The 54,259-nt window shown below is 71.0% G+C and carries 55 protein-coding genes and 1 other RNA gene (2 of these 56 cut by a window edge); 31 read left to right on the top strand and 25 right to left on the bottom strand.

The features are described from left to right. Window positions 1-6 carry the 3' portion of an ATP-binding protein gene (locus tag PSEJ31_RS0112455; protein WP_028915636.1) on the top strand. Its footprint begins 2,190 nt before the window's first position, so 6 of the gene's 2,196 nt are visible here — the last part of the coding sequence; its start codon lies off the left edge, out of view; the stop codon is at window positions 4-6. Between the two features lie 62 nt (window positions 7-68). Here PSEJ31_RS0112455 and PSEJ31_RS0112450 read toward each other — a convergent pair whose 3' ends face one another. Together PSEJ31_RS0112450 and PSEJ31_RS0112445 are read right to left on the bottom strand one after the other, a co-directional pair. Continuing rightward, window positions 69-935, bottom strand: a complete 867-nt coding sequence (locus tag PSEJ31_RS0112450) for a crotonase/enoyl-CoA hydratase family protein (protein ID WP_028915635.1) — start codon at window positions 933-935, stop codon at window positions 69-71. A gap of 170 nt (window positions 936-1,105) precedes the next feature. Beyond that, window positions 1,106-2,812, bottom strand: coding sequence for a long-chain fatty acid--CoA ligase (locus tag PSEJ31_RS0112445; RefSeq protein WP_028915634.1), 1,707 nt, complete (start codon window positions 2,810-2,812; stop codon window positions 1,106-1,108). A gap of 92 nt (window positions 2,813-2,904) precedes the next feature. On the opposite strand from PSEJ31_RS0112445, the gene PSEJ31_RS0112440 reads away from it, so the two are divergent. Then, entirely contained in the window at window positions 2,905-3,375 is a 471-nt protein-coding gene (locus tag PSEJ31_RS0112440) for a nuclear transport factor 2 family protein (RefSeq protein WP_232207917.1), read from the top strand. 63 nt (window positions 3,376-3,438) lie between these two features. Here PSEJ31_RS0112440 and acnA read toward each other — a convergent pair whose 3' ends face one another. Then, complete coding sequence (acnA, locus tag PSEJ31_RS0112435; protein WP_028915633.1) at window positions 3,439-6,192, bottom strand: aconitate hydratase AcnA; 2,754 nt, start codon at window positions 6,190-6,192, stop codon at window positions 3,439-3,441. Window positions 6,193-6,377: 185 nt separating this feature from the next. On the opposite strand from acnA, the gene PSEJ31_RS0112430 reads away from it, so the two are divergent. From PSEJ31_RS0112430 to acnB, 3 genes are read left to right on the top strand one after another with little or no spacing between them, the layout of a single operon-like run. Beyond that, complete coding sequence (locus PSEJ31_RS0112430) at window positions 6,378-6,608, top strand: AbrB/MazE/SpoVT family DNA-binding domain-containing protein (RefSeq protein WP_019398793.1); 231 nt, start codon at window positions 6,378-6,380, stop codon at window positions 6,606-6,608. Further along, the gene (locus PSEJ31_RS0112425) at window positions 6,605-7,003 is read left to right on the top strand and encodes a type II toxin-antitoxin system VapC family toxin (RefSeq protein WP_019398794.1); all 399 of its coding nucleotides are present in this window, start codon (window positions 6,605-6,607) and stop codon (window positions 7,001-7,003) included. The genes PSEJ31_RS0112430 and PSEJ31_RS0112425 overlap by 4 nt, the downstream gene beginning before the upstream one ends. A 37-nt stretch (window positions 7,004-7,040) precedes the next feature. Next, window positions 7,041-9,632, top strand: coding sequence for a bifunctional aconitate hydratase 2/2-methylisocitrate dehydratase (gene acnB, locus PSEJ31_RS0112420; RefSeq protein WP_028915632.1), 2,592 nt, complete (start codon window positions 7,041-7,043; stop codon window positions 9,630-9,632). A gap of 127 nt (window positions 9,633-9,759) precedes the next feature. On the opposite strand, the gene PSEJ31_RS0112415 is transcribed toward acnB, so the two are convergent. From PSEJ31_RS0112415 to asnS, 11 genes are all read right to left on the bottom strand, one after another. Then, window positions 9,760-10,347: a DUF2939 domain-containing protein gene (locus tag PSEJ31_RS0112415; RefSeq protein WP_037035131.1), complete on the bottom strand. Its 588-nt coding sequence runs from the start codon at window positions 10,345-10,347 to the stop codon at window positions 9,760-9,762. 3 nt (window positions 10,348-10,350) lie between these two features. Beyond that, complete coding sequence (locus PSEJ31_RS0112410) at window positions 10,351-11,037, bottom strand: DUF2461 domain-containing protein (protein ID WP_028915630.1); 687 nt, start codon at window positions 11,035-11,037, stop codon at window positions 10,351-10,353. Beyond that, the gene (gene sbcB / locus PSEJ31_RS0112405; RefSeq protein WP_028915629.1) at window positions 11,034-12,473 is read right to left on the bottom strand and encodes an exodeoxyribonuclease I; all 1,440 of its coding nucleotides are present in this window, start codon (window positions 12,471-12,473) and stop codon (window positions 11,034-11,036) included. Before sbcB ends, PSEJ31_RS0112410 begins: the two co-directional genes overlap by 4 nt. 73 nt (window positions 12,474-12,546) lie before the next feature. Continuing rightward, window positions 12,547-13,929: an NAD(P)/FAD-dependent oxidoreductase gene (locus PSEJ31_RS0112400; protein WP_037035128.1), complete on the bottom strand. Its 1,383-nt coding sequence runs from the start codon at window positions 13,927-13,929 to the stop codon at window positions 12,547-12,549. A gap of 80 nt (window positions 13,930-14,009) precedes the next feature. Continuing rightward, entirely contained in the window at window positions 14,010-15,278 is a 1,269-nt protein-coding gene (gene kynU / locus PSEJ31_RS0112395) for a kynureninase (protein WP_028915627.1), read from the bottom strand. Further along, the gene (locus PSEJ31_RS0112390) at window positions 15,275-15,832 is read right to left on the bottom strand and encodes a 3-hydroxyanthranilate 3,4-dioxygenase (RefSeq protein WP_019398963.1); all 558 of its coding nucleotides are present in this window, start codon (window positions 15,830-15,832) and stop codon (window positions 15,275-15,277) included. The genes kynU and PSEJ31_RS0112390 overlap by 4 nt, the downstream gene beginning before the upstream one ends. A gap of 23 nt (window positions 15,833-15,855) precedes the next feature. Continuing rightward, on the bottom strand, window positions 15,856-16,521 hold the full coding sequence (gene can / locus PSEJ31_RS0112385) for a carbonate dehydratase (protein ID WP_028915626.1): 666 nt from the start codon (window positions 16,519-16,521) through the stop codon (window positions 15,856-15,858). Window positions 16,522-16,558: 37 nt separating this feature from the next. Then, on the bottom strand, window positions 16,559-17,191 hold the full coding sequence (locus PSEJ31_RS0112380; protein WP_028915625.1) for an FMN-binding negative transcriptional regulator: 633 nt from the start codon (window positions 17,189-17,191) through the stop codon (window positions 16,559-16,561). A gap of 3 nt (window positions 17,192-17,194) precedes the next feature. After that, window positions 17,195-17,494 carry a hypothetical protein gene (locus tag PSEJ31_RS0112375; RefSeq protein WP_019398966.1) on the bottom strand — a complete coding sequence of 100 codons (300 nt, stop codon included), beginning with the start codon at window positions 17,492-17,494 and terminating at the stop codon, window positions 17,195-17,197. Further along, window positions 17,491-17,796 (bottom strand): hypothetical protein, encoded by a 306-nt coding sequence (locus PSEJ31_RS0112370; RefSeq protein ID WP_019398967.1) that lies wholly within the window; start codon window positions 17,794-17,796, stop codon window positions 17,491-17,493. Before PSEJ31_RS0112370 ends, PSEJ31_RS0112375 begins: the two co-directional genes overlap by 4 nt. Window positions 17,797-17,869: 73 nt before the next feature. Beyond that, window positions 17,870-19,270: an asparagine--tRNA ligase gene (gene asnS / locus PSEJ31_RS0112365; RefSeq protein ID WP_028915624.1), complete on the bottom strand. Its 1,401-nt coding sequence runs from the start codon at window positions 19,268-19,270 to the stop codon at window positions 17,870-17,872. A 168-nt stretch (window positions 19,271-19,438) separates the two neighbouring features. On the opposite strand from asnS, the gene PSEJ31_RS0112360 reads away from it, so the two are divergent. The 6 genes from PSEJ31_RS0112360 to PSEJ31_RS0112335 all read left to right on the top strand — a co-directional run bounded on the left by PSEJ31_RS0112360 (window position 19,439) and on the right by PSEJ31_RS0112335 (window position 23,615). Beyond that, entirely contained in the window at window positions 19,439-19,771 is a 333-nt protein-coding gene (locus PSEJ31_RS0112360) for an iron-sulfur cluster assembly accessory protein (RefSeq protein WP_019398969.1), read from the top strand. 173 nt (window positions 19,772-19,944) lie between these two features. Beyond that, window positions 19,945-20,376 carry a 30S ribosomal protein S6 gene (gene rpsF, locus PSEJ31_RS0112355; RefSeq protein WP_028915623.1) on the top strand — a complete coding sequence of 144 codons (432 nt, stop codon included), beginning with the start codon at window positions 19,945-19,947 and terminating at the stop codon, window positions 20,374-20,376. A 12-nt stretch (window positions 20,377-20,388) separates the two neighbouring features. Further along, the gene (gene rpsR / locus PSEJ31_RS0112350; RefSeq protein ID WP_019398971.1) at window positions 20,389-20,619 is read left to right on the top strand and encodes a 30S ribosomal protein S18; all 231 of its coding nucleotides are present in this window, start codon (window positions 20,389-20,391) and stop codon (window positions 20,617-20,619) included. A 142-nt stretch (window positions 20,620-20,761) separates the two neighbouring features. Then, window positions 20,762-21,211 (top strand): 50S ribosomal protein L9, encoded by a 450-nt coding sequence (gene rplI, locus PSEJ31_RS0112345; RefSeq protein WP_019398972.1) that lies wholly within the window; start codon window positions 20,762-20,764, stop codon window positions 21,209-21,211. Between the two features lie 202 nt (window positions 21,212-21,413). Then, window positions 21,414-22,829 (top strand): replicative DNA helicase, encoded by a 1,416-nt coding sequence (locus PSEJ31_RS0112340; RefSeq protein ID WP_019398973.1) that lies wholly within the window; start codon window positions 21,414-21,416, stop codon window positions 22,827-22,829. Between the two features lie 105 nt (window positions 22,830-22,934). Further along, window positions 22,935-23,615: an OmpA family protein gene (locus tag PSEJ31_RS0112335; RefSeq protein ID WP_019398974.1), complete on the top strand. Its 681-nt coding sequence runs from the start codon at window positions 22,935-22,937 to the stop codon at window positions 23,613-23,615. Window positions 23,616-23,723: 108 nt separating this feature from the next. On the opposite strand, the gene PSEJ31_RS0112330 is transcribed toward PSEJ31_RS0112335, so the two are convergent. Continuing rightward, complete coding sequence (locus PSEJ31_RS0112330) at window positions 23,724-24,743, bottom strand: LysR family transcriptional regulator (RefSeq protein WP_028915622.1); 1,020 nt, start codon at window positions 24,741-24,743, stop codon at window positions 23,724-23,726. Window positions 24,744-24,879: 136 nt separating this feature from the next. Between PSEJ31_RS0112330 and PSEJ31_RS0112325 the strand changes: the two genes are divergently transcribed. The 7 genes from PSEJ31_RS0112325 (at window position 24,880) to PSEJ31_RS0112295 (ending at window position 33,260) form a co-directional block, all read left to right on the top strand. Continuing rightward, window positions 24,880-25,107 (top strand): hypothetical protein, encoded by a 228-nt coding sequence (locus PSEJ31_RS0112325; protein WP_019399482.1) that lies wholly within the window; start codon window positions 24,880-24,882, stop codon window positions 25,105-25,107. After that, on the top strand, window positions 25,104-25,901 hold the full coding sequence (locus PSEJ31_RS0112320) for an SDR family oxidoreductase (protein ID WP_028915621.1): 798 nt from the start codon (window positions 25,104-25,106) through the stop codon (window positions 25,899-25,901). The genes PSEJ31_RS0112325 and PSEJ31_RS0112320 overlap by 4 nt, the downstream gene beginning before the upstream one ends. A 59-nt stretch (window positions 25,902-25,960) precedes the next feature. Continuing rightward, a complete protein-coding gene (locus tag PSEJ31_RS0112315) occupies window positions 25,961-27,163 on the top strand; it encodes an efflux RND transporter periplasmic adaptor subunit (protein WP_028915620.1) in 1,203 nt (400 codons plus the stop codon). Between the two features lie 114 nt (window positions 27,164-27,277). Next, complete coding sequence (locus tag PSEJ31_RS0112310) at window positions 27,278-30,457, top strand: multidrug efflux RND transporter permease subunit (protein ID WP_028915619.1); 3,180 nt, start codon at window positions 27,278-27,280, stop codon at window positions 30,455-30,457. A 112-nt stretch (window positions 30,458-30,569) separates the two neighbouring features. Then, window positions 30,570-31,304, top strand: a complete 735-nt coding sequence (locus PSEJ31_RS0112305; protein ID WP_019399486.1) for an SDR family oxidoreductase — start codon at window positions 30,570-30,572, stop codon at window positions 31,302-31,304. Beyond that, window positions 31,298-32,740 carry a TolC family protein gene (locus PSEJ31_RS0112300; protein ID WP_019399487.1) on the top strand — a complete coding sequence of 481 codons (1,443 nt, stop codon included), beginning with the start codon at window positions 31,298-31,300 and terminating at the stop codon, window positions 32,738-32,740. Before PSEJ31_RS0112305 ends, PSEJ31_RS0112300 begins: the two co-directional genes overlap by 7 nt. Before the next feature lie 46 nt (window positions 32,741-32,786). Further along, window positions 32,787-33,260, top strand: coding sequence for an MgtC/SapB family protein (locus tag PSEJ31_RS0112295; RefSeq protein WP_019399488.1), 474 nt, complete (start codon window positions 32,787-32,789; stop codon window positions 33,258-33,260). 7 nt (window positions 33,261-33,267) lie between these two features. Here the strand turns inward: PSEJ31_RS0112295 and PSEJ31_RS0112290 are convergent, their stop codons facing one another. Then, the gene (locus PSEJ31_RS0112290) at window positions 33,268-33,504 is read right to left on the bottom strand and encodes a hypothetical protein (RefSeq protein WP_028915618.1); all 237 of its coding nucleotides are present in this window, start codon (window positions 33,502-33,504) and stop codon (window positions 33,268-33,270) included. Between the two features lie 95 nt (window positions 33,505-33,599). Next, entirely contained in the window at window positions 33,600-34,253 is a 654-nt protein-coding gene (locus PSEJ31_RS0112285; protein ID WP_051403736.1) for a UdgX family uracil-DNA binding protein, read from the bottom strand. A gap of 148 nt (window positions 34,254-34,401) precedes the next feature. Here PSEJ31_RS0112285 and ssrA point away from each other — a divergent pair. Next, window positions 34,402-34,756, top strand: a transfer-messenger RNA (tmRNA) gene (gene ssrA, locus PSEJ31_RS16595). 62 nt (window positions 34,757-34,818) lie between these two features. Here the strand turns inward: ssrA and PSEJ31_RS0112280 are convergent. Next, a complete protein-coding gene (locus PSEJ31_RS0112280) occupies window positions 34,819-35,856 on the bottom strand; it encodes a DUF2955 domain-containing protein (protein WP_083852453.1) in 1,038 nt (345 codons plus the stop codon). Further along, the gene (locus PSEJ31_RS0112275; RefSeq protein WP_019399492.1) at window positions 35,846-36,928 is read right to left on the bottom strand and encodes an efflux RND transporter periplasmic adaptor subunit; all 1,083 of its coding nucleotides are present in this window, start codon (window positions 36,926-36,928) and stop codon (window positions 35,846-35,848) included. The genes PSEJ31_RS0112280 and PSEJ31_RS0112275 overlap by 11 nt, the downstream gene beginning before the upstream one ends. A gap of 97 nt (window positions 36,929-37,025) precedes the next feature. Here PSEJ31_RS0112275 and PSEJ31_RS0112270 point away from each other — a divergent pair, with 97 nt between their 5' ends. Beyond that, a complete protein-coding gene (locus PSEJ31_RS0112270; protein WP_028915616.1) occupies window positions 37,026-37,937 on the top strand; it encodes a LysR family transcriptional regulator in 912 nt (303 codons plus the stop codon). A gap of 39 nt (window positions 37,938-37,976) precedes the next feature. Here the strand turns inward: PSEJ31_RS0112270 and smpB are convergent, their stop codons facing one another. Then, window positions 37,977-38,492, bottom strand: coding sequence for an SsrA-binding protein SmpB (smpB, locus tag PSEJ31_RS0112265; protein WP_019399494.1), 516 nt, complete (start codon window positions 38,490-38,492; stop codon window positions 37,977-37,979). A gap of 47 nt (window positions 38,493-38,539) precedes the next feature. Between smpB and PSEJ31_RS0112260 the strand changes: the two genes are divergently transcribed. Next, window positions 38,540-38,968, top strand: a complete 429-nt coding sequence (locus PSEJ31_RS0112260) for a type II toxin-antitoxin system RatA family toxin (protein ID WP_028915615.1) — start codon at window positions 38,540-38,542, stop codon at window positions 38,966-38,968. Further along, window positions 38,965-39,237, top strand: a complete 273-nt coding sequence (locus PSEJ31_RS0112255; protein ID WP_026010713.1) for an RnfH family protein — start codon at window positions 38,965-38,967, stop codon at window positions 39,235-39,237. The genes PSEJ31_RS0112260 and PSEJ31_RS0112255 overlap by 4 nt, the downstream gene beginning before the upstream one ends. A 2-nt stretch (window positions 39,238-39,239) precedes the next feature. Here the strand turns inward: PSEJ31_RS0112255 and bamE are convergent, their stop codons facing one another. Beyond that, on the bottom strand, window positions 39,240-39,638 hold the full coding sequence (gene bamE / locus PSEJ31_RS0112250) for an outer membrane protein assembly factor BamE (RefSeq protein ID WP_186828159.1): 399 nt from the start codon (window positions 39,636-39,638) through the stop codon (window positions 39,240-39,242). Window positions 39,639-39,755: 117 nt separating this feature from the next. Between bamE and fur the strand changes: the two genes are divergently transcribed. Beyond that, window positions 39,756-40,163: a ferric iron uptake transcriptional regulator gene (fur, locus tag PSEJ31_RS0112245; protein ID WP_019399498.1), complete on the top strand. Its 408-nt coding sequence runs from the start codon at window positions 39,756-39,758 to the stop codon at window positions 40,161-40,163. A 57-nt stretch (window positions 40,164-40,220) separates the two neighbouring features. Here fur and recN read toward each other — a convergent pair whose 3' ends face one another. Next, window positions 40,221-41,957 carry a DNA repair protein RecN gene (gene recN / locus PSEJ31_RS0112240; RefSeq protein WP_028915613.1) on the bottom strand — a complete coding sequence of 579 codons (1,737 nt, stop codon included), beginning with the start codon at window positions 41,955-41,957 and terminating at the stop codon, window positions 40,221-40,223. A 118-nt stretch (window positions 41,958-42,075) separates the two neighbouring features. Between recN and hrcA the strand changes: the two genes are divergently transcribed. From hrcA to PSEJ31_RS0112210, 6 genes are all read left to right on the top strand, one after another. Continuing rightward, on the top strand, window positions 42,076-43,140 hold the full coding sequence (gene hrcA, locus PSEJ31_RS0112235) for a heat-inducible transcriptional repressor HrcA (RefSeq protein WP_019399500.1): 1,065 nt from the start codon (window positions 42,076-42,078) through the stop codon (window positions 43,138-43,140). Window positions 43,141-43,210: 70 nt separating this feature from the next. Next, a complete protein-coding gene (gene grpE / locus PSEJ31_RS0112230) occupies window positions 43,211-43,726 on the top strand; it encodes a nucleotide exchange factor GrpE (RefSeq protein ID WP_019399501.1) in 516 nt (171 codons plus the stop codon). A gap of 105 nt (window positions 43,727-43,831) precedes the next feature. Next, window positions 43,832-45,757 carry a molecular chaperone DnaK gene (dnaK, locus tag PSEJ31_RS0112225; RefSeq protein WP_019399502.1) on the top strand — a complete coding sequence of 642 codons (1,926 nt, stop codon included), beginning with the start codon at window positions 43,832-43,834 and terminating at the stop codon, window positions 45,755-45,757. Window positions 45,758-45,877: 120 nt separating this feature from the next. Further along, window positions 45,878-46,996 (top strand): molecular chaperone DnaJ, encoded by a 1,119-nt coding sequence (dnaJ, locus tag PSEJ31_RS0112220; protein ID WP_019399503.1) that lies wholly within the window; start codon window positions 45,878-45,880, stop codon window positions 46,994-46,996. A gap of 189 nt (window positions 46,997-47,185) precedes the next feature. Further along, window positions 47,186-48,103, top strand: a complete 918-nt coding sequence (gene pdxY, locus PSEJ31_RS0112215) for a pyridoxal kinase (protein WP_028915612.1) — start codon at window positions 47,186-47,188, stop codon at window positions 48,101-48,103. A gap of 14 nt (window positions 48,104-48,117) precedes the next feature. After that, the gene (locus PSEJ31_RS0112210) at window positions 48,118-49,233 is read left to right on the top strand and encodes a prephenate dehydrogenase (protein ID WP_028915611.1); all 1,116 of its coding nucleotides are present in this window, start codon (window positions 48,118-48,120) and stop codon (window positions 49,231-49,233) included. A gap of 4 nt (window positions 49,234-49,237) precedes the next feature. Here PSEJ31_RS0112210 and PSEJ31_RS0112205 read toward each other — a convergent pair whose 3' ends face one another. Beyond that, window positions 49,238-49,426, bottom strand: a complete 189-nt coding sequence (locus PSEJ31_RS0112205; RefSeq protein WP_019399506.1) for a hypothetical protein — start codon at window positions 49,424-49,426, stop codon at window positions 49,238-49,240. A gap of 144 nt (window positions 49,427-49,570) precedes the next feature. On the opposite strand from PSEJ31_RS0112205, the gene PSEJ31_RS0112200 reads away from it, so the two are divergent. Both PSEJ31_RS0112200 and PSEJ31_RS0112195 read left to right on the top strand, forming a co-directional pair. Next, the gene (locus PSEJ31_RS0112200) at window positions 49,571-50,770 is read left to right on the top strand and encodes a PLP-dependent aminotransferase family protein (RefSeq protein WP_019399507.1); all 1,200 of its coding nucleotides are present in this window, start codon (window positions 49,571-49,573) and stop codon (window positions 50,768-50,770) included. 49 nt (window positions 50,771-50,819) lie between these two features. Continuing rightward, window positions 50,820-51,518 (top strand): MOSC domain-containing protein, encoded by a 699-nt coding sequence (locus PSEJ31_RS0112195; protein WP_019399508.1) that lies wholly within the window; start codon window positions 50,820-50,822, stop codon window positions 51,516-51,518. Between the two features lie 206 nt (window positions 51,519-51,724). On the opposite strand, the gene PSEJ31_RS0112190 is transcribed toward PSEJ31_RS0112195, so the two are convergent. Together PSEJ31_RS0112190 and PSEJ31_RS0112185 are read right to left on the bottom strand one after the other, a co-directional pair. Continuing rightward, window positions 51,725-52,618 (bottom strand): hydroxymethylglutaryl-CoA lyase, encoded by an 894-nt coding sequence (locus PSEJ31_RS0112190; RefSeq protein ID WP_028915610.1) that lies wholly within the window; start codon window positions 52,616-52,618, stop codon window positions 51,725-51,727. Next, a protein-coding gene (locus PSEJ31_RS0112185) for an acetyl-CoA carboxylase biotin carboxylase subunit (RefSeq protein WP_028915609.1) crosses the window boundary here: on the bottom strand, window positions 52,615-54,259 show its 3' portion. It continues 362 nt past the right edge of the window; only the last 1,645 of its 2,007 coding nucleotides appear in the window; its start codon lies off the right edge, out of view — the gene reads right to left on this strand; the stop codon is at window positions 52,615-52,617. The genes PSEJ31_RS0112190 and PSEJ31_RS0112185 overlap by 4 nt, the downstream gene beginning before the upstream one ends.

Here is a 54,259-nt window from a genome sequence, read left to right as displayed (position 1 = left end):
AGCTGAGGGGCAGGGCAGCGGCGGCTGGCGTGGCCCGGCATTGCCGGGCCGGCCGCCACCCGGCTGGCTCAGCCCCCGGCCAGGCCGGCCCGCCGGGTCTGGGCGCGGACGATCCGCTCCATGGTCCGCAGCGACTTGTCGCCCAGCTGCAGCGCGGTGTCCACCCAGACCTCGGTGATCCGCAGCAATTCCTCGTAGCCGACCGGCTGGCCGATGCCGCGCACCGCGTTCATCGCCAGGTGCGCGTGCGGCGCGCGCTGGTGCTGGCGGATCAGGTCGCGCACCGCGGCCTCGCCTTCGCCCTTGGGCACCAGCACGTCGACCACGCCCAGCCGGTACATCTCCTCGCTGCTGTAGACCTCGCCGCTGAGGATCATGCGCTCGGCCTGGCGCGGGCTGACCCGCTTGCACAGGAAGGAGTAGGCGCCCATGCCCGGGAACAGCCCGAACAGCACCTCGGGCAGGCCCATGCCCACGCCTTCCTCGGCGACGATGGTGTGGCAGGCCAGGGCCATCTCCAGGCCGCCGCCCAGGGCATCGCCCTGGACCAGGGCCACGGTGTGCACGTCGCCGCCGAACCCGGTGTGCACGTGGTGCACGCCCTCCACGCAGCGCTTGGCATAGGCCAGCAGTTGCGCGCGGTCGCCGGCGCGGATCAGGCGCATGAACAGGTCCAGGTCGCCGCCGAGGTTGTAGGCGGAGGCGGCCGAGGCCAGCACGAAATGGCGCAGGCGGCCCGGGACCTGCTGCTCCGGCGGCAGGGTCATGGCGCTCATGTAGCGCCACATGTCCTCCAGCATCTCGAAGCGGCAGCAGGGACGCACGCCGGTGTGCGCGTCGGCATGCATGTAAAGCCAGTGGGCACTGCCGTCCGCCGGACCCTCGACGCGAATGGTGGGGTATTCGGCGACGCGCAGCTTCTCGATGGTGGTCATGGCCAGTTCTCCGGGTAGGGGTGGTGGACGACGGGCGACGCCGCCCGTACGCGCCGATCCTACCGGCACCGCCGCCCCGGCGGCCGCGGCCGGGCAAAAGAAAAGGCGCGCCCCCCGGGGGCGCGCCTGGTGCGGTCCGGGACGGGCGGGGCCCGCCGGGCTTGCCAGCCTCAGTGCGTGGCCGCGGCTTCCGGCTTGCCGGCCGGGGCCTGGTCGCGCAGTTCCTTGCGCAGGATCTTGCCGACGTTGCTCTTCGGCAGCTCGTCGCGGAACTCGATGTGGCGCGGCTGCTTGTACCCGGTCAGGGCCTGGCGGCAGTAGGCCTTGATGTCCTCGGCCGTCAGCGCCGGGTCCTTCTTGACCACGAACAGCTTGACCGCTTCGCCGGAACGCTCGTCCGGCACGCCCACGGCGGCCACCTCGAGCACGCCGGGCATGGCCGCGACCACGTCCTCGATCTCGTTCGGGTACACGTTGAAGCCGGAGACCAGGATCATGTCCTTCTTGCGGTCGACGATGTAGACGAAGCCCTTCTCGTCGATCCGGGCCATGTCACCGGTGTGCAGCCAGCCGTCGGCGTCGATCGCCTTGGCGGTCTCCTCCGGGCGCTGCCAGTAGCCCTTCATCACCTGCGGGCCCTTGATGCACAGCTCGCCGATCTCGCCCAGCGCCACTTCCTTGCCGTCCTCGTCCTTGATGCAAACGTCGGTCGAGGGGATGGGCAGGCCGATGGAGCCGTTGAACTCCTTCAGGTCCAGCGGGTTGATGCAGGCCGCCGGCGAGGTCTCGGTCAGGCCGTACGCCTCCACCAGGGTCACGCCGGTGACCTTCTTCCAGCGCTCGGCCACGGCGCGCTGCACCGCCATGCCGCCGCCCAGGGTGATCTTGAGCTTCGAGAAATCCACCTCGTCGAAGCCGGGCGTGTTGAGCAGGCCGTTGAACAGGGTGTTGACGCCGGTGATCGCGGTGAAGCCGGAAGTCTTCAGCTCCTTGACGAAGTTCGGCATGTCGCGCGGGTTGGTGATCAGGTGGTTGAGGCCACCGAGCTCCATGAACACCAGGCAGTTCGCCGTCAGCGCGAAGATGTGGTACAGCGGCAGGGCGGTGATGATCACCTCCTCGCCGGGGCGAAGGTCGTTCGGCCGCAGCCAGGCCGAGGCCTGGCACATGTTCGCCACCAGGTTGCGGTGGGTGAGCATGGCGCCCTTGGCCACGCCGGTGGTGCCGCCGGTGTACTGCAGGAAGGCGATGTCCGACGGATTGATGTCCACCTGCGGCAGCGCGTGGCGCTTGCCGGCGGCCAGCGCGTCGCGGAAGCGCACCGCGCCGGGGATGTCGTACTCGGGCACCATCTTCTTCACGTACTTGAGCACGAAGTTGACGATGGCGCCCTTGGGGAAGCCCAGCATGTCGCCCAGGCCGGTGGTGATCACCTGCTTCAGCGGGGTCTCGGCCAGCACTTCCTGCACGGTGTGGCCGAAGTTGTCGACCACCACGATCGCCGCGGCGCCGGCGTCCACCAGCTGGTGCTTGAGCTCGCGCGCGGTGTACAGCGGGTTGACGTTCACCACGGTCAGGCCGGCACGCAGGATGCCGAAGGTCGCGATCGGGTACTGCAGGCAGTTGGGCATCATCAGGGCGACGCGGTCGCCCTTCTTCAGGCCCAGCTCGCCCAGCAGGTAGGCCGCGAACTGGGTCGCCAGCCGGTCGACCTCGGCGTAGGTCAGGGTCTTGCCGAAGTTGCGGTAGGCGGGGCGGTCGGCGTAGCGGGCGACGGTCGCGTCGAAGACCGCGGCTACAGACCGGTACTGGTCCGGATCGATTTCAGCGGGCACGCCTTGCGGATAGCTCTGCAGCCAGGGGCGATCCGGATTCATTGAGCTCCCTCCCGAGGAGTAGTCTTGCGTCTGCATCAGTTCTGCCACGCCGTGGGTCATGCCGGCGTCCGCTGCGGAGCATACCGTTACGGATGGAAAAGTCGAAGCAGATAGTGCCTATCAATCGATCCGCAAGCCCCGCGTGGCGGGCCCTGGCGCTGCTCCTGCTGCTGTTTCCGGCCGCCGGCTGCAGCCGGGATCCACCGGAAGAACGCTTGCGGGACACGCTTGTGCGGATGCAGCAGGCACTCGAGGAACGGGCCCCGGCGCGGTTCATGGAGCACGTGGCCGCGGACTTCGTCGGCAATGACGGGGTCGATCGTGATGCACTGCAGCAGGCCGTGCGCGCGCAGGTCCTGGCCAACCAGCGTATCGGCCTGGTGCTCGGGCCGGCCGAGGTGGAGATGCGCCAGGGCAGCGCGACCGTACGGTTTTCCGCGCTGGCGACCGGAAGCGGCGGACGCTGGCTGCCCGAGCGCGGCGGCAGTTGGGACGTCACCACCGGCTGGCGCGAGGAGGGCGGCGACTGGCGCCTGCACTACGCCCGCTGGGAGCGGCGCTGAGCCCCGCGGGCCGCCCGGGAAGGGAAAAGCCCCGCATGCGCGGGGCTTTTTCGTGGCGGCGGCTCAGGCCGCCTTGCGGGTGGCCAGCTGGCGCAGCACGTACTGCAGCAGGCCGCCGTGCCGGAAGTACTCCACTTCCTTCGGGGTCAGCAGCAGCACGTGGACCTCGAACTCCACCACGCGGCCGTCGGCCTTGCGCGCGGTGACCTTCGCGCTCTTGCTGGCGCCATCCTGCAGGCCGGAGACGTCGAACACCTCGGTGCCGTCCAGGCCCAGCGACTGCGCGTTCTGGCCGTCCTTGAACTGCAGCGGCAGCACGCCCATGCCCACCAGGTTGGAGCGGTGGATGCGCTCGAAGCTCTCGGCGATCACCGCCTTGACCCCCAGCAGGTTGGTGCCCTTGGCCGCCCAGTCGCGCGAGGAACCGGTGCCGTACTCCTTGCCGGCGATCACCAGCAGCGGCGTGCCCTCGGCCTTGTAGCGCATGGCCGCGTCGTAGATCGACATCTTCTCCGGCGGGTTGGAGCCGAAGTAGAGGGTGTTGCCGCCTTCCTCGCCGCCGAAGAACAGGTTCTTGATGCGGATGTTGGCGAAGGTGCCGCGGACCATGACGTCGTCGTTGCCGCGGCGGCTGCCGTAGCTGTTGAAGTCCGCCGGCTGCACCCCGCGCGACTGCAGGAAGCGGCCCGCCGGCGAGTCCTTCTTGATGTTGCCGGCCGGGGAGATGTGGTCGGTGGTGATCGAATCGCCGAACAGGCCCAGCACCCGCGCGCCGTGGATGTCGCCGATCGAGCCGACCTCCATGGTCATGCCCTCGAAGTACGGCGGGTTCTTGATGTAGGTGGAGGACTCGTCCCAGGCGTACAGCTCGCCGTCGGGCGATTCGATGGCGTTCCAGCGGTTGTCGCCCTTGAACACGTCGGCGTAGTTCTGCTTGAACATCTCCGGGCCGATGGTCGAGGCGATGACGTCGCCGATCTCCTTGCTGCTGGGCCAGATGTCGCGCAGGTACACCGGCTGGCCGTCGCTGCCGGTGCCGATCGGCTCGGAGGTCAGGTCGATGTCGGTGGTGCCGGCCAGGGCGTAGGCCACCACCAGCGGCGGACTGGCCAGGTAGTTCATCTTGACCTCGGGGTGGACGCGGCCCTCGAAGTTGCGGTTGCCCGACAGCACCGAGGTGACGACCAGGTCGCCGGCGGCGATGCCGGCGCTGACTTCCGGCGGCAGCGGGCCGGAGTTGCCGATGCAGGTGGTGCAGCCGTAGCCGACGATGTAGAAGCCGACCTTCTCCAGTTCCTCCAGCAGGCCGGCCTTCTGCAGGTAATCGGTGACCACGCGCGAGCCCGGACCCAGCGAGGTCTTGACCCAGGGCTGGCGCTTGAGTCCGCGCGCGGCGGCGTTGCGCGCCAGCAGGCCGGCGGCGACCATCACCGCCGGGTTGGAGGTGTTGGTGCAGGAGGTGATCGCGGCGATCACCACCGCGCCGTCCTTGAGCTTGACCTGCTGGCCGTCGATCTCGATGTGGGCCACGCCCTTGTGCAATGCCTCGTTGCCGACCGCGGCGGTCCCGCCCTCGGCGATGAAGTCGGCCACCTCCGGGGCGCGGCGGTCGCGGTTGGCGGTCAGCAGGGCCACGTTCTCGCGGTAGTTCTGCTTCATGTCGCCGAGCAGGACGCGGTCCTGCGGGCGCTTGGGGCCGGCCAGCGAGGGGCGCACTTCGCCCATGTCCAGCTCCAGCACCGAGCTGTAGCTGGCGTGCGGGCTGTCCGGGGTGTGCCACAGGCCCTGGGCCTTGGCGTAGGCCTCCACCAGCGCGATCTGCTCCTCGCTGCGGCCGGACAGGCGCAGGTAGGTCAGCGACTCGGCGTCGATCGGGAAGATGCCGCAGGTGGCGCCGTACTCCGGGGCCATGTTGCCGATGGTGGCGCGGTCGGCCAGCGGCAGGTGCTGCAGGCCATCGCCAAAGAACTCGACGAACTTGCCCACCACCCCGTGCTTGCGCAGCATCTGGGTGACGGTCAGCACCAGGTCGGTGGCGGTGGAGCCTTCGGGCAGCTTGCCGGTGAGCTTGAAGCCGACCACCTGCGGGATCAGCATCGAGGAGGGCTGGCCGAGCATGGCCGCCTCGGCCTCGATGCCGCCCACGCCCCAGCCCAGCACGCCGATGCCGTTGATCATGGTGGTGTGCGAGTCGGTGCCGAACACGGTGTCCGGGTAGGCCCAGGCCTCGCCGTCCTTCTCGCCGGTCATCACCACCCGGGCCAGGTTCTCCAGGTTCACCTGGTGGACGATGCCGGTGTTCGGCGGCACCACGCGGAAGCCCTTGAACGCCTTCTGGCCCCAGCGCAGGAAGGCGTAGCGCTCGCGGTTGCGCTCGAACTCGATGCGGCCGTTGATGTCCAGCGCGTCTGGCTTGCCGAACACGTCGACCTGGATCGAGTGGTCGATCACCAGCTCCGACGGGATCAGCGGGTTGATCTGGCTGGCGTCGCCGCCGAGCCTGACCACCGCGTCGCGCATCGCGGCCAGGTCGACCACGCAGGGCACGCCGGTGAAGTCCTGCAGGACCACGCGCGCGGGCATGAACGCGATCTCGGTGTCCGGCTCGGCCTTGGGATCCCAGGTCGCTACGGCCTCGATGTGCTCCGGCAGCACCGTCACCCCGTCCTCGTGGCGGAGCAGGTTCTCCAGCAGGATCTTCATCGAGTAGGGCAGGCGGGCCAGGTCGAAGCGCTCGCCCAGCCGGGGCAGGCTGGCATAGGTGTACGACTTGCCGCCTACGTCCAGGCGGCTGCGGGTGGCGAAGGAATCGCGCATTGCGGGCTCCTCTGGCTGGTGCCGCCGGGGGAGGCGGCTGAAGGTTTCAGCCGGTCATTATTGGCCGGCTGGCATGACAGGACTGTCTTCGCGGGGCCATTGTCGGACAATGCCGGTACGACGGATTGAGTATGCATGAAATGGTATGTATCATGTCCGCATACCGTCAGGCGGAGATTCCACCCATGGAAGCGACCGTGGCCGAACGCGGCCAGATCACGCTGCCCAAGCCCGTCCGGGACGCCCTCGGGCTGACCAAGGGCACCCTGCTGAAGGTGGAGCTGGACGGCAGCCGCATCATCCTGCGCAAGAGCGTGGATGACGCCATTTCCCGCGCCCGCGGCAAGTTCGCGCTGGACGGCTTCGAATCGTCCACCGAGGCGGTGGAGCGCCTGCGCGACGAAGGCGGGGCATGATCGCCGTCGACTCCCCGGTCCTGATCGAGCTGCTCAGCGACGGCCCCCGCGCCGACGCGGTCGAGGCCTGCCTGCGCCAGGCGCTGGTGGGCGGCCGCGTGGTCGTGTGCGGCACCACCCTGGCCGAGCTGTGCGCCGCCCTCCGGGGCGGCGCCGAGGTCCAGGAGGCGCTGGAGGAGATGGGCATCCACTTCAGCGCGCTGGAGGCCAAGTCCGCGCTGCGCGCCGGCGAGATGCACCGCCGCCACCGCCAGCGCGGCGGCCGCCACCGCGGCATCGGCGCCTTCCTGGTCGGCGCCCACGCGCTGCTGCAGTGCGACGGCCTGGTCACCTGGAACGACGCCTTCTACCGCGATTACTTCAAGGGGCTGCGGCTGATCGTGCCGCAGGCCTGATTCACCACCGCTTTCCGTTACCACTCCGGAGTTGTCCATGTTGGAAGCCTATCGCCACCACGTCGCCGAGCGCGCCGCCCTCGGCATCCCGCCGCTGCCGCTGAGCGCGCAGCAGACGGCCGAGGTCATCGAGCTGCTGAAGAACCCGCCGGCGGGCGAGGAGCAGTTCCTGGTCGACCTGCTCACCCACCGCGTGCCGGCCGGCGTCGACGACGCGGCCAAGGTCAAGGCCTCCTACCTGGCGGCGCTGGCCTTCGGCAGCGAGAAGAACCCGCTGATCTCGCGCGAGCGCGCCACCGAGCTGCTGGGCACCATGCTCGGCGGCTACAACGTCTCGCCGCTGATCGAGCTGCTGGACGACACCGTCGTCGGCACCATTGCCGCCGAGGGCCTCAAGAAGACCCTGCTGGTGTTCGACCAGTTCCACGACGTGGAGGAGAAGGCCAAGGCCGGCAATGCCAACGCCAAGGCCGTGCTGCAGAGCTGGGCGGACGCGGAGTGGTTCACCAGCCGCCCGGAAGTGCCGGAGAGCCTGACCATCACCGTGTTCAAGGTGCCGGGCGAGACCAACACCGACGACCTGTCGCCGGCCCCGGACGCCACCACCCGCCCGGACATCCCGATGCACGCCCTGGCGATGCTGAAGAACAAGCGTCCGGACGCGCCGTTCCAGCCGGAAGAGGACGGCAAGCGCGGCCCGATCGGCGAGATCCTCAAGCTCAAGGAGAAGGGCCACCTGGTCGCCTACGTCGGCGACGTGGTCGGCACCGGCTCCTCGCGCAAGTCGGCCACCAACTCGGTGCTGTGGTGGACCGGCGACGACATCCCGTACATCCCGAACAAGCGCGCCGGCGGCGTGTGCCTGGGCGGCAAGATCGCCCCGATCTTCTACAACACCATGGAAGACGCCGGCGCCCTGCCGATCGAGCTGGACGTGTCGAAGATGGACCACGGCGACGTGGTCGAGCTGCGCCCGTACGAGGGCAAGGCGCTGAAGAACGGCGAGGTGATCGCCGAGTTCAAGGTCAAGAGCGAGGTGCTGTTCGACGAGGTGCGTGCCGGCGGCCGCATCCCGCTGATCATCGGCCGCGGCCTGACCGCCAAGGCCCGCGAGTCGCTGGGCCTGGCCCCGTCGACCCTGTTCCGCCTGCCGCAGCAGCCGGCCGACAGCGGCAAGGGCTACACCTTGGCGCAGAAGATGGTCGGCCGCGCCTGTGGCCTGCCGGAAGGCAAGGGCGTGCGCCCGGGCACCTACTGCGAGCCGAAGATGACCTCGGTCGGCTCCCAGGACACCACCGGCCCGATGACCCGCGACGAGCTGAAGGACCTGGCCTGCCTGGGCTTCTCGGCCGACCTGGTGATGCAGTCGTTCTGCCACACCGCGGCCTACCCGAAGCCGGTGGACGTCAAGACCCACCACACCCTGCCGGAGTTCATCTCCACCCGCGGCGGCGTGTCCCTGCGCCCGGGCGACGGCGTGATCCACAGCTGGCTCAACCGCATGCTGCTGCCGGACACCGTCGGCACCGGCGGCGACTCCCACACCCGCTTCCCGGTGGGCATCTCGTTCCCGGCCGGTTCGGGCCTGGTCGCCTTCGCCGCGGCCACCGGCGTGATGCCGCTGGACATGCCGGAGTCGGTGCTGGTCCGCTTCAAGGGCCAGATGCAACCGGGCGTCACCCTGCGTGACCTGGTCAACGCCATCCCGCTGTACGCGATCAAGCAGGGCCTGCTGACCGTGGCCAAGGCCGGCAAGAAGAACATCTTCTCCGGCCGCATCCTCGAGATCGAAGGCCTGCCGCAGCTGAAGGTGGAGCAGGCGTTCGAGCTGTCCGACGCCTCGGCCGAGCGCTCGGCCGCCGCCTGCACCGTGCGCCTGGACAAGGAGCCGATCATCGAATACCTCAACAGCAACATCGTGCTGCTGAAGAACATGATCGCCGAGGGCTACCAGGACGCCCGCACCCTGGCCCGCCGCATCCGCAAGATGGAGGAGTGGCTGGCCGACCCGCAGCTGCTGGAGCCGGATGCCGACGCCGAGTACGCGGCGGTGATCGAGATCGACCTCAACGAGATCGTCGAGCCGATCGTGGCCTGCCCGAACGACCCGGACGACGTGAAGACCCTGTCCGAGGTCGCCGGCACCAAGATCGACGAGGTGTTCATCGGCTCGTGCATGACCAACATCGGCCACTTCCGCGCCGCGGCCAAGCTGCTGGAAGGCAAGCGCGACATCCCGACCCGCCTGTGGGTCGCGCCGCCGACCAAGATGGACGCCTCCGAGCTGACCAAGGAAGGCCACTACGGCACCTTCGGCGTGGCCGGCGCGCGCATGGAAATGCCGGGCTGCTCGCTGTGCATGGGCAACCAGGCGCAGGTGCGCGAGGGCGCCACGGTGTTCTCCACCTCGACCCGCAACTTCCCCAACCGCCTGGGCCGCAACACCAACGTGTTCCTGGGCTCGGCGGAGCTGGCGGCGATCTGCTCGCGCCTGGGCCGCATCCCGACCCGCGAGGAGTACCTGGCCGACATCGGCGTGATCAACGAGAAGGGCGCCGAGATCTACCGCTACATGAACTTCGACCAGATCGAGGAGTACCGGAAGACGGCCGAGACCGTGGCCGCCTGATCCATCCGGCAGCCGCAACCGCGAACGCCCGGCCCCGTGCCGGGCGTTCGCTTTTTGCGGGTCCGCGCGAGCCGGCCCGCGGATCCGCGGCGGCGAGCCCGATCCGCACCGGAAGGGGCGGGACGCGTCAGCCCGGCGGCGTGGCTGGATCCCCCCGCAGGCGGATGTCCACCAGGCGCCAGCGCAGGCCCTGGCGCTGCAGCTCCCAGACGCTGGTGGTGCCAGGCGCGTGGCGCACGGTGACCGTTGCCCGCGAAAGTGACTCGTAGCGCAGGCGTGCGTCGTGCAGCGGCCGCGCCGGCTCCACCGACCAGGCTTCGCCGGGACCGCGGTCGCGGCCGCCCAGCCGCTGCCACAACACATGGCCCTGCAGCAGCGCGGCCGCGCCTTCGGGCGTGGCGGCCAGCTCGATGCCTGCACCAGCCAGGCTGCCGGCGGCGGCCACGGCCAGCGCGCCCAGCGGATGCGAAGCCAGCCCGGCGCCAGCCGCGCGCGCCAGCCGGTCCTGGACCTGGGCGCGCAGGTTGGCCTGCAGTTGCGGGAAGTCGACGTGGCGGGCGAGGGCGACGGTGTCGCGCCGTTCCAGCGCATCGGCGATGCCGCGCACGGCCAGCCAGGGCCCGGCGGCGATCCACGCCGCCAGCAGGAGCAGGGCGGCCACGGCCGTTGCCGGCAGCAGGGCCCGGCGACGCCGGCGGTGGCTGGAGGCGGGCATGCGTCAGAACTCCAGGTCCAGCGCCGCGCAGAGGTAGTCCATGAACGGACCCAGCGCGGCCAGGTCCTTCTCCAGGGTCGCGCGCAGGCGCGGGCCGGTCATGGTGGCGTCCTCCAGCGGGCGCCAGAACACCCAGTTGCGGTGGCGCAGGTCGTCGATGAACTCGAACTCCGCGGGGAAGCCGCGCGGCGTGCGCACCAGCATCTCCGAGTGGTCGAGGTCGAAGCGGCGGCGGAAGGCAGGATCGTGCGCGGCGCGGCGCCAGGCGCCGGGGTTGTCGAAGATGAACTGGCGGACCCTGCGCTGGGTATCCGGCTCGGGGTGCCAAAGGCCGGCGCCGACGAAACTCTCGCCGGGCTGCAGGTGGATGTAGAACGACGGCGCCGCCACTTCGCGCCGGCGCTCGTGGAACAGGCGCGCGCCCTGCCAGGTCTTGTATGGCGACTTGTCGCTGGAAAAGCGCGCGTCGCGGTGGATGCGGAACAGCGAGCCGCCCACCGGGCGCGGGTCGGCGTGGAAGTGCGGGCTGATCGCGGCCAGTGCCGGCTGCAGGTCGGCGACCAGGCGCAGGAACGGCTGGCGCACGTGCTCCTCGTAGTCGGCGCGGTGCGCCTGGAACCAGGCTTTCTCGTTGTGTCGCGCCAGGCCGCGCAGGAAGCGCAGGCTGGCCTCGCTGAAGTAGCTGCTCATAATCCGTCCTGCAGTGCGCGGCCCCAGGCTTCCAGCTGGTCCAGCAGCACCAGGCGCTGGCCGTCGCCGGCATGGGCCGCGCGCAGCGTGGCGATCTCGGCGTAGAACGTGTCGAAGGTGTACTCGGACAGGCCGCTGTCGGCCTGCAGGCGCAGGCGCCGGTAATCGTCCCAGCGGCTGCGCTCGTCCGCGCCGAGGGTTTCCGGCCAGTTGCGGGCGCGGTAGCGGAACAGCAGCTCCGGCAGGCGCGGATCGCGGAAATCGAAGGCGCGGCGGCCCAGCTCGGTCGGGGCGGTGGCGCGCACCTGGGTGCACAGGCGGCGGTCGCCGTCGCCGCAGAAGCCCGAGTACAGCGAGCCGTCCACGTCCTCCTGGCCGGCCTCGCGGGTGCCGGCATAGACCTGGCGGGCCTTCTCGGCTAGCTCCGGGCCGTGCGCGCGCAGGCGCGCGGCGCGGGCCAATACCTGGTCAGGGTCGATGCCCAGGCGCTGGAAGTCCGGCGCGCGCAGGTGCGCCCACGGCACCAGCATCGGCGAGCGGTTGAGGTGGACTTCCTTCAGCGGCACCCGCGCCACGCCCGGCGGCAGGTCGGCCACCGGCGTGTACAGGCGGTCGGCGATCTCCTCCGGGCCTTGCTCCAGCAGCGCGTCCACGTCGCCGTCCAGGTCGAACACGATCACCCGGTTGTTGATGTGCGGGTGCACGGCCAGCGGCAGCACCACCGCCGCGCACAGGCGCGCGGCCGGGTAGCGCTGGGACACGTGCAGCACCGGCTGCATGGCGAAGGTATCCAGCAGGCTGGCGGCATGGCGCTTGTCGCGCAGGCGCAGGGCGTAGTCCCACAGGCGCGGCTGCGCGCGGCGCAGCAGCCGGGCCATGCCGATGGTGGCGAACACGTCCGACAGCGCCTCGTGGGCATCGCCCTCGCGCACGTCGTTGGCCTCCGCCAGGTGTTCGAGCCGGAACGAGGTGGCGCCGTCCTCGCGCTTCGGCCAGGCGATGCCGTCCGGGCGCAGGGCGTGGGCCAGGCGCAGCACGTCCAGCAGGTCCCAGCGCGAATTGCCGCCGCGCCACTCGCGCTCGTACGGGTCGAAGAAGTTGCGGAACAGGGTGTGGCGCACGAACTCGTCGTCGAAGCGCAGCGAGTTGTAGCCCAGGGTGCAGGTGCCCGGGCGCGCCATCTCCTCGACGATGCGCGCGGCCGCCTCGGCCTCGCTGATGCCTTCGCGCGCGGCCTGTTGCGGGGTGATGCCGGTGATCAGGGTGGCCGTCGGCGAGGGCAGCAGGTCGTCGGCCGGCCTGACGAACAGGCTGATCGGCTCTTCCACGACCTGCAGCTCGCGGTCGGTGCGCACGGCGGCGAACTGGGCGATGCGGCTGCGGCGCGGGTCGGCGCCGAAGGTCTCCAGGTCGTAGAACAGGAAGCTGTCGGTCATGGTGCCGGTATTGGACGCGGCGCGGCGCCATGCCGCAAGCCCGCGACGCCGTCGCGGCGCGTGCGGCGCCGGCTCAACGCGCGCCTTCCAGCTCGGGCAGCTCGGCGTGGATGCGCCGCGCCAGCGCGTCCCAGTCGATGCCGGACAGGTCGCTGCGCCCGGCGGTGGCTTCCACCAGGATGCGCCGCTGCAGCTGGCTGCGCGCGTGCGCCAGCGCGTACGGGACGCGCATGAAGGTGACCATGGTGTAGTGCGGGACGAAGCGGGTGGGATGGCGCGCCTGCAGGGCCTGCTCCAGCTCGCGCTGCAGCAGGAAGTCCGGGTCGTCCACCCGGTCGCGCATCTCGATGTAGTTCTCCAGGGCCATGGCCTGGATCGCCGCGGCGTTGGGCTTGCGCTCGGCCTCGAACGCGGCGAACGCGTCCTCCAGGGGGGCGTGCCGGTCCATCGCCTCGGCCAGGGCCACGCAGTCCTCGAACGCGCAATTCATGCCCTGGCCGTGGAACGGCACCATGGCGTGCGCGGCGTCGCCCAGCACCACCGCGCGCCCGCCCATGTGCCAGGTGTCCAGGTACAGGGTGCCGAGCAGGCCCGGCGGGTGGTTCTCCCAGTCGCGCTCCAGGTCCGGGATCAGCGGCAGGGCATCGGGGAAGTCGCGCTGGAACAGGGCGCGTACCTCGGCGCCGCTGCGCACGCTGGCGAAGCACGGGTCGCCGCTGCCGGGCGCGGCGTGGTTGGGCAGGAACAGGGTGACGGTGAAGGTGCGCTCGTCGTTGGGCAGGGCGATGCACATGTAGCGGCCGCGCGGCCAGATGTGCAGGGCGTGCGGCTCGATCATGAAGCCGCCATCCGGCGCCGGCGGGATGGTCAGCTCCTTGTAGGAGTGGTCCAGGAACTCGGTGCGCTCGCCGATCCCGGCGCGGCGGACCATCTCCGCGCGCAGCGCCGAGCCAGCGCCGTCGGCACCGATCAGTACCTGGAAGCGGATGTCGTGCGGCTGGTCGTCGCGGTCGTCGATCAGGCGCGCGTAGCCGGCGTCGAAATCCACCGTGTGCAGGCGGCGGTGGAAGTGGATGCTGGCCCCGGCGCGCTCGGCCGCCTGCAGCAGGGTCATGTTGAGGTCGGCGCGGTGCACCGACCAGATCACCTCCGAGTCGTCGCGGCCGTAGCGCTGCAGCATGGTGCTGCCGTCCAGCGCGTGCACCATGCGCCCGCGCATCATCACCGCCTGGCGCATCACCGCTTCCTCGACCCCGGCCACGCGCAGGGCGTGGCGGCCGCGCTCGGCCAGGGCCAGGTTGATCGAGCGGCCGGATTCGTAGCCCTTGATCCGCGGGTCGCCGCGGCGCTCGTAGATGGTGACCTTCCAGCCGCGCTGCGAGAGCAGGATCGCCAGCAGGCAGCCGGCCAGGCCGGCGCCGATCAGGGTCAGGGAGCGGGGATCGTTGCTGTCCAAGCGGGGGGATTCCTGTGCATCCGCGCGCGGCGTGGGCGGCGCCGACGCGGCGCGCGGGGTGGGGGGGCGGGGCCGCGCGGTCAGGCGGAACGCCAGCGTTCCACTTCCTCGACCAGCGCCAGCACTTCGGCGTAGCGGTTGTACAGCGGTACCGGGGCGATGCGGATCACGTCCGGCTCGCGCCAGTCGCCGAGGAAGCCGCGCTCGCGCAGGTGCTCGAACAATGCCCGGCCGCGCTCGCGGCCGCCGGCCACGCGCAGCGACAGCTGGCAGCCGCGGCGCTGCGGATCGGCGGGAGTGACCACCTGCAGGGTATCGGCCAGGCGTTCGTGGATCAGCCGCTCGAGCAGGCCGGTGAGGCGCTCGGACTTGGTGCGCAGCGCGGCCATGCCGCCGGCGCGCTCGAACTGCTCCAGCGAGGCGCGCAGCGGCGCCATCGCCAGCACCGGCGGGTTGGAAAGTTGCCAGCCCTCCGCGCCCGCGGCCGGCACGAACTCCGGCGCCATGCGGAAGCGGGTGGAGGCCTCGTGGCCCCACCAGCCGGCCATGCGCGGCAGCCCGGCGTTGCCGTGGCGCTGGTGGACGAAGCAGCCAGCCACCGCGCCGGGGCCGGCATTGACGTACTTGTAGTGGCACCACACCGCGAAGTCGGCGCCGGCGTCGTGCAGCGCCAGCGGCAGGTTGCCGACGGCGTGGGCCAGGTCGAAGCCGGCCCGGGCGCCCTGGGCGTGCGCCAGCGCCGCGATCCGCGCCAGGTCGAAGGCCTGGCCGGTGCGGTACTGGATGCCGGGCCACAGCACCAGGGCCAGGCGCGGGCCATGCGCGGCGATGGCCCGGGCGATGGCTTCGTCCGACAGCGTGCCGTCGGGTTGGTCGGCCTCGACCTCGACCAGGCACTGCGCCGGGTCCAGCCCGTGCAGCCGGATCTGCGATTCCACCGCGTGGCGGTCGGAGGGGAAGGCGCCGGCTTCCATCAGCACGACGCTGCGCCGGGCGTCGGGGCAGTAGAAACTGGCCAGCATCAGGTGCAGGTTCACCGTCAGCGTGTTCATCGCCACCACTTCCTCCGGCAGCGCGCCGACCAGGCGCGCCAGCGGATCGCGGACCAGGCGGTGGTAGTCCATCCACGCGGTGTCGCCGTTGAAGTGGCCTTCCACCGCCTCGGCGGCCCACTTGTCCAGCACCTCCAGCACGTGCGCGCGCGCCGCGCGCGGCTGCAGGCCCAGCGAGTTGCCGACGAAGTAGTGCTGCTCGCCGCCGCCGTGGGGCGGGATCAGGAACTCGTCGCGGAAGCCGCGCAGCGGGTCGGCGGCGTCCAGTTCGCGCACCTGCGCGGCGATGTCGCTCATCGGGCCTCCTCCACGGCCGGGCGCGGCGCGGCGGCGCGCGGCGGATGCACGTGGCCGCACTGGCCGCAGGTGCGCCTGTCGAGCGAGCCGTAGAAACGCTCGAACACCGGGGGGAAGTCGCGCTCGATGTCCTGCAGCTGGAAGAACTCCTCGTACAGCTTGTGGTTGCAGCGCTCGCAGTACCACAGCAGGCCGTCGCGCTCGTGCGCCAGGCGCTTGCGCTCCACCACCAGGCCGACACCGCCGGCCATGCGCTGCGGCGAATGCGGCACCCGCGGCGGCAGCATGAACACCTCGCCGGCGCGGATCGGGATCTCGCGCAGCGAGCCGGGGCCACCCTCGCGGTTTTCCTGCACCCGCAGCACCATCTCGCCTTCCAGCTGGAAGAACCACTCCGGGCCCTCGTCCCAGTGGAAGTCGGTGCGCGCGTTCGGGCCGCCGACCACCATCACGATGAAGTCGCCGTCGTGGATGCACTTGTTGCCCACGGGGGGCTTGAGCAGGTGGCGGTGTTCCTCGATCCAGGCCTGCAGGTTGATCGGGGCGGAGAACATGGCGGCTCCTGCTGGGAAAGGGGTCAGCGCAGTTCGTGGTCCTGGCGGATCCGGGCCAGGGCGGCCTCGTACTTCGGCTCCAGGTCCTCGATCCGGTCCACGTCCATGCCCAGGTGGTGGACGCGGCCGTCGCGCAGGCTGTAGACCCAGCCGTGCACGGTCAGTTCCTGGCCACGGTCCCAGGCGTCGCGGATCACGTGGGTCTTGCACACGTTGACCACCTGCTCGAGCACGTTGAGCTCGCACAGGCGCGCGTGCTGCAGCTCGGTGTCGCCGGCCTGGTGCAGGCAGTCGGCGTGGTGCTCGGCCACGTCGGTCACGTGGCGGATCCAGTTGTCGACCAGGCCCAGGCGCTGGCGGGTCAGCGCGGCGTACACGCCGCCGCAACCGTAGTGGCCGACGACGAGGATGTGCTTGACCTTCAGCACGTCCACCGAGAACTGGATCACCGACAGGCAGTTGAGGTCGGTGTGCACGACCACGTTGGCGACGTTGCGGTGGACGAAGACCTCGCCCGGGGCCATGTCGATGATCTGGTTGGCCGGCACGCGCGAGTCCGAGCAGCCGATCCACAGGTATTCGGGGGCCTGCTGCTTGGACAGGCGGGTGAAGAACTCCGGGTCCTCGGCGCGGACGCGCTCGGACCAGGCGTGGTTGCGGAGGATCAGGTCGTGGAGGTCTTCACTCATCGCCGCATTATCTACGAGCCGGGCGCGCGCGACACGTTCACCCCCGGCGCCGCGCCAGGCGTTCAGCCATCAGCGCGGCAACCCGTGCCGCATCCTCGCCGGGCAGGGCGCGCAGGCCGTCGATCGCGCCCTGCACATTCGCTGGCGGATGGTTCTGGTTGAGCTTGAACTTCAGCTCGATCCGCTGCGCGCGGAAGCGGAAGCCGACGATGCCGCGCAGCTGCGATCGCTGGCGCGGATCGGCGTGGTCGTAGGCCCAGTCGCCGCCAACCTCGCGCTCGAAGCGTTCGCCCAGCCGCGCGACCAGGCCGGCGAGCGCGGCTTCGTCGGTGAACGGCTCCAGCGTGCCGTACAGGTGCGCGGCGGCGTAGTTCCAGGTCGGCACCCGCGCCGCTTCCGCCTTGTCCGGATACCAGCCGGGGGAGATGTAGTGGTGCGGGCCGTGCACGATGGCGAGCGCCTGGCCGCCATGTCCCGCCTGGGGATTGGGGCCCGCCCAGTGGCCCTCCAGTTCCACGGCCTCGCCTTCGCGGCGGTAAAGCACCGGCAGGTGCGAGGCGAACGGCAACCCGTCGCCGCCGGTGGTGACCAGGGTGACGAACGGATCGCGCGCCAGCAGGCCGTCGAGCCCCGCCAGGTCGGTTTCGGCGAAGGCGCGCGGCGCGTACATGGCTCAGGCCCGCTTGCCCAGGCTCAGCGTCATCAGGGGGATCAGGGCGGCGTCGTCCGCGGCCCGCGGCGGGGCGACCTCGTCCAGCGAGAAGCCGCGCTCCAGCGCGTCCTCCTCGTCCAGGCCGCCGAACTCGACGAAGCCGGCGTCCAGCAGCATCGAGCGGGCGGTGTCCTCGCTGTCGTAGGCGTGCACGGTGCCGGCGTGGTCCAGGACCTCGGCGGTGCCGGCCTCGCGCTCGCGCAGGCGGGCCCAGTGCAGGGTGCGGCCGAGGGTGGCCAGCCACCAGGTGTCGTGTGTCATGGGCTTGCCTCCGAGACCAGCCAGAGCAGGGCGGCCATGGCCAGCCCCGCGAAAACGGTGATGAGCGCGACCCGGGCCGGGGTGGCCAGGCCGCTGAGGGAACGGTCGCCGACGGCGCGGTAACGCCCGCTGAGCAGCCAGGCCAGCGCCGCCGGCGCCAGGAACGCGCCGGCGCCGAAGTCGGCCGCGGTGCCGGCGTGGCGATCGCGGATGTGGACCAGGGTCAGCGGCCAGAAGATCACGAAGGCCGTTGCCCCGGCGATGGCCACGCCCACGAAGCAGAGGGCAAGGAATAGGAGCATGGGGCGTGATTGGTGGTTCGTGACTGGTGGATGGCGGCCCGCTGGCCCCGGGGGAGCGCGCGGGCCACGCGGATCAGAACTCGGCGTTGCCGGGCGCGCGGGGGTAGGCGATGGCGTCGCGGATGTTGGACAGGCCGCAGGTGTAGACCACCAGGCGCTCGAAGCCCAGGCCGAAGCCGGCGTGCGGCACGCCGCCGTAGCGGCGCAGGTCGCGGTACCACTGGTAGTGCTCGGCCTCCAGGCCGAACTGGGCCATGCGCGCGTCCAGCACGTCCAGGCGCTCCTCGCGCTGGGAGCCGCCGATGATCTCGCCGATGCCCGGGGCCAGCACGTCCATCGCGGCGACGGTCTTGCCGTCGTCGTTCAGGCGCATGTAGAAGGCCTTGATGTGCTCGGGGTAGTTCATCACCACCACCGGGCGGCCGACGTGCTCCTCGGTCAGCCAGCGCTCGTGCTCGGTCTGCAGGTCCAGGCCCCATTCGACCGGGAAGTCGAACTTCCTGCCGGAAGCCTGCAGCAGCTTGATCGTTTCGCTGTAGTCGATGCGCTCGAACGGCGAGTTGACGAACGACTCCAGGCGGGTGATCGCGTCCTTCTGCACCCGCTCGGCGATGAAGGCCATGTCGTCGGCGCGTTCGGACAGCACGGTGCGGAACAGGTACTTGAGGAAGTCCTCGGCCAGGTCGGCGTCGTCGTTGAGGTCGGCGAAGGCCACCTCCGGCTCGATCATCCAGAACTCGGCCAGGTGGCGGGTGGTGTTGGAGTTCTCGGCGCGGAAGGTCGGGCCGAAGGTGTAGACCTTGCTCAGCGCCAGGGCGTAGGCCTCGACGTTGAGCTGGCCGGACACGGTCAGGAAGGTTTCCTTGCCGAAGAAGTCGCGCGAGAAGTCGACCTCGCCGTCCTTGGTGCGCGGCAGGTTGGCCAGGTCCAGGGTCGAGACCCGGAACATCTGGCCGGCGCCCTCGGCGTCGGAGGTGGTGATGATCGGCGTGCTGATCCAGTAGAAGCCGCGCTCGTGGAAGAAGCGGTGCACGGCCTGGGCCAGGCAGTGGCGGATGCGGGTGACCGCCCCGAACAGGTTGGTGCGCGGGCGCAGGTGGGCGTACTCGCGCAGGTATTCCAGCGAGTGCTGCTTGGGCTGCATCGGGTAGGTCAGCGGGTCCTCGACCCAGCCGACGACCTCGATCCTGGAAGCCTGGATCTCGAAGCTCTGGCCCTGGCCCTGCGACGGCACCAGGGTGCCGGTGGCCACCACCGAGCAACCGGTGGTCAGGTGCTTCACCTCGGATTCGTAGTTGGGCAGCGTGGCCGGGGCCACGACCTGGATCGGGGCGAAGCAGGAGCCGTCGCTGACGTTGACGAAGCTCAGTCCCGCCTTGGAATCGCGCCGGGTACGCACCCAGCCGCGTACCGTGACCTCGCCGCCGGCGGCCACCTTGCCCGCGAGTGCATGTTCGACGCTGACCACCGTCATGGCTTGAATCCTTGTGTCGTGGAGCCCAACTGGAAGGGCGGAAGTGTAGCGGTTGCAAGCGGTGGCAGGCGAGGCGCCGTGCCGTCCGGCCCGCTGCGTTCCAGTCCCCGGGCCGCGGCCCGGGCCGCAGGCGCCTATAATGGGCATGCAGTTTTCCGGAGGTTCCGCATGGCCGTCACCCTTACTCCCGCCGCCCTGGAGCGCGTCCGCCGCTTCCTGGAGCGCGACCCGCAGGCGCTGGGGCTGCGCTTCGGCGTGGAGCGCACCGGCTGCTCCGGCTGGGGCCACGTGGCCGACCTGGCCCGCGACCAGCGCGACGGCGATACCGTGTTCGAGCAGGACGGGGTGCGCATCTTCGTGGACGCCACCAGCCTGCCGCTGGTGGACGGCACCGAGATCGACTTCGCCCGCCAGGGCCTGGGCGAGGCCTTCCTGTTCCGCAATCCCAACGCCAAGGCCGAGTGCGGCTGCGGCGAGAGCTTCACCACCGAGCACGCCTGAGCACGGACCGCCGGCCGCCGCGGCCGGCCCATTGCGTCCAAGTCCATGAGCCGGCATAATTTCCGGCTTCCCCGCGCCTGTGCGCAGGCGCCGGGGTCCCTTGCCCCACCGCTTCCGCCAGGTCGACGGGGGGCTGCCAGGCCCGCAAGGGCAGCATCCACAAGGAAAACACAATGCGTCATTACGAAGTCGTGTTCCTGGTCCACCCGGACCAGAGCGAGCAGGTGCCGGCGATGATCGAGCGCTACAAGGGCCTGATCGAGAACGCCGGTGGCACCATCCACCGCCTCGAGGACTGGGGCCGCCGCCAACTGGCCTACCCGATCCAGAACCTGGTCAAGGCCCACTACGTGCTGTTCAACGCCGAGGTCGGCCAGGCCGCCATCGACGAGCTGGTCGAGACCTTCCGCTTCAACGACGCGATCCTGCGCCACCTGGTCATCCGCCGCGACGGCCCGGAGACCGAGCAGTCGCTGATCATGAAGAGCAAGGATGAGAAGGGCGACAAGCCCGAGCGTGGCGAGCGCCGCCGCCGTGACGAGGAAGGCGAGGGCAACGCCGCCTCCGCCGAAACCGACGGCGACAACGCCGAAGCCGCCGCCTAAGGAGCACATCCCATGTCCAAGTTCTTCCGCCGCCGCAAGTTCTGCAAGTTCACCGCCGAGGGCGTCAAGGAGATCGATTACAAGGATCTCAACACCCTGCGCCAGTACCTGACCGAGAACGGCAAGATCGTCCCGAGCCGCGTGACCGGCACCAAGTCGCGCTACCAGCGCCAGCTGGCCACCGCGATCAAGCGCGCCCGTTTCCTGGCCCTGATCCCGTACACCGACAACCACGACATCTGATGCGTGGCCCCGCCGGAGCCGCACCCGCGTGCGGCTCCCGGCGCGTCCGCGCCAGCTGCCTGGCTGCACCCCATACCGTCCGATCCGGACAGCACGCGTTGCCGCGCCCCATGCCGCGGCTAACGGATAGAGGAGCAACACCATGGAACTGATCCTTCTGCAGAAGGTCGTCAACCTCGGCAACCTGGGTGACAAGGTCACCGTGAAGCCGGGCTACGGCCGCAACTACCTGGTCCCGCAGGGCAAGGCCGTGCCGGCCACCGCCGCCAACCTGGCCGAGTTCGAGGCCAAGCGCGCCGAGTACGAGGCCAAGGCCAAGGCGCTGCTGGACGAGGCCCAGGCCCGCCTGGCCAAGCTGGAAGGCGCCAGCGTCACGGTCAAGGCCAACGCCTCGACCGAGGGCAAGCTGTACGGTTCGGTCGGCCCGCGCGACATCGCCGAGGCCTTCACCGCCGCCGGCCTGCCGCTGGAGAAGAGCGAGGTCATCATGGGCGAGGGCCCGATCCGCCACGTCGGCGAGTTCGAGGTGCAGGTCGCCCTGCACGCCGACGTCGAGACCACGGTCAAGGTCGTGGTCGAGCCGGAAGCCTGATTGGCCCCGGCCGCAGGACCCCACGGAGGGCGCCGCAAGGCGCCCTTCGCTTTTGTGGCCGTCTCGCCCGGCGAGATGTCCACGCGTTATGCACAGGGTTATCCATGGCGGAGGCCCGGGCCCCCGCATAGGATGGCTAGCCGTTTCACCTGATCCACCCGGCCGGGCGCCGCCCGCGCCGGCCACCCGAGGAACCGACCGAATGTCCGCACGCCCCGGCTTCCGCAAAGACCGCGAACGCGACCGCGATGGCGGCGACGGCCGCATCGAGCAGCTGCGCGTCCCGCCGCATTCGGTGGAGGCCGAGCAGGCGGTGCTCGGCGGCCTCATGCTGGCGCCGGAGTCCTACGACACCGTCGGCGACGTGCTGGTCGAGAAGGACTTCTACCGCCGCGACCACCAGCTGATCTACCGCGCCATCCGCGAACTGGCCGAGAAGAACCAGCCGTTCGACGCGGTGACCCTGGGCGAGTGGTTCGATTCGCAGGGGTATTCGGAGCAGATCGGCGGCGGCGCCTACCTGGTCGAGCTGGCCACCACCACGCCGTCGGCGGCCAACATCCGCGCCTACGCCGAGATCGTGCGCGACAAGGCGGTGCTGCGGCAGCTGATCGAGGTCGGCACCGGGATCGTCAACGACGCCTTCCAGCCGGAAGGCCGCGACAGCGCCGAGCTGCTGGCCAGGGCCGAGCAGGAGGTGTTCGCGATCGCCGAGGCCGGCGCGCGCGGGCGCAGCGACTTCACCGGACTGAACACCGCGCTGCGCGACGCCTTCGAGGTGCTGCAGAAGCGCTTCGAGAGCGGCGGCAACATCACCGGCCTGCCGACCGGCTACACCGAGTTCGACAACATCACCGCCGGCCTGCAGCCGACCGACCTGATCATCCTGGCCGCGCGCCCGGCCATGGGCAAGACCACCTTCGCGCTGAACATCGCCGAGTACGCGGCGATCAAGTCGAAGAAGGCGGTGGCCGTGTTCTCGATGGAAATGTCCGCGGCGCAGCTGGCGCTGCGCCTGATCTCCTCCAACGGCCGGGTCAACGCCCAGCGCCTGCGCACCGGCCAGCTGGAGGACGAGGACTGGAGCCGGGTGACCGCGGCCATCCGCATGCTCAAGGAGACCAAGATCTTCATCGACGACACGCCGGCGCTGTCGCCGGACGTGCTGCGCTCCAAGTGCCGCCGCCTCAAGCGCGAGCACGGCCTGGGCCTGGTGGTGATCGACTACCTGCAGCTGATGCAGGTGCCCGGCAACAGCGAGAACCGCGCCACCGAGATCTCGGAGATCAGCCGTTCGCTCAAGGCCCTGGCCAAGGAGCTGAACGTGCCGGTGATCGCGCTGTCGCAGCTCAACCGATCGCTGGAAACGCGCACCGACAAGCGCCCGGTGATGGCCGACCTGCGCGAATCCGGCGCCATCGAGCAGGACGCGGACATCATCCTGTTCATCTACCGCGACGAGTACTACAACAAGGAAAACTCGCCGGACAAGGGCCTGGCCGAGGTCATCATCGGCAAGCACCGAAGCGGTCCGACCGGCTCGGTGAAGCTGAAGTTCTTCGGCGAGTACACCCGCTTCGACAACCTGGCCAACGACGCGGTCGGTTCGTTCGAGTAGCCGTCCGTCGGAAGCGGCCCCGGCGAACATTGTCCGTTCACGGGGCCCGGCATACGATGCCGCACGCAGCGGCCCTGGCCGCCCCATACGCATCAAGGAACCGTCATGAACATCCGCAAGCAGACCCTGACCCTGCTCGGCACCGCCGCCCTGGTCGCGGCCGTGGCCGCCGGCTGCCAGACCACCAACCCGTACACCGGCGAGCAGCAGATGAACCGCACCAGCAAGGGCGCGCTGATCGGCGCGGGCATCGGCGTCGCCGCCGGCCTGCTGACCGGCAACAGCGCGGTCGAGCGCCGCCAGCATGCGCTGATCGGCGCCGGCGTCGGCGGCCTGGCCGGCGGCGCGGTCGGCGCCTACCAGGACCGCCAGCAGGCCGCGCTGCGCGCCAAGCTGCAGGGCACCGGCGTGAGCGTCACCCGCAACGGCGACAACATCACCCTGAACATGCCGGGCAACGTGACCTTCGCGTTCAACAGCTCCAACCTCGACCCGCAGTTCTACCCGGTGCTGAGCAGCGTGGCCGACGTGCTCAAGGAGTACGACAAGACCGTGGTCGAGGTCGCCGGCCACACCGACAGCATCGGCAGCGACGAGGTCAACCAGCGCCTGTCCGAGCAGCGCGCCAGCGCGGTCACCCAGTTCCTGGTCGCGCAGGGCATCAACTCGCAGCGCTTCATCACCATCGGCGCCGGCAAGCGCTATCCGATCGCCAGCAACGACACCGAGGCCGGCCGCGCGGCCAACCGCCGGGTCGAGATCACCCTGGTGCCGGTGCGTTCCTGATCCGGGACCGGATGCCGCACCCGAAGGGGCCGCGCAAGCGGCCCCTTTCCTTTTGCGCGGCGGTGCCGGGGTTGCCGGGAACCGCCGCGTCCGCGCCGGGCGCCGGGCTCAGCCCACCACTTCCTCGAGGATGCGCTTGCCCTCGCGCACGCTGGCTTCTTCCTTCCCGTCCTCCCTGGCCGCCTCGGCGGCGCAGCGCGAGGGGCAATGGACCAGCATGTAGTCGGCGTTGGAGCTCAGGCGCTCGACCAGGAAATCGACGAACGCGCGCACCTTCGGCGACATCACCCGGCCGCGCGGGAACACCGCGCTGAAGTCCACCTCGGGTCCGGTCCAGCCCGCCAGCACGCGGCGCAGAGCGCCGCTTTCCACGTACGGCTTGGCGGCCACGTCGGTGGCCAGGGTCAGGCCCTCGCCGCACAGCACCGCGCCGATCAGCGCGGAGGGATCGTTGGCGACCATCAGCGGGTTGATCGGGTAGTCGGTCACGCCGTTGCCGTCGCTCAGCGGCCAGGTGATGCGCGTCGGGTGCGAGTGGTAGTGCTTGCGCACGGCCAGGATGCGATGGTGCTGCAGCTCGTCCGGATGCAGCGGTTCGCCGTGGCGCTCGATGTAGGACGGGCTGGCGAACACCTGGGTGCGGAAGCCGGCCAGCCGCCGCGCGATCAGGGTCGAGTCGGGCAGCGGACCGATGCGCAGGGCCACGTCGATCTCGCTGCCGATCAGGTCCACCGGGTCGTTGCTCATGTGCATGTCGAGCCGGATCTCCGGGTACTGCGCGTGGAACTGCCCCAGCAGCGGCGAGATCCAGGCGATGCCGATGGAGTAGGGCACGGTGAAGCGCAGCCAGCCGCGCGGGCCGCCCTGCAGCTGGCCGACCGCGCCTTCGGCTTCCTCCAGTTCCTGGGCGATGCGCTGGCAATGCTCGAAGTACACGTTGCCGGCCTCGGTGAGGCCGAGCCGGCGCGTGGTCCGGTGCAGGAGTTGCGCGCCCAGGCGCGCTTCCAGGTCCTGCACCTTGCGGCTGACGGTGGTCTTGGGCAGGCCCAGGGCCCGGGCTGCGGCGATGAAGCTGCCTTGCTCGACCACCTTGACGAAGACGAGGGTGTCGTTGAGGTCGTACGCCATGGGGGATTCCGAGGGGGGGGGAGGGGGCGCGCAGGATTGGACCTGCTGCGGGACGATTATTCCCCCAAATCGGGACTAATCAAGTCCTGATTCGAAGCGTAGCTTTGCATCCCGTGCCCACCGAAGGAGGGATGCCATGCTGATCCGGCGCCTCAAGATCCTGTTTGCTCCGCCCAGTGCCCCGAACGGCGACAAGGACTTGCACCTGCCGAAGCTCGGGGAAAGCAGGCCCCGCGGGCATTTCCGCGAGTTCACCGTGTCCCGCCGGCTGCAGCAGGGCGGGCTGTCGCTGCCGGCCACGCACAAGCACCGGCATGGTCGCTCCGGCGGGATTATCCCGGCGATGGGAGAAAAAATCCCATGAACGGGATGCTCGCTCCCGAGGTGCTGGTGCTTGGCGCCAGCGGCCGGGTCGGTTCGGGCGTGGTCGCCGCGCTGCTGGAGGCGGGCAGTCCGGTGCTGGCGGTGGCGCGCGACGCGGCCCGCTTGCAGCGCCTGGCGGCGATGCACGCCGACGAGCCCGGGCTGGAGGTGATGGTGGCCTCGGTAGCCGACGACGGCGCCGCCCAGGACCTGGCCCGCCGCATCGCGCGGCGGCCGCGGCCCCTGCGCGCGGTGGTGGATGCCACCGCCGGCGTGCGCCGCGCCTCGCGCCTGCTGGACCAGGCGGTGCCGGTGCTTTCGGCCAGCCTGGAACAGGAAGTGTTGCCCCACCTGGCCGCTGCCCGCCACTTGCTGCCGCTGCTGCAGCAGCGGGGCGGCGACCGCTACCTGGTGGCCGGTGGTCCGCATGCGCGCTGCGGTTGGGCCGGCTATGGCCATGCCTCGGTCGCGATCGCGGCCACCCGCATGCTGGTGCAGGTGCTGCACGAGGAAGCCCAGCCGCTGGGCGTGCGCGTGCAGATGCTGTCGATCGACGCGCCGGTGTGGACCGCCGAGAACACCGCCAGGGCCTGTCCCGGCTGGCACAGCGCCCTGGGCGTGGGCCGCGCGATGGTCTCGCTGCTGGCGCGCAGCAGCCCGGACGCACGCTGCATCGTCACCTACGCCGACAACGCCGGCACCATGCCGCCGGGCCTGCTCGGCCGCGAGTTCGCCAGCGTGCTCGACGCGGCTTCCGGCGCCCCAGGCGCCTCCGACGCGGGACGTGCCGCATGAGCGCGCCCGCCAGCCAACCGTTCCTCCCCCTTTCCCCCACGGATTACAAGGACACCCCCATGACCAGGACGATCCGACCCCGTATCAGGACCCGACGCCTGCTGGCGCTCGGCGCCACCGGCGCGATCGCGCTGACCCTGCTGGCCGGCTGCGACGGCGGCCACGCGGCCGAGCAGATGCCGCCGCCGGAAGTGGCCGTGGCCGAGGTGCCGGTGCGCCCGGTGCAGCAGTGGGACGAATTCAGCGGCCGCATCGAGGCGGTCGAGAGCGTCGAGCTGCGTCCGCGCGTTTCCGGCTACATCGAATCGGTGAACTTCCGCGAAGGCCAGGAAGTGAAGAAGGGCGACGTGCTGTTCACCATCGACGACCGCAGCTACCGCGCCGAGCTGGCGCGTGCCGAGGCCGCGCTGGCGCGGGCGCGGGCGCAGGCCGGAGTGGCGCGCAGCGAGGCCGAGCGCGCCCGTCGCCTGGCCGACGAACAGGCCATTTCGGTGGAAACCTGGGAGCAGCGGCGCGCCGCCGCGCAGCAGGCCCAGGCCGACCTCGCCGCGGCGCAGGCCGCGGTGGACGCGGCGCGGCTCAACCTGGAATGGACCCGGGTGCGCGCGCCGATCGACGGACGCGCCGGCAGGGCGCTGGTGACCGCGGGCAACCTGGTCGGCGCCGGCGATGCCGCCAGCGTGCTGACCACCGTGGTGTCGCTGGACAAGGTGCACGTGCACTTCGACGCCGACGAGCGCAGCTTCCTGCGCTACGCCGAGCTGGCCCGCAGCGGCAAGCGCGCCAGCGAGCGCGAGGGCACGCTGCCGGTGCAGGTCGCGCTGGCCAACGAGGACGGCTTCCCCCACCGCGGCACGATCGACTTCCTCGACAACCAGGTCGACCGCAGCACCGGCACCATCCGCGCCCGCGCCGTGCTCGACAACGCCGACCGCCGCTTCACCCCCGGCCTGTACGCGCGGGTGCGCCTGCCGGGCAGCGGCCGCTTCGAGGCCGCGCTGGTGGACGACAAGGCCGTGCTCACCGACCAGGACCGCAAGTACGTGTACGTGGTCGACGAGGAGGGCAAGGCGCAGCGGCGCGACGTCGTCGTCGGCCGCCTGGTCGAGGGCCTGCGCATCGTCGAACAGGGCCTGCAGGCCGGCGACAAGGTGATCGTCAAGGGCGTGCAGAAGGTGTTCTTCCCCGGCATGCCGGTGCAGGCCCAGGCCGTTGCCATGGGCGAGCCGGCGTCCGCTTCGTCCTCCCTGGCGGCGCGATGACCTGACCGGCCTGCGCCCAAGGCGCGGCTTCCCCCAAGGCGCCCGTCCTCCCCGAATCCCCCTCCCCCAGGGGAGGGCGGGCCCTTTCTTTCCCGGAATCCAGGAACCACCCCCATGGACTTCTCGCGCTTCTTCATCGACAGGCCGATCTTCGCGGCGGTGCTGTCGATCGTGATCTTCGCCGCTGGCCTGATCTCGATCCCGCTGCTGCCGATCGGCGAATACCCGGACGTGGTGCCACCCTCGGTGGTGGTCCGCACCGTCTACCCGGGCGCCAACCCCAAGGTCATCGCCGAGACGGTGGCCACGCCCCTGGAAGAGGCGATCAACGGCGTCGAGGACATGATGTACCTCAAGTCGGTGGCCGGTTCCGACGGCGTGCTGCAGCTGACCGTGACCTTCCGCCCCGGGACCGACCCGGACGAGGCCGCGGTGCGCGTGCAGAACCGCGTCGCCCAGGCGCAGGCGCGCCTGCCCGAGGACGTGCGCCGCCAGGGCGTGACCACCCAGAAGCAGTCGCCGGTGTTCCTGATGGTCGTGCACCTGACTTCCAGCGACGGCCGCTACGACTCGCTGTACCTGCGCAACTACATGCGCCTGCACGTCAAGGACGAGCTGGCGCGCATCCCCGGCGTGGGCGAGGCCCAGCTGTTCGGCGGCGGCGACTATGCCATGCGCATCTGGCTGGACCCGGACAAGGTGGCCGCGCGGCAGATGACCGCCGGCGACGTGCTGCGCGCGATCCGCGAGCAGAACGTGCAGGTCTCCGCCGGCCAGATCGGCGCCGAGCCGATGCCCGGCGGCAGCGACTTCCTGCTGCCGATCAACGCCAAGGGCCGCCTGGAGAGCGTGGAGGAGTTCGGCGCCATCGTGCTCAAGAACGGCGAAGACGGCCAGGTCGTGCGCCTGTCCGACGTGGCCCGCATCGAGCTGGCCGCCGGCGACTACACCCTGCGCGCGCGCCTGGACGGCAAGAACGCGGCGGCCATCGGCATCTTCCAGGCGCCGGGCGCCAACGCCCTGGAGATCCGCGACGCGGTGGTGCGCAAGATGGACGAGATCCGGCCGCGGCTGCCGCCCGGCGTGGAGATCCAGTCGATCTACGACACCACGATCTTCGTCCGCGACTCGATCAAGTCGGTGATCAGCACCCTGATGGAGGCGGTGTTCCTGGTGGTGCTGGTGGTGATCCTGTTCCTGCAGACCTGGCGCGCCTCGATCATCCCGCTGCTGGCGGTGCCGGTGTCGGTGGTGGGCACGTTCGCGGTGCTGTACGTGCTGGGCTACTCGATCAACACCCTGACCTTGTTCGGCCTGGTGCTGGCGATCGGCATCGTGGTCGACGACGCGATCGTGGTGGTGGAGAACGTCGAGCGCCACATCGAGGAGGGCGCCAGTCCGCTGCAGGCGGCGCACCTGGCCATGCGCGAGGTGTCCGGGCCGATCGTCGCCATCGCCCTGGTGCTGTGCGCGGTGTTCGTGCCGATGGCCTTCCTCACCGGCGTCACCGGCCAGTTCTACAAGCAGTTCGCGGTGACCATCGCCATCTCCACGGTGATCTCGGCGATCAACTCGCTGACCCTGTCGCCGGCGCTGGCGGCCAAGCTGCTGCGGCCGCACGACGCGGAGAAGGACCGGCCCACGCGCATCATCGAGCGCCTGTTTGGCTGGGTGTTCCGCCCGTTCAACCGCTTCTTCAACACCAGTTCCGAGCGCTACCAGGGCGCGGTATCGCGCGCCCTGGGCCGCCGCGGCGCGGTGTTCGCGGTGTACGCGTTGCTGCTGGTCGGCGCGGGGGTGGTGTTCAACGCGGTGCCGGCCGGCTTCATCCCGGTGCAGGACAAGCTGTACGTCATCGCCGGCGTGAAGATGCCGGAGGGTGCCTCGATCGAGCGCACCGACGCGGTGCTCAAGCGCATGGCGGCGATGGCGGCCGAGGTCGAGGGCGTGCAGAACGAGGTGGCGTTCCCGGGCCTGAACCCGCTGCAGTTCACCAACACCCCGAACAATGGCGTGGTGTTCTTCACCCTCAAGCCGTTCGGCGAGCGCAAGGCCAGCGCCGAGGAGATCACCGCCGAGCTCAACCGCCGCTTCTCCACGATCCAGGACGGCTTCACCTTCGCCTTCATGCCCCCGGCCATCCAGGGCCTGGGCAACGGTTCGGGCTGGTCGCTGTTCGTCGAGGACCGCACCCGCCTGGGCTACGGCGAGCTGCAGAACGCGGTGCAGGCCTTCCAGGGCGCGGTCTCGCAGGTGCCCGGCATGGGCTTCCCGATCTCCAGCTACCAGGCCAACGTGCCGCAGCTGGAGGCCGAGGTCGACCGCGTCCAGGCCAAGGCGCAGGGCGTGCCGCTGACCGAGCTGTTCGAGACCCTGCAGGTGTACCTGGGGTCGGCCTACGTCAACGACTTCAACATGTTCGGCCGCACCTGGCAGGTGATCGCCCAGGCCGATGCGCCGTTCCGCGACGACGTCAGCGACATCGCCAACCTGCGCACCCGCAACGCCGCCGGCGAGATGGTGCCGGTGGGCTCGATGGTCGACATCCGCCAGGCCTACGGCCCGGACCCGGTGATCCGCTTCAACGGCTACCCGGCCGCAGACCTGATGGGCGACGCCGACCCGCGGGTGCTGTCCTCGGGCGAGGCCATGGCCACGGTGGCCGGGCTGGCGCGGGAAGTCCTGCCGCCGGGCATGGCGATCGACTGGAGCGACCTGAGCTACCAGCAGGCCACCCAGGGCAAGGCCTCGCTGGTGGTGTTCCCGCTGGCCGTGCTGCTGGTGTTCCTGGTGCTGGCCGCGCTGTACGAGAGCTGGACCCTGCCGCTGGCGGTGATCCTGATCGTGCCGATGACCATGCTTTCGGCCCTGGCCGGGGTGTTGCTGACCGGCGGCGACAACAACGTGTTCGTGCAGGTGGGCCTGGTGGTGCTGATGGGCCTGGCGTGCAAGAACGCGATCCTGATCGTCGAGTTCGCCCGCGAACTGGAGCTGCAGGGCAAGGGCATCCTGGAGGCCGCGCTGGAGGCCTGCCGCCTGCGCCTGCGTCCGATCGTGATGACCTCGGTGGCGTTCATCGCCGGCACCGTGCCGCTGGTGCTGTCCAGCGGGGCGGGCGCGGAGGTGCGCTCGGTCACCGGCGTGACCGTGTTCGCCGGCATGCTCGGCGTGACCCTGTTCGGCCTGTTCCTGACCCCGGTGTTCTACGTGGCCCTGCGCAAGCTCGCCAACCGGCCGCTGGTCTCGCACGCGCCGCATGCCGATGTGGCCGAAGGCGCCGAGGTGCGCGCATGAGCCGGGGACAGCGATGTCCGGATCCGGCGTGGCCCGGCCGCCCGCGGCCGCCACGCCGGTTCCGCCAGCCACGCAACGCCATCCACACCATCCGCAACGAGGAATCCGCAACATGAACGCTTCCAACCGCATCGCGCTGGTGACCGGCGCCACCCGCGGCATCGGCCTGGAGACCGTGCGCCAGCTGGCCCAGGCCGGGGTGCACACCCTGCTGGCCGGGCGCGACCGCACGCGCGCGGTCGAGGCCAGCCTCGGGCTGCAGGCGCAGGGGCTGCCGGTCGAGGCGATCGCGCTCGACGTCACCGACGGCGGGAGCATCCGCCAGGCCGTCGCAGAGGTGCAGCGCCGCCACGGCCGCCTGGACATCCTGGTCAACAACGCCGGCGTGCTGCTGGACCGGCTCGGCATCAAGCCGTCCGAACAGTCCGCGGAAACCTGGCGCACCACCTTCGAGACCAACCTGTTCGGGGTGGTCGAGGTGACCCGGGCGTTCCTGCCGCTGCTGCACGCCGCGCCTGCCGGGCGCATCGTCAACGTTTCCAGCATCCTGGGTTCGCTGGCGCTGCACGGCGACCCGGCCTCGCCGATCTACGACTTCAAGCTTCCCGCCTACAACGTGTCCAAGAGCGCGCTCAACGCCTGGACCGTGCAGCTGGCCTGGGAACTGCGCGACAGCAAGGTGCGCGTCAACGCCGTCCATCCCGGCTACGTGCGCACCGACATGAACAAGGGCGAGGGCGAGCTGGACATCCCGGACGGCGCCCGCACCAGCGTGCGGCTGGCGCTGGCCGGCGAGGACGCGCCCAACGGCCGCTTCTTCCACTTCGAGGAGGAACTGCCGTGGTGATCCGGACCCTCTGCCTGGCCGTGGCCACCGCCGTGCTGGCGGCCTGCGCCGCCGGCCCCGACTACCGCGCGCCGGTACCGCCGGAGGTGACCTTGCGCAATGCCGCGGAGGAAGCCTTCGCCCCCGGCGTCGCGGTTGCGCAATGGTGGGCGCAATTCGACGACCCGGTGCTGGAGAAGCTGGTCGGCGACGCATTGCTGGCCAATCCCGACATGCGCCTGGCCGCGACCCGGGTACGGGCCGCGCGCGCGGTATTCAGCGAACGCCGCCTCGACCCGTGGCCGCACGTGGGCGTGGCGGCCACCGGCGAACGCACGCGCCAGCCGGACGCCGCCGGCGGCGGCATCGACGAGGTCTACAGCCTGGGCTTCGACGCAGCCTGGGAGCTGGACCTGTTCGGCCGCCTGCGGCGCGGCGCCGAGGCGGCGCGCGCCGACCTGCAGGCCGAGCAGGCGGGGCTGGAGGACGTGCAGGTCAGCATCGCCGCCGAGGTGGCGCGCAACTACTTCCTGCTGCGCGGCACCCAGAAGCGGATCGAGGTGGCCGAACAGACCCTGCGCAACCTCGACCAGACCCAGCGCCTGACCGAGACCCGCGAGGCGCTGGGCGCCGGCAGCGCCCTGGACGTGCACAGCAGCCGCGCGCAGCTGAAGGCGATCGAAGCCGACATCCCGCTGCTGCGCTCGATCGAGGCCACCGCGCGCTACCGCCTGGCCGTGCTGCAGGGCCTGCAGCCGGGCGCGCTGGACGAACTGCTGGCGCCGAAGCCGGTGCCGGCCTTCGCCCGCGCCCTGCCGCTGGGCGACGTGCGCGACCTGCTGCGCAGCCGCCCGGACGTACGCGCCGCCGAACGGCGCCTGGCCTCGGCCACCGCACGCGTGGGCGTGGCCACCGCGGACCTGTTCCCGCGGATCAGCATCCGCGGCTTTGCCGGCTTCCTCTCCGGCGATTTCTCCTCGCTGGTCGCCGGCCGCAACGAGGCCTGGTCGGTGAGCCCGGCGATCAGCTGGGCCGCGCTCGACCTTGGCAGCGTGCGCGCGCGCCTGCGCGCGGCCGAGGCCGGGGCCGACGCGGCCGCGGTGCAGTACGAGATGGCGGTGCTCGCCGCGCTGGAGGATGCGGAGAACGCATTGCAGGACTACGCGCGCCGGCAGGAGCGCCTGCGCATCGTGGTCCAGCAGGCCGAGGCGGCGCGCGAGGCCGAGCGCCTGGCGGCGGTCGGCTACCGCGAGGGCGGCATCGACTTCCTGACCCTGCTGGACGCCCAGCGCACCCAGCTGGCGGCCGACGACGCCCTGGCCGAGGCCGAGGCCGCGGTCAACATCGCCGCGGTGGCCGTGTACAAGGCCCTCGGCGGCACCCATGCCCGCGCCGGCGAGCCGCCGGCGGGGCAGGGCGTGGCCGCCGCGCAATGGGTGCCGCCGCTGGGCAACTGAGCCGGCCTTCACGATGCATGGCGGGAGGCGTGGGCACGCTGCGTCCATGGACTGGATCGAGCAGCTGCGGGTATTGCCGGCCGTGGTCTACGCGATGGCGCTGGGAGGCGCCATCGGCTTCGAGCGCGAACTGAAGAACCGCCCGGCCGGGTTCCGCACCCACATGCTGGTCGCCGGCACCTCGGCCTTGCTGCTGGGCCTGGGCCGGATGGTGCTGGAAGACGACCACTATGCCGGCACCGGCCTGCGCATCGACCCGCTGCGCCTGGTCGAAGCGGTGGTTGCCGGCGTTTCGTTCATAGGCGCCGGCACCATCTTCGCCAGCCGCAAGGGCGACGGCGTGCAGGGCATCACCACCGCCGCCTCGCTGCTGACGGTGGCGGCGATCGGCATCACCGTCGGCTTCGGCTACCTGGCCCTTGGCCTGGCGATCGCCTTGCTGACGCTGGCGGTGCTGACCGTGTTGCGCTGGTTCGAGCGGCGCCGGCTGCTGCCGCCGGAGGACGGGCCGGAGGAATAGGCGCCGCTCAGGCGCGGTCCTCGATGCCTTCGACCCCGGCGTGCGAGGCGCAGTGCGCGCAGCAGAAGAAGCGCCCGCCGCTCTCGGCGCCGTGGCCGATGATCCGGCATCCGCAGTGCTCGCAGGTCGGCGCGACCGCGTGGATGGCGCACTCGAAGGAATCGTAGGTGCCGCTGCTGCCGTCGGCCAGGGTGATCCGGAAAGCCTTGTCGTAGTCGTTGCCGCATACGTCGCACCGGGCCATGGGGCACCTCCGCAGGTTGGAAGCGGGCATTGCAGCGCCGGCGCCGTGAACGCGGGGCGAGGGCTGCGGAAAGCGCTGCAATCCAGGCGATCCCATCAGCCCGCGGGCGGCTCCCGCAGGCGGCGGAGGTCCTCCAGCAGCTGCGCGTACGCGCGCTCGCGCTCCGGGCCGCGCATGCGCAGGATGGCGGAGGGATGCCAGGTCGCCAGCGCGTGGGTGTGCGGGCCGATGCGTTGCCACTGCCCGCGCTGGCGGGTGAGCCGGAACGCCGTCCCGAACACGGCGTTTGCGGCCATCGCGCCCAGCGCGGCGACCACGTCCGGATCCACCCGCTCCAGCTCGGCAGCCAGCCATGGCCGGCAGACGGCCTGTTCGGCGGCATTGGCGCGCTGGTGCAGCCGGCGCTTGCCGCGCGGCTGGAACTTGAAGTGCTTGACCGTGTTGGTCAGGTACAGGGACGCTGGCTCGAGCCCGGCCTCGGCCAGCGCCCGGCGCAGCAGCTGCCCCGCCGGGCCGACGAAGGGTTTGCCCTCCAGGTCCTCGCGGTCGCCGGGCTGCTCGCCCACCAGCAGGGTGCGTGCGCCCGCCGGCCCGGCGCCAAACACGGTCCTGTTGGCCGGACGCCACAGCGGGCAGCGCCGGCATCCGGCGGCCTGGCGGCGCAGCGCGGACAGGCTGCCTTCCGGTACGTCGTCCACCGGGCGCGCCAGCCGCGGCGCGCCGCGCACGGGATCGTCTGGCCGCGGCATGGCCGCAGGCTAGGGCAGGCATCGCGCGCGCCGGGTGAACGCCGGCGCATGAACCGCGGCCGCGCCTGCGGCCACGCACGCCTTGTCTGGCGCCGCCGGCGTCCCTACACTGGCTACCGTCTGGCGATGAAGCTCGCCCGAAGTTCCCGGGGGTGTCCTGGTTTCGACGGGGGTTGCGAAGTCGACTGGCGCATGCCGAGGGGGCAGCTTTCCTCGTTAATCCAGCGGCAAAACTCATAGTTGCCAACGACGACAACTACGCTCTGGCCGCCTAAGGCCTAGCCCCGAACCCACTTGTGCCCGTGCTCGTGGATGTAGGGTCATCATCACGGGATCGCCATCGGCGGCTGCCTGTCAGCTGATGGTCAAAACAAAACAGGCTGGTCCCGGGGCGCGCTTCGCACGCCGTGCTGCAACGGGACGAGATCCAACGGCGGGCTAAGCATGTAGTGCCGGAGATGGAGTGCCTTCGGACGGCGGTTCAACTCCGCCCACCTCCACCAATGACGAAACCCCAGCCCCCGCGGGCTGGGGTTTTTTCTTGCCCGCGCGGTGGCCGGCGCGATCAGGCCGGGGTTTCCCAGCGGGTCGAGGGGAAGCGGTTGAGCGCGTAGTGCAGCAGCGAGATGAACACCAGCATCGCCGAGACCGAGATCACCACCGAGACGCCGCGATAGAGGGAGTTGCCGATCAGGTCGTCGGTGGGGCTGAGCAGGCCGAACAGGATCGCCAGCGCCGTGACCGCCGAGAAACCCGTCATCGAACCGGACTTGTCGCGGGTGTGGCTGGCGCTGAACCACAGCAGCCCGGCCAGCAGGGCGCTCGCGGTGAGGGGCCAGAAGCTGGAGTAGTGGGTGATCAGCAGCTGCGTCACCGAGGCGTGGATCGAGCCTATGACCGAGCCCACGATGCGGGTGCGCCCGAAGCTCCAGATGCCCTCGTGGGTCAGGCCCAGCAGGATCAGCACCGTGGCCATCTGCGCGCTCAGCGAATCGCTCATCTCGACCAGCTGGAAGAACGCGAACGAGCCGGTCGCGCCCAGCGCGCACAGCAGGACGAGGTGGCGGCGCTGGGTCGGGGTGCGCTTCGGCGGGATGCGCGGGGCGCGCGGCTCCACGTCCGGGAACAGGGCGAACGAGAGCACGTACAGGACCACGCTGCAGGCCAGCGAACCGGCGATGGCCCAGAACAGCTGCTGCCACGCCATCTCCGGGTAGCTGCCGTAGTGGACCAGGCCGCTGCACACCGCCAGGCACATGGCGCCGTACATGAACAGCTTGCGCGGGCTGGTCATGACCGCGAAGCAGAACAGGGCGTAGCCCAGGTAGATCGCGGTCATCACCACCGGGTGGGTGGAGAACACGCCGATCATGAGGCTGGCGGCGATCATCCCGGTCGGTGCGCTGGCGATGAACTGCAGCGCCACGTGCCGGTCGTAGACCGGGGACAGGCCGAGCAGTACCAGCGGGTAGACCGCGTAATAGGCCGCGTAGGGCAGGGACAGCAGGGTCGCCAGCGCCCAGCCGACGAAGCCACCGAAGGCCATGCGGCAGGCCTGGCGCCAGTCGTTGGCGGTCAGCACCTGGGCAGGGTTAGTAGACATAGCGCAGCGCGGCCAGCAGGCGGATCTGGGCTTCCGCGAAGACGCGGGCGATGGTCGAGCTGTGCGGCACCAGCTGCACCGTGGCGCGCGAGCCGCTGACCAGCTGCGGTGGATCCTCCAGCTGCACGTTCACCCGCACGCGCTGCGCGCGCCGGATCCAGCGGTCGGTCTCCACGGTCTCCACCAGCGAGCCATCCGGGTTGAGCTGTCCCTGGGCGATGCCCGCGTCCACCGAGACCACCCGGCCGACAAACACGCGCCCGGGCAGCGCATCGAGGCTGACGATGGCCGGGTCGCCCGGGTTGACCCGGTTCAGCGCCTTCTCGCGGAAATCGGCGGTGATGGTGGGCTTGAGCCCCACCAGCGCCAGCACCGGCGTGCCGGCCGGCACGTAGTTGCCGGGGCGCAACCGCATGTTGGTGACGATGCCGTCCTCCAGCGCCACGATGCGGGTGTGCTCGAGGTCGCGCTGGGCGATGGCCAGGTTGTTCTTCGCTTCCCGCAGGTACAGGTTGTCCGGGCCCTGCTCGCCGCGCTGTACCAGCACCGCCTGCAGCCGCGCCTCGGCCGCCCGCAGCGCGGCCAGGCTTTCGTCGCGCCTGGCGACGGCCGCCTCGGCGGCGCTGGCCGGCACCACGCGCTGCTCGGCCAGGGCGACCTGCCGCCTGGCCTGGCGCACCGCGTCGTCCGCCACCGCCCTGGCGCTGGCCACGGCCGCGCGCGCCGCGGCGATGTCGGCGTCGCGCTGGCGGATGGTCCGCTCGGTTTCCTCCAGGGCCAGCTTGGCGGACCGCACCGCCAGCTCGTAGCGGGTGGAATCGATCTCGAACAGCACCTGCCCGGCCTTCACCGCCTGGCCGTTGGCGACGTTCACCCGGACCACCGTGCCGGGCACTTCCGGCGCGATCCGGGTGGTGTCGTAGAGCACCCGCGACTCCGGGGTCAGGGGCATGAACTGGTCGGCGACGACCACGTAAAGCAGCAGCAGGACCCCAATCGCCGTGGCGATGTAGACGCTCCGGCGGAAGCGTTGCTCGGGGGTCGGCTCGGGGCGTGAAGTCTGGTCGGCCATGGTTGAAACGCTCGGTATTCCGTTGGATCCGGCGCAATTGTGGTGGCCGCCCCTGGCGCCTTGTAGGGGAAAAAAAAGGAAGATAGCCTTGCGGAAAATGGAAGGCTGGCGCGCGACCGATGCTTTTGGCGACCTCAGGCTGTTCGTGCGCATCGCCGCGGCGGGCAGCCTTTCGGAGGCCGCGCGGCGCCTGCAGAGCTCGCTGCCGGTCGTAAGCCGCCGCCTGGCGGCGCTGGAACAGCGGCTGGGCGTGCGCCTGATCGAGCGCGGTCCGCGCCGCTTCACCCTGACCGAGGAAGGCAGTTTCCTGCTCGAGCGCGCCGAGGCGATCCTGCGCGAGCTCGACGCCGCCGAGGCCCAGCTCACCGAGCGCGCCAGGGACCCGCGCGGGCACATGCGCATCTGTGCGCCGCTGGAAATCGGCAGGAACCGCGTCGCGCCGCTGGTGGCGGAGTTCACCGCGCGCTATCCCCGGATCAGCATCGAGCTTTTCCTCAACGACGCCCACGTCGACATCGTCGAGGAAGAGATCGACATCGGCCTGCTGCTGGACCTGCCCAACGACGGCAACCTGGTCACGCGCACGCTGCTGCGCAGCCAGCGGGTGACGGTGGTCTCGCCGCAATACCTGGAGCGGCACGCGCCGATCCGCAGGCCCGAGGACCTGCTGCAACACGACTGCGCGCGCCTGGTGCGCGGCCGCCGGGTGTTCGACCGCTGGCTGTACCGGGAGGGAGGCCAGCTGCGGGAAATCCGCGTCGGTGGAACGTTGCTTTCGAACAACGCCGAGGTCGTCCACCAGTGGGCGCTGGCGGGACGCGCCGTTGCATACAAGGCCCTGTGGGACGTGGAAAGCGACCTCCGCGCGGGGCGCCTGGTGCGCCCGCTGCAGGCCTTCGAATGCGACCAGATCAACCTGTACGCGGTCTACGCCTCGCGCGCCCACCTGCCGCAGCGGATGCGGCTGTTCCTCGACTTCATCGCCGAGAAGCTGCAGGCCGGCACCTGAGCCGGGCCGGCGCCGCCGGCGGCCGGCCCGCGCGGCGGCTCAGGCGTCCTTGTTGTGGCGGCGCAGGGCGCGCTGCTTCTCGCGCTGCCAGTCGCGGTCGCGCGCGGTATCGCGCTTGTCGTGCTCCTTCTTGCCCTTGGCCAGGGCGATCTCGAGCTTGACCTTGTTGCCGCTCCAGTACATGGCGGTGGGCACGATGGTGTAGCCGTCGCGCTCGACCCGCCCGATCAGCTTGTCGATCTCGTGCCGGTGCAGCAGCAGCTTGCGCGTGCGGCGGTCGTTGGCCACCACGTGGGTGGAGGCCTGGATCAGCGGCGTGATCTGCGCGCCGATCAGGTAGATCTCGCCGTCCTGCACGTAGGCGTAGCCGTCGGTGAGGTTGGCGCGGCCGGCGCGGATCGCCTTGACCTCCCAGCCCTGCAGCGCCAGGCCGGCCTCGAACCGTTCCACCAGGTGGTATTCGAAGCGGGCGCGCTTGTTGAGGGCGATGGTGCGGTTGGCCGGCTCGGCCTTGGACTTGGCCTTTGCCTTATCATTGGGCGCTTTCTTGCTCATCCATCCATTGTCGCCCAAATCGGGCGGCCGCAGACGCCCCGGTCCAAATGCCAAGCATCACCCGCAGTGCCCTGGTCGGCCATACGGCGGCCCGCATGTTCGACCTGGTCAACGACGTGGCCGCCTATCCGCGTCGTTTCGCGTGGTGCGAGCAGGCGCAGGTCCTGGAGCAGGGCGAGGACCGCATGGTCGCCCGCCTGGACCTGGGCCTGGGCTCGCTGCGCACCTGGTTCACCACCGAGAACCGGCTGGAGCGGCCGCACCGGATCGACATGCAGCTGCGCGACGGCCCGTTCCGCAAGCTCCACGGCGTGTGGACCTTCCAGGCCCTGGACGAAGCGGCGTGCAAGGTCAGCCTGACCCTGGAGTTCGAGCCGGCCTCGCGCCTGCTGGGGCCGGTGTTCGCGCTGGGCTTCCAGGGCCTGGCCGACCGCATGGTCGACGACTTCGTGCGCGTGGCCGACCGCGAGGCCTGAGGATGCGGGTGCAGGTCGTCATCGCCTGGCCGCACCGCTTCGAGCAGCGCGAGCTGGAACTGCGGGAGGGCGCGAGCGTGGCCGACGCGGTGCGCGCGGCGGCGCTGGGCCACGAAGGCGAGGTGGCCGGCTATGCGGTGTTCGGGGCGGCGGCGCGGCCGGAGACGCCGCTGCGCGACGGCGACCGGGTGGAACTGCTCAGGCCGTTGCTGCTGGACCCGAAGGAAGCGCGCCGGCGCCGGGCGGGCGCGCAGCGCGGCGGACGCTAGCCTCAGCGGCGGCGCTTGTCCTTGTCCTTGTCCTTGGGGATGTTCGGGCCGAATTGGCGCAGCGACTTGCGCGCCAGCTCCAGGTCCTGCTCGGGGAAGTACTCGCCTTCCCAGCGCACCAGGGTGTCGTTCTCGAAGTGCAGCGTCAGGGTCTTGATCTCCACGTTGCCCTGGCGGTCGGTGCGCTCGCTGGCGGCGTAGTCCCAGCGCTGGTGGTGGAAGGGATCGGCCAGCGAGGGGGTGCCGAGCAGGCCGGCGACCTGCTGCTTGCTCAGGCCCGGGCGCAGCTGGTCCACCGCCTCCTTTTCCATCAGGTTGCCCTGGTAGATCGGCTGCTTGTACAGGATGCCGCAACCGGCGAGGGCCAGGCAGGCGGGAGCGATCAGCAGCAGGCGGGACAGGCTTGGCATTGCGTCTACGCGGGGGTGGAGAATGGGCCGATGATACACTCCCGGCGCGCCGAACGGCCCGTCGCCGGCCCGCCGGCGGTAAACCGGTAGTGAATGGAGCTAGGGCCAATGGAATCCAACGACCTTCGCCGCGTGGGCCTCAAGGTGACCCATCCGCGGATGCGCATCCTCGAGCTGTTGGAGGAAAAGCAGCCCCAGCACCACCTGACCGCCGAGGACATCTACCGCCGCCTGCTGGAGCAGGGCGACGAGATCGGACTGGCCACCGTGTACCGGGTGCTGACCCAGTTCGAGGCCGCCGGCCTGGTGATCAAGCACAACTTCGAGGGCGGGCAGGCGATCTACGAACTGGACCGCGGCGGCCACCACGACCACATGGTCGACCTGGATACCGGCAAGATCATCGAGTTCGAGAGCGCGGAGATCGAGGAGCTGCAGCGCCAGATCGCGGCCAGGCACGGCTACGAGCTGGAGGACCACTCGCTGGTCCTGTACGTGCGCAAGCCGCGCCGCTGATCCTCCCGGTGCCCGATGCGGAAACGGCGCCTTGCGGCGCCGTTTCCATGCATGGCCTCAGCCGGCGGCGGTGGCGCGCTGGCGCGTCCGCTTCGGCGCGGTTGCAGTGGCGTCCGCGGCCACCGCCTCCTCCAGCAGGCGCCGCGCCGCGGCATACGCTTCCGGGCCGACCTCGACGCCGCCCAGCATGCGCGCCACCTCGGCCAGCCGGCCTTCGCCGTCCAGGCGCTCGACCGAGCTGCGGGTGATGCCTTCCACCGGCGCCTTGCTGACCCGGTAGTGGGCATGGCCCTGGGCCGCGACCTGCGGCTGGTGGGTCACGCACAATACTTGGCGTGAGCGGCCCAGGGCGCGCAGCTTGCGGCCGACGATCTCGGCCACCGCGCCGCCGATGCCCGAGTCGACTTCGTCGAACACCATGGTCGGGACCGCGTCCGAACCCAGCGCGGCGACCTCGATCGCCAAAGAGATGCGCGACAGCTCGCCACCGGAGGCGACCTTGCGCAGCGGACGCGGCGGCTGCCCGGCATTGGCCGCGACCAGGAACTCGACCCGCTCGGCGCCGTTCGGGTCCGGGCGCGAACCGGCGTCGGCCACCGGTTCCAGTTCGACCAGGAAACGGCCGCCGCCCATGCCCAGCTCGTCGATCAGCGCCGTGGTGGCCGCGGCCAGGGCCTCGCCGGCGGCACGACGGGTGGCGCCCAGCGCCGCCGCGGCTTCCTGCCAGCGGGCGCTGGCCTTGGCGATCTCCGCATCCAGCTGCAGCAGGCGGTCGCCGGCGCCGCGCAGCAGTTCCAGCTCGGCGGCGATCGCGTCGCGGTGCGCGGCCAGCTCGGCCACTGGCAGGCGGTGCTTGCGCGCCAGGTCGTGGACCCGGGTGAGGCGGCGTTCCAGTTCCTCGAAGCGGTCCGGGTCAAGGTCCAGGTCGTCGCGGATCCGGCCGAGCAGGGCCAGCGCTTCTTCCAGCTGCACCGCCGCGCCTTCCAGCAGGCTGTCGACCTCGCCCAGGCGGGGCTCGTCGCCAGCGGCGCGGGCCAGGCCGCTGCGCGCCTGCTGCAGCAGGCCGGTGAGCGAGGGGCCTTCGTCGCCGTCGATCCGGGCCAGCGCCTCTTCGCAGGCGGCGATCAGCCCGGCGGCATTGGCCTGGCGGCGGTGGGCCTGGTCCAGCGCCTCGAGCGCGGCCGGGTCCAGGTCCTCGCGTTCCAGCTCGGCCAGCTGGTGCTCCAGCCAGCCGATGCGGTCGCCGACGTCGCCGCGCGACTGCAGGTCCGCGCGCTCGTCCAGCAGCGCCTGCCAGGCCACGGCCGCCGCGCGCACGGCGGCGCGCTCGGCCTCGTTGCGGGCATGGGCGTCCAGCAGTGCCAGCTGGCTGGCGCGCGAGAGCAGGGACTGGTGCTCGTGCTGGCCGTGGATCTCCACCAGCAGCCCGGCCAGTTCGGCCAGCTGTGCCAGGGTCACCGGGCGGCCGTTGATCCAGGCCCGCGAGCCGCCGTCGGCGCGGATCACCCGGCGCAGCTGGCACTGCTCGTCGTCCTCGTCCAGCTCCTGTTCGCGCAGCCACTGCCGCGCGGCGGGGTTGCCGGACAGGTCGAAGCCGGCCGCCAGCTCGGCGCGCTCGCTGCCGTGGCGGACCACGCCGCTGTCGGCGCGCAGTCCGGACAGGAACCCCAGGGCGTCCACCAGCAGCGACTTGCCGGCGCCGGTTTCGCCGGAGATCACGGTCATGCCGGGTCCGAACTCCAGTTCCGTGGCGCGGACGACGGCGAAATCCTTCAGGGCGAGATGGGTCAGCATGGTCACATTGTAGGGGTGGCCGATACCGGCGCGATGCTCGCCGCAGGCCGTCGCGCCGGCTGAGACGCAGGGCCCGGCCGGCCTTGCCCCCCCTGGTGGCTGGCGCTATCTATTGCCCATGGCAACCCCGTCGTCCGCCCAGGTCCAGCTCGATCCGCGTGCCCGCCAGCTGCTGCGCACCCTGATCGGCCGCTACATCCGCGATGGCGAGCCGGTCGGCTCGCAGACCCTGGCCAAGCACTCGGGCCTGGACGTCAGCCCGGCGACGATCCGCAACATCCTGGCCGAGCTGGAGGAGATCGGCCTGCTCAGCTCGCCGCACACCTCGGCCGGGCGGGTGCCGACCGCCCAGGGCTACCGGGTGTTCGTGGACAGCCTGCTGCAGGTGCGCTCGCTGGGCGAGCACGAGCTGGCCCGGCTGCGCGCGGAGCTGACCGCCGCGGCTGGGACCCAGGCCCTGCTCGGCAACGCCTCGGAGTTGCTGTCGGCCATGACCCACTTTGTCGGGGTGGTCAGCGCGCCGCGCCGCAGCCAGTTCGCCTTCCGCCAGATCGACTTCGTGCCGCTGGGCGGGCGCCGGATCCTGGCCATCGTGGTGTTCGCCGACGGCGAGGTGCAGAACCGGGTGGTCGAGCCGCAGCGGGCCTTCGGCCAGGACGAGCTGGAGCGGGTCGCCAACTACCTCAACACCCATTTCGCCGGGCGTCCGCTGGCGCACATCCGCGCCACCCTGGTGCATGAGCTGCGCCAGGCCCGGGACGAGATGGAGCAGCTGCTGGCGCAGTCGGTGGAGCTGGCCGAACAGGCCCTGGAGCCGCCGGGGGACGACATGGTCGTGGCCGGCCAGACGCGGTTGCTGGGCCTGCAGGACCTGTCGGACCTGGAGCGCCTGCGCGAGCTGTTCGAGGCCTTCGCCCGCAAGCGCGAGATCCTGCAGCTGCTGGAGCGCACCCAGCGTGCCCCCGGGGTACGCATATTCATAGGCGAGGAGACCGGGCTGGCCCCGCTGGACGGGGTGTCCCTGGTCACCGCCCCCTACAGCAGCGGCGGGCAGGTGCTGGGCGTGCTGGGGGTGATCGGCCCGACGCGGATGGCCTACGACCGGGTGATCCCGGTGGTCCAGGCGGCCGCCGACGTGCTCGGGGCGGCCCTGGAAGGCTCGGCCGGACCGTCCCAGCCTTGAATCGCTCCGTTCCGGCCCCCATTGGGGCGGGGATGGGCGGCCGGGAGCGCCGCCACGGAGCCGATTTGCAATGACCGAAAACGACATCCAGTCCCCCCAGCCGCAGGAAGCCGAGGCCAGCATCGAGGCCCAGCTGCGCGAGGAGATCGAGGCCCTGCGGGGCGAGATCGAGCAGCTGCGCATGGATTCCCTGCGCGAGCGAGCCGACCTGGAGAACCAGCGCAAGCGCGTGGCGCGCGACATCGAGCAGGCCCGCCGCTTCGCCAACGAGAAGCTGCTGGGCGAGCTGCTGCCGGTGCTGGACAGCCTGGATGCCGGCCTGGCCGCCGCCGGCGAGCAGGAAAGCCCGCTGCGCGAGGGCCTGGAGCTGACCAAGCGCCAGCTGCTGAAGGTCGCCGCCGACAACGGCCTGGTCGTGGTCGATCCTGCCGGCCAGCCGTTCAACCCCGAACACCACCAGGCCATCAGCCAGGCCGATCCGGGCGACGCCGCCCCGGGCACCGTGCTGCAGGTCTTCCAGAAGGGCTACCTGCTCAACGAGCGCCTGCTGCGGCCGGCGCTGGTGGTGGTGGCCCGCCACGACTGAACATCCGGCTGAATGCGCCTACTTGAACGGCGCCGGCCCACCCTTATCTAGCGATCAAAGGCCAAGGCAGCACCGGCCCAACACATTCCAGGGAGCACCCAATCAATGAGCAAGATCATCGGCATCGACCTGGGCACGACCAACTCGTGCGTCGCGATCATGGAGGGCGGCAAGGCCCGCGTGATCGAGAACGCCGAGGGTGATCGCACCACCCCGTCGGTCGTCGCCTACACCAAGGACGGCGAGGTGCTGGTCGGCGCGCCGGCCAAGCGCCAGGCCGTCACCAACCCGAAGAACACCTTCTACGCCGTCAAGCGCCTGATCGGCCGCAAGTTCACCGACGCCGAAGTCCAGAAGGACCTGGGCCTGGTCCCGTACGCGATCCGCCAGCACGACAACGGCGACGCCTGGGTCGAGACCAGCGAGGGCCGCAAGATGGCCCCGCAGGAGATCTCGGCCAAGGTGCTGGAGAAGATGAAGAAGACCGCCGAGGCCTTCCTGGGCGAGACGGTCACCGAGGCGGTGATCACCGTCCCGGCATACTTCAACGACAGCCAGCGCCAGGCGACCAAGGACGCCGGCCGCATCGCCGGCCTGGACGTCAAGCGCATCATCAACGAGCCGACCGCGGCGGCCCTGGCCTACGGCCTGGACAAGGCCGGCGGCGACCGCAAGATCGTGGTCTACGACCTGGGCGGCGGCACCTTCGACGTGTCGATCATCGAGATCGCCGAGATCGACGGCGAGAAGCAGTTCGAGGTGCTGGCCACCAACGGCGACACCTTCCTCGGCGGCGAGGACTTCGACTCGCGCGTCATCGACTACCTGGTCGAGGAGTTCCAGAAGGACCAGGGCATCGACCTGCGCAAGGACCCGCTGGCCCTGCAGCGCCTGAAGGACGCGGCCGAGCGCGCCAAGATCGAGCTGTCCAGCGCGCAGCAGACCGAGGTCAACCTGCCGTACATCACCGCCGACGCGACCGGCCCGAAGCACCTGGCGATCAAGCTGACCCGGGCCAAGCTCGAGGCGCTGGTCGACGACCTGATCAAGCGCTCGATCGAGCCGTGCCGGGTGGCGCTCAAGGACGCCGGCCTGCGCGCCTCCGACATCGGCGAGGTGATCCTGGTCGGTGGCCAGACCCGCATGCCCAAGGTGCAGCAGGCCGTGGCCGAGTTCTTCGGCAAGGAGCCGCGCAAGGACGTCAACCCGGACGAGGCCGTGGCGCTGGGCGCCGCGATCCAGGGCGGCGTGCTGGCCGGCGACGTCAAGGACGTGCTGCTGCTGGACGTGACCCCGCTGAGCCTGGGCATCGAGACCCTGGGCGGGGTGATGACCAAGATCATCGAGAAGAACACCACGATCCCGACCAAGGCCTCGCAGGTGTTCTCCACCGCCGAGGACAACCAGTCGGCCGTGACCGTGCACGTGCTGCAGGGCGAACGCGAGCAGGCCCGCTACAACAAGTCGCTGGCCAAGTTCGACCTGACCGGCATCGAGCCCGCTCCGCGCGGCATGCCGCAGATCGAGGTGTCCTTCGACATTGACGCCAACGGCATCCTGCACGTGTCGGCCAAGGACAAGAAGACCGGCAAGGAGCAGAAGGTCGAGATCAAGGCCGGCTCGGGCCTGTCCGAGGAGGAGATCCAGCGGATGGTCGCCGACGCCGAGGCGCACCGCGAGGAAGACAAGAAGTTCCAGGAGCTGGTCCAGGCCCGGAACCAGGCCGACGGCCTGATCCACGCCACCCGCAGCGCCATCACCGAACACGGCAGCAAGGTGCCGGGCGACGTGATCGGCCGCGTAGAGTCGGCGATCGCCGACCTGGAGACCGCGCTCAAGGGCGACGACAAGGCCCAGATCGAGGCCAAGGCCAAGGCGCTGGAGGAGGCCGGGCAGTCGCTGTACGCGGCGGCCGCGGCCGCCGGCCAGGGCGATGCCGGCGCGGCCGGCGGTGCGGCCCCGGGTGGCACGGCCCAGGACGACGTGGTCGACGCCGAGTTCACCGAGGTCAAGGACGACAAGAAGCCGTGATTGGTGACTGGTGATTCGTGGCTGGAAAGAGCGGGGCCCCGGCCCCGCTCTTTCCCGGCGGATCGCCGTGGACGTGTACCCTCGAATCACCAATAACGAATCACGAATCACTGCCTCCCGATGAAGCGCGACTACTACGAAGTCCTCGGCGTGTCCCGCACCGCCAGCGACGAGGAGCTGAAGAAGGCCTATCGCCGCTGCGCGATGAAGTACCACCCGGACCGCAACCCGGGGGACGCCGCCGCGGAAGCCGCGTTCAAGGAATGCAAGGAGGCCTACGAGGTCCTGTCCGACCCGGGCAAGCGCCGTGCCTATGACGCCCATGGCCATGCCGCGTTCGAGCATGGCATGGGTGGCGGGGGTGGCCCCGCGCCGGACATGAACGACATCTTCGGCGACATCTTCGGGACCATCTTCGGCGGCGGTGGTGGGCGCGGCGCACGGCGCGGCGCGGACATCGGCTACGTCATGGAGCTGGACCTGGAGGAGGCGGTCGCCGGCGTCGAGAAGCGCATCGAGATCCCGACCCTGTCCGAGTGCGAGGCCTGCAAGGGCAGCGGCTCGGAGGACGGCAAGGTCGAGACCTGCGGCACCTGCCACGGCCACGGCCAGGTCCGTTTCCAGCGCGGCATCTTCGCCATGCAGCAGACCTGCCCCGATTGCGGTGGGCGGGGCCAGGTGGTGCGCAACCCGTGCCGCAAGTGCCATGGCGCCGGGCGCGTGGAGGACGAGAAGGTCCTCTCGGTCAAGATCCCCGCCGGCGTGGACAGCGGCGACCGCATCCGCCTGACCGGCGAGGGCGAGGCCGGCCCGCCCGGCACCCCGCCGGGCGACCTCTACGTCGAAGTGCGCGTGCGCGAGCATGCGATCTTCACCCGCGACGGCGACGACCTGCACTGCGAGGTGCCGATCCGCATCTCCCAGGCCGCGCTGGGCGACGTGGTCTCGGTGCCCACCTTGGGCGGCGAGGTCGAGATCCGGATCCCGGCCGAGACCCAGACCGGCAAGACCTTCCGCCTGCGCGGCAAGGGCGTGCGTTCGGTGCGCAGCCGCGCCCCGGGCGACCTCTACTGCCGCGTGGTGGTGGAGACCCCGGTCAACCTCACCGCCGAGCAGCGCGAACTGCTGGAGAAGTTCGAGGCCACCTTCACTGGCGAGGAGGGCCGCCGGCACTCGCCGCGTTCGGCCACCTTCCTCGACGGCGTCAAGGCGTTCTGGGGGCGCATGACCTCGTCCTGAGGCATGCCGCGGCGAGGCGTCGCGGTTTGCGCATCGATCTTTCCGGCGGGCCCGCGTTGCGGGCCCGCTTTCTGTCGCGTCCGGCGGGAAACCTGCCGGAATCGGCATATTTCCGTTGCTCCTGAAACGCTGCGCGCGGCGCCCGGAAGCACGCGCTAGCATGCGCTGCCTCCTTCCGAAGCCCTCCGCATGAGCCAACTGGAAAGCCACCTGGTCCACGAGCGCCGCAACCGCCCGCAGGGGCCTTCGCCGGTGGACCTGGTGTCCGTCCAGTCGCAGCTGGCCTACGGCTACGCCGGCAACAGCGCGGCCACGCCGGTGTTGCGCATGCTGGGCGTGCGCGTGGCCGAGGTGCCGACCACGCTGTTCAGCAACACCCCCTTTTACCCGACCCTGCGCGGCAGGGTGCTGCCGGCCGACTGGCTGGCCGAGCTGCTGCTGGGCCTGGACGAGCGCGGCGTCACCGCGCGCGCGCCGCTGCTGGCCTCCGGCTACTTCGGCAGCGTCGCCAACGGCGAGGCCTTCGCCACCTGGCTGGAGCGCAACCATGCCGCCGGCACGGCGCCGCGCTACCTGCTGGACCCGGTGATTGGCGATACCCATACCGGTGCCTACGTCGAACCCGGGCTGGAGCAGGTGTTCGTGCAGCGCCTGTTGCCGCTGGCGTGGATGGTCACGCCCAACGCCTTCGAGCTGGAGCGCCTGGCCGGCCGGCCGGCGCTGCGCGAATCCGACGCGCTGCAGGCCGCGCGCGAGCTGCTGCAGCGCGGCCCGCAGTGGGTGCTGGCGCACAGCGTGGTGGGCGAGGGCGAGGACGATGGCGACCAGCTGCTGACCCTGCTGGTCGGGCGCGAACAGGCCTGGCGCCTGCGCTCGCCACGCCTGGCGGTGGACGTGGCCGGCACCGGCGACGTGCTCACCGCGCTGGTGGCGACCTTCCTGCTGCGCGGCGAAGCGCCGCAACGCGCCGCCGAGCGCGCCCTGGCCGGCGTGCACGCCACTCTGGAGTCGACCCTGGCCAACCGCTGGGAGGAGCTGGACGTGCAGGCGGCGGCGGCCGCGGCGCTGGCTTCCGGCCCGGCGCGCTTCCCGGCGGTGGCGCTTTGATCGGCAGCGTGGGGGTGCCGGCCCATCCGGTGGTGGGCGTGGTGGGCAGTGCCGGGGCCTATGGCCGCTGGCTGCGCCGCTTCTTCGAGGACCGCATGGGACTGCGGGTGCTGGGCCACGACCCGGCCGACCCGGGCAGCGATCCGTCCGAGCGCCTGCTGGCCGAGGCCGACGTACTGGTGTTCAGCGTGCCGATCCGCGACGCCGCCACGCTGATTGGCGACTACGTGCAGCGCTCGGCCGGGCGCGAGGCCGGCCGCCTGTGGCTGGACATCACCTCGATCAAGCAGGCGCCGGTGGCGGCCATGCTGGCTTCGCGCGCCGAGGTGGTGGGCCTGCATCCGATGACCGCGCCGCTGAAGACCCCGACCTTGCGCGGGCGGGTGGTTGTGGTGTGCGAGGAACGCCTCGAGCACTGGCGCGGCTGGGTCGACCAGCTGCTGCACGCGCTGCAGGGCGAATACGTGCGCGCCACCCCGGCGCACCACGACCGGGTCATGGCCCTGGTGCAGGCGATGGTGCATGCCGTGCACCTCGGCCAGGCCGGGGTGCTGCGCAGCTTCGCCGGCGAACTGGGCGGCCCGGCCGAGCTGATGCCGTACCGCTCGATCGGCTTCGAGATGGACGCGGCCGTGGCCGCGCGCATCCTCTCGCTCAACCCGCAGGTGTACGAGGACATCCAGTTCGGCAATCCGCACACCGTGGAGGTGCTGTCGCGGCTGGCGGCGGAGATCGCGCGGCTGCAGGTGCTGGTGGCCCGTGGCGACGACCAGGCGCGGGCCGAGTTCCGCGAGCACTACCTGGCCGCCAATCGCGCCGCCTGGGGCGAGGCCGCGCTGGAAGAGGGCAGCTACACCTTCGAACGGGTGGGCTACCTGCTGGCCGACCTCACCGAGAGCCGGCGCCTGAGCGTGCACCTGCCGGAGGACCGCCCTGGCTCGCTGCGCGCGCTGCTGCACGTGTTCGAGGAGCACGGCATCAACCTGACCTCGATCCACTCCTCGCGCACCCCGGCCGGCGAGGTGCACTTCCGCATCGGCTTCGACGCCGACGCCGACGTCGAGCGCCTGCGCGCCGCGGCCGGGGCGATCGACCGCAGCGGCCTGGGCCGGGTGCTGGAACGGCCCTGAGCCCTCAGTCGGCGGTCAGCACCAGGCTGCCGTCCTCGTTGCTGAACTGCTTGTCCTTGCGCACCAGGCGCTGGCCGTCGGGCAGTTCGTAGCGCAGGGACGGGCGGCCGTCGGGGCCGTTCTCGTCGTGGAACTCGATGATGACGTAGGCGTTGCCGTCGTTGCCGGTGGCGGGGAACTGGCGGAAAGACATGCCTGCCTCCTGGGGTGCATCGGGCGCCGCGCCCGTCGGCCTGCAAGGATGCGGCGGGTCGGCGTGAAGAACCGGTCTGCGGGTGCCCCGGGCGCTGCGCCGCAGCAATGGGCCCGCGGCGGGCATAACCGTTAGACTAGGCCCATGAGCACCCAATTCACGCTGTCCGGGCGCGCCCGGGCCCTCACCAGCTCTGCGATCCGCGAGATCCTCAAGGTCACCGAGCGTCCCGAAGTCATTTCCTTCGCCGGCGGCCTGCCGTCTCCGGCGACCTTCCCGGTCGAGCGCATGCGCGAGGCCACCGAGAAGGTGCTGCGCGAGGCCCCGCACGCGGCCCTGCAGTACGGCCCGACCGAAGGCTACACCCCGCTGCGCGAATGGGTGGCCGAGCGCCTGGGCCGCAATGGCGCGAAGATCCCGGCCTCGCGCGTGCTGATCACCACCGGCTCGCAGCAGGGCCTGGACCTGCTTGGCAAGGTGCTGATCGACGAGGGCAGCAAGGTCCTGGTCGAAACCCCGAGCTACCTCGGCGCGCTGCAGGCGTTCTCGCTGTTCGCGCCGAAGTTCGCCTCCCTGCCCAGCGATGCCCAGGGCATCGTCACCGACCAGATCACCCCGGCCGACCTGGAAGGCGCGCGCTTCCTGTACTGCCTGCCGAACTTCCAGAACCCGACCGGCCGGCGCATGCCGCTGGAGCGCCGCAAGGCCCTGGTCGAGCTGGCCGCCAGGGCCGGCGTGCCGCTGGTCGAGGACGACCCGTACGGCGAGCTGTCCTACGGCGGCGAGGCGCTGCCCAGCCTGCTGTCGATGAACCCCGACGGCGTGATCTACATGGGCTCGTTCTCCAAGGTGCTGGCCCCGGGCCTGCGCCTGGGCTACGTGGTGGCGCCGGAGGAGATCCTCGGCAAGATGGTCCAGGCCAAGCAGGCCGCCGACCTGCACACCCCGTCGTTCTCGCAGCGCATCGTCCACGAGGCGGTGCAGGACGGCTTCATCGACCGCCATATCCCCTCGATCCGCAGCCTGTACGGCGCCCAGTGCCAGCACATGCTGGCGGCGCTGGAGCGCGAGTTCCCCAAGGAAGCGCGCTGGAACCGCCCGGAAGGCGGCATGTTCATCTGGGTCGAGCTGCCGGAAGGCATCGATACCGGCGCGCTGCTGGCCAAGGCAATCGAGCGCAACGTGGCCTTCGTGCCGGGCGCGCCGTTCTACGCCGCCGAACCGCGCCGCAACACCCTGCGCCTGTCCTTCGTGACCGTGCCGGCGGAGAAGATCGACCAGGGCATCAAGGTCCTGGGCGAGCTGCTGAAGGCCGAGATCGCGGCACTGCCCGCGGCGGCCTGATGCCGGCGGCACGTGCCCATCGCCGTCCTGTCGGCGCGGTGGTGGGCGCGTGAGCGCGCGCGTCCTGGCCCGGGTCGAGGCCGTGCTCACCGGCACGGCCGTGGCGTATACCCGGCCCGGCAGCCGCAGCGCGATCGCCAAGCAACCACGCCAGGGGCCGGTCGCGATCGGCCCCGAGGGCCTGCAGGGCGACGAACAGGGCGACCGCCGCGTGCATGGCGGTCCCGACAAGGCCATCCACCACTACGCCCGCGACCACTACGCGGCGTGGGCCGCGGAAATCGGCGCGCATCCGCTGCTGCAGGCCGCCGGCGCGTTCGGCGAGAACATCAGCACCAACGGCGTCACCGAGTCCGGTATCTGCCTCGGCGACCGCCTGCGCCTGGGCACGGCCGTGGTCGAGGTGGCGCAGGGGCGGCAACCGTGCTGGAAGCTGTCCGACCGCTTCGGCGTGCCGGACATGGCGCGCCGGGTGCAGGACAGCGGCCGCAGTGGCTGGTACTACCGCGTGCTCGAACCCGGCCAGGTTCAGGCCGGCGATGACCTGCTCCTGCTGGAACGCCCGTATCCGGAATGGCCGCTGCCACGCCTGGCCGCGCTGCTGTACCGGCGCACCCTGGACCAGGACGAACTGCGCGCGGCGCTGCGGCTACCGCTGGTGCCTTCCTGGCAGCGCACCTTCGAGCGCCGCCTCGAACAGGGCCAGACCGAAAGCTGGGATTCGCGCCTGCAAGGCCCGCAGGGTTGACGGCGTTCCCTCTGCCTCCAGAGAGGATGATTCCCGGCAGGGCCAGGGAAGCCGTCCATCCGCCGCATCACGTGGCCGGATAAGCGAAGCGCATCCGGGGTGAGGGCCGGTGTGCCAGTCGCCGCGCCGATCGCAGCATCGCGCGCGCCCTGCAACGTTCCGCCGCGAAGGGGGAGGCCGGCCAGACGAAGCGCGTCCGGCTTCGCTCACTCCCGCGCCAGCGCCTGCCCAACCTTGCTGCCGGTCGTGCGGCCCAGCACACCAGCCAGCCAACGCCCCGTCTCCGCCAGCGCCTCCAGGTCGACCCCGGTCTCCAGGCCCATGCCGTGCAGCATGTACACCAGGTCCTCGGTCGCGAGGTTGCCGCTGGCGCCGCGCGCGTAGGGGCAGCCGCCGGTGCCGGCGACCGCGGCGTCGGCCACGCGCACGCCGGCTTCCACGCAGGCGGCGACATTGGCCAGGGCCTGGCCCCAGGTGTCATGGAAATGCACTGCCAGCGCCTGCATCGGCACCTCGGCGGCGACCGCCAGCAGCATTTCCCGCGCCTTGCGCGGAGTGCCCACGCCGATGGTGTCGCCCAGCGAGACCTCGTAGCAGCCCAGCGCGTGCAGCCGCCGCGCCACCCGGACCACGTCGGCCAGCGGCACCTGTCCCTGGTAGGGGCAGCCCAGCACGGTGGAGACATAGCCACGCACGCGCACGCCGTCGGCGCGGGCGCGCTCGAGCACCGGCATGAAGCGCTCGATCGACTCGTCGATCGAGGCATTGGTGTTCTTCCGGTTGAAGGCTTCCGACGCGGCGGTGAACACCGCCACTTCCTCCGCGCCCGCGGCGCGCGCGCGCTCGTAGCCCTGCAGGTTGGGCACCAGTACCGGATAGGCGACCCCCGGCCGACGCCGGATCCCGGCCATCACCTCGGCCGCGTCGGCCAGCTGCGGCACCCATTTCGGGCTGACGAAGCTGGTGGCCTCGATGCTGCGCAGGCCGGTGGCCGAGAGCCGGTCCACCAGCACGATCTTGTCCGCGGTGGCAACCATCGCGACCTCGTTCTGCAGGCCGTCGCGCGGGGCCACCTCGACGATGCGCACGAACTCGCTCATGCCGCCTCCGCGTCGCCGACCACGGCCAGCACCGCCTCGGCCTCGACGAAGTCGCCGGCCGCAGCGCGCAGCGCGGAAACGATGCCGGCGCGCGGCGCCTTGACCGACAGCTCCATCTTCATCGCCTCCATCACCAGCAGCTCGGCACCGGCCTCGACCTGCTGCCCGGGCCCGACCCGCACGACCACCACGCGGCCGGGCATGGGCGCACGCACCTGGCCGTCGCCGCCGCCTTCCTCGCCGCCGGCGCGTTCGCCGGACAGGCGCGCGACCTGCAGGCGGCGCCGGCCGTCATGCAGTTCCAGCACCTCGCCGTCGAAGCGCATGCGCGCGCGGCGGCCGACACCGTCCAGCAGCAGTTCCACCCAGCCATCATGCGTGCGCGCGCCGTCGACGGCGTGTTCCCGGCCGTCCACCGACAGCTGCCACTGGCCGCCATGGCCGCGCGCCAGCACCTCGTGCGTGGCTTCACCGCAGCGCAGGCGCAGGTGGCGCGCGGCGCGCCCATGCAGGCGCCAGCCATCGGCCAGCGCCCAGGGCGAATGCGGCTCCGCGCCGGCCGCGGCCCGTGCGGCCTCGGCCTGCTGTGCACGCAGCAGGAACGCCACCGCCGCGATCGCCAGTTCGGCGCTGCCTGCCGCATCGCCGCCGTGCAGGAACTCGTCCAGATGGCGGTCCAGGTAGCCGGTGTCGATCCGGCCCTCGACCAACGCCGGATGCCGCGCCAGCGCCTCGAGGAAACCGATGTTGGTCTTCAGCCCGGCGACATGGCATTGCGCCAGCGCCGCGCGCAGGCCGGCCAGCGCCGCGGGGCGGTCCACGTCGTGCACGATCAGCTTGGCGATCATCGGATCGTAGAACACGCTCACCGCATCACCCTGTTCGACGCCCGCATCCACGCGCACGTGTGCGGAGGGCGAGGGCAGGGCCAGCGTGCGCAGCGTGCCCGAGGCCGGCAGGAAGCCCGAATCCGGATCCTCCGCGTACAGCCGCACCTCGATCGCGTGGCCGCGTTGCGGCACCTGGTCCTGGCGCAGCGGCAGCGGCTCGCCGGCGGCCACGCGCAGCTGCCATTCCACCAGGTCCAGGCCGGTGACCATCTCGGTCACCGGATGCTCGACCTGCAGCCGGGTATTGATCTCCATGAAGTAGAAGTTGCCTTCCGGGTCGACGATGAACTCGACCGTGCCGGCGTTGACGTAGCCGATCGCGCGCGCCGCGGCGACCGCCGCCTCGCCCATGGCCGCGCGCAGCCGCGGGGTCAGGAACGGCGAGGGCGACTCCTCCAGCACCTTCTGGTAGCGGCGCTGGGCCGAGCATTCGCGCTCGTTGAGGTGGATCACCTGGCCGTGGCTGTCGGCGAACACCTGGATCTCGATATGCCGCGGCGAGCGCACGTAGCGCTCCAGCAACACGCGGTCGCGGCCGAAGGCGTTGCGTGCCTCGCGCTGGCAGCTTTCCAGCGCGGCGGCGAAGTCCTCCGGCGCGTGCACCACGCGCATGCCCTTGCCACCGCCGCCGTGCGCCGCCTTGACCATCAGCGGGAAGCCGGTGCGTTGCGCCTCGGCCGCCAGTGTTTCCGCGGACTGGTCCTCGCCGTTGTAGCCGGGGACGACCGGGACGCCGGCGGCGGCCATCAGC

This window comes from Pseudoxanthomonas sp. J31 (genome assembly GCF_000510725.1).
GTDB lineage: Bacteria > Pseudomonadota > Gammaproteobacteria > Xanthomonadales > Xanthomonadaceae > Pseudoxanthomonas.
This window is presented reverse-complemented; position numbering and strand designations above follow the sequence as displayed.

Coding starts and splice junctions, on each gene's coding strand:
- PSEJ31_RS0112290 (WP_028915618.1), bottom strand. CDS start 33,504: ATGGCCCGGTGCGACGTATGCGGCAACGACTACGACAAGGCTTTCCGG.
- smpB (WP_019399494.1), bottom strand. CDS start 38,492: ATGAGCAAGAAAGCGCCCAATGATAAGGCAAAGGCCAAGTCCAAGGCC.
- sbcB (WP_028915629.1), bottom strand. CDS start 12,473: ATGACCGACAGCTTCCTGTTCTACGACCTGGAGACCTTCGGCGCCGAC.
- pdxY (WP_028915612.1), top strand. CDS start 47,186: ATGAGCCAACTGGAAAGCCACCTGGTCCACGAGCGCCGCAACCGCCCG.
- recN (WP_028915613.1), bottom strand. CDS start 41,957: ATGCTGACCCATCTCGCCCTGAAGGATTTCGCCGTCGTCCGCGCCACG.
- PSEJ31_RS0112445 (WP_028915634.1), bottom strand. CDS start 2,812: ATGAATCCGGATCGCCCCTGGCTGCAGAGCTATCCGCAAGGCGTGCCC.
- PSEJ31_RS0112380 (WP_028915625.1), bottom strand. CDS start 17,191: ATGTACGCGCCGCGCGCCTTCGCCGAAACCGACCTGGCGGGGCTCGAC.
- rplI (WP_019398972.1), top strand. CDS start 20,762: ATGGAACTGATCCTTCTGCAGAAGGTCGTCAACCTCGGCAACCTGGGT.
- PSEJ31_RS0112390 (WP_019398963.1), bottom strand. CDS start 15,832: ATGTTCTCCGCCCCGATCAACCTGCAGGCCTGGATCGAGGAACACCGC.
- PSEJ31_RS0112425 (WP_019398794.1), top strand. CDS start 6,605: ATGATCGCCGTCGACTCCCCGGTCCTGATCGAGCTGCTCAGCGACGGC.
- kynU (WP_028915627.1), bottom strand. CDS start 15,278: ATGAGCGACATCGCCGCGCAGGTGCGCGAACTGGACGCCGCCGACCCG.
- PSEJ31_RS0112360 (WP_019398969.1), top strand. CDS start 19,439: ATGGCCGTCACCCTTACTCCCGCCGCCCTGGAGCGCGTCCGCCGCTTC.
- PSEJ31_RS0112305 (WP_019399486.1), top strand. CDS start 30,570: ATGAACGCTTCCAACCGCATCGCGCTGGTGACCGGCGCCACCCGCGGC.
- dnaK (WP_019399502.1), top strand. CDS start 43,832: ATGAGCAAGATCATCGGCATCGACCTGGGCACGACCAACTCGTGCGTC.
- PSEJ31_RS0112430 (WP_019398793.1), top strand. CDS start 6,378: ATGGAAGCGACCGTGGCCGAACGCGGCCAGATCACGCTGCCCAAGCCC.
- PSEJ31_RS0112205 (WP_019399506.1), bottom strand. CDS start 49,426: ATGTCTTTCCGCCAGTTCCCCGCCACCGGCAACGACGGCAACGCCTAC.
- PSEJ31_RS0112190 (WP_028915610.1), bottom strand. CDS start 52,618: ATGAGCGAGTTCGTGCGCATCGTCGAGGTGGCCCCGCGCGACGGCCTG.
- asnS (WP_028915624.1), bottom strand. CDS start 19,270: ATGACGGTGGTCAGCGTCGAACATGCACTCGCGGGCAAGGTGGCCGCC.
- PSEJ31_RS0112330 (WP_028915622.1), bottom strand. CDS start 24,743: ATGGCGTACGACCTCAACGACACCCTCGTCTTCGTCAAGGTGGTCGAG.
- PSEJ31_RS0112270 (WP_028915616.1), top strand. CDS start 37,026: ATGGAAGGCTGGCGCGCGACCGATGCTTTTGGCGACCTCAGGCTGTTC.
- PSEJ31_RS0112295 (WP_019399488.1), top strand. CDS start 32,787: ATGGACTGGATCGAGCAGCTGCGGGTATTGCCGGCCGTGGTCTACGCG.
- PSEJ31_RS0112285 (WP_051403736.1), bottom strand. CDS start 34,253: ATGCCGCGGCCAGACGATCCCGTGCGCGGCGCGCCGCGGCTGGCGCGC.
- dnaJ (WP_019399503.1), top strand. CDS start 45,878: ATGAAGCGCGACTACTACGAAGTCCTCGGCGTGTCCCGCACCGCCAGC.
- PSEJ31_RS0112325 (WP_019399482.1), top strand. CDS start 24,880: ATGCTGATCCGGCGCCTCAAGATCCTGTTTGCTCCGCCCAGTGCCCCG.
- grpE (WP_019399501.1), top strand. CDS start 43,211: ATGACCGAAAACGACATCCAGTCCCCCCAGCCGCAGGAAGCCGAGGCC.
- PSEJ31_RS0112340 (WP_019398973.1), top strand. CDS start 21,414: ATGTCCGCACGCCCCGGCTTCCGCAAAGACCGCGAACGCGACCGCGAT.
- PSEJ31_RS0112410 (WP_028915630.1), bottom strand. CDS start 11,037: ATGAGCAGCTACTTCAGCGAGGCCAGCCTGCGCTTCCTGCGCGGCCTG.
- PSEJ31_RS0112260 (WP_028915615.1), top strand. CDS start 38,540: ATGCCAAGCATCACCCGCAGTGCCCTGGTCGGCCATACGGCGGCCCGC.
- PSEJ31_RS0112335 (WP_019398974.1), top strand. CDS start 22,935: ATGAACATCCGCAAGCAGACCCTGACCCTGCTCGGCACCGCCGCCCTG.
- PSEJ31_RS0112370 (WP_019398967.1), bottom strand. CDS start 17,796: ATGCTCCTATTCCTTGCCCTCTGCTTCGTGGGCGTGGCCATCGCCGGG.
- rpsR (WP_019398971.1), top strand. CDS start 20,389: ATGTCCAAGTTCTTCCGCCGCCGCAAGTTCTGCAAGTTCACCGCCGAG.
- PSEJ31_RS0112450 (WP_028915635.1), bottom strand. CDS start 935: ATGACCACCATCGAGAAGCTGCGCGTCGCCGAATACCCCACCATTCGC.
- PSEJ31_RS0112280 (WP_083852453.1), bottom strand. CDS start 35,856: ATGTCTACTAACCCTGCCCAGGTGCTGACCGCCAACGACTGGCGCCAG.
- fur (WP_019399498.1), top strand. CDS start 39,756: ATGGAATCCAACGACCTTCGCCGCGTGGGCCTCAAGGTGACCCATCCG.
- rpsF (WP_028915623.1), top strand. CDS start 19,945: ATGCGTCATTACGAAGTCGTGTTCCTGGTCCACCCGGACCAGAGCGAG.
- hrcA (WP_019399500.1), top strand. CDS start 42,076: ATGGCAACCCCGTCGTCCGCCCAGGTCCAGCTCGATCCGCGTGCCCGC.
- can (WP_028915626.1), bottom strand. CDS start 16,521: ATGAGTGAAGACCTCCACGACCTGATCCTCCGCAACCACGCCTGGTCC.
- PSEJ31_RS0112310 (WP_028915619.1), top strand. CDS start 27,278: ATGGACTTCTCGCGCTTCTTCATCGACAGGCCGATCTTCGCGGCGGTG.
- acnB (WP_028915632.1), top strand. CDS start 7,041: ATGTTGGAAGCCTATCGCCACCACGTCGCCGAGCGCGCCGCCCTCGGC.
- acnA (WP_028915633.1), bottom strand. CDS start 6,192: ATGCGCGATTCCTTCGCCACCCGCAGCCGCCTGGACGTAGGCGGCAAG.
- PSEJ31_RS0112375 (WP_019398966.1), bottom strand. CDS start 17,494: ATGACACACGACACCTGGTGGCTGGCCACCCTCGGCCGCACCCTGCAC.
- PSEJ31_RS0112320 (WP_028915621.1), top strand. CDS start 25,104: ATGAACGGGATGCTCGCTCCCGAGGTGCTGGTGCTTGGCGCCAGCGGC.
- PSEJ31_RS0112275 (WP_019399492.1), bottom strand. CDS start 36,928: ATGGCCGACCAGACTTCACGCCCCGAGCCGACCCCCGAGCAACGCTTC.
- PSEJ31_RS0112315 (WP_028915620.1), top strand. CDS start 25,961: ATGACCAGGACGATCCGACCCCGTATCAGGACCCGACGCCTGCTGGCG.
- PSEJ31_RS0112200 (WP_019399507.1), top strand. CDS start 49,571: ATGAGCACCCAATTCACGCTGTCCGGGCGCGCCCGGGCCCTCACCAGC.
- PSEJ31_RS0112415 (WP_037035131.1), bottom strand. CDS start 10,347: ATGCCCGCCTCCAGCCACCGCCGGCGTCGCCGGGCCCTGCTGCCGGCA.
- PSEJ31_RS0112440 (WP_232207917.1), top strand. CDS start 2,905: ATGGAAAAGTCGAAGCAGATAGTGCCTATCAATCGATCCGCAAGCCCC.